At 69.6% G+C, this 56,584-nt stretch carries 50 protein-coding genes and 1 pseudogene (1 of these 51 cut by a window edge); 24 read left to right on the forward strand and 27 right to left on the reverse strand.

The window, feature by feature from the left end:
* Positions 1-410, reverse strand: a 410-nt coding sequence (locus AC1DVI_RS14665; RefSeq protein ID WP_476958569.1) for a Rossmann-fold NAD(P)-binding domain-containing protein, incomplete at its 3' end; no start/stop codon positions are given.
* A 403-nt stretch (positions 411-813) separates the two neighbouring features.
* Here AC1DVI_RS14665 and AC1DVI_RS14670 point away from each other — a divergent pair.
* Positions 814-1,062 carry a DUF2312 domain-containing protein gene (locus tag AC1DVI_RS14670; RefSeq protein WP_012973951.1) on the forward strand — a complete coding sequence of 83 codons (249 nt, stop codon included), beginning with the start codon at positions 814-816 and terminating at the stop codon, positions 1,060-1,062.
* A gap of 21 nt (positions 1,063-1,083) precedes the next feature.
* On the opposite strand, the gene AC1DVI_RS14675 is transcribed toward AC1DVI_RS14670, so the two are convergent.
* The 3 genes from AC1DVI_RS14675 to AC1DVI_RS14685 form a co-directional block, all read right to left on the reverse strand.
* Positions 1,084-3,285, reverse strand: a complete 2,202-nt coding sequence (locus AC1DVI_RS14675; protein ID WP_476958570.1) for an anthranilate synthase — start codon at positions 3,283-3,285, stop codon at positions 1,084-1,086.
* A 237-nt stretch (positions 3,286-3,522) separates the two neighbouring features.
* A complete protein-coding gene (locus AC1DVI_RS14680) occupies positions 3,523-4,104 on the reverse strand; it encodes a cation efflux transmembrane domain-containing protein (protein ID WP_476958571.1) in 582 nt (193 codons plus the stop codon).
* A gap of 156 nt (positions 4,105-4,260) precedes the next feature.
* Positions 4,261-5,187 carry a cation diffusion facilitator family transporter gene (locus AC1DVI_RS14685; protein WP_476958572.1) on the reverse strand — a complete coding sequence of 309 codons (927 nt, stop codon included), beginning with the start codon at positions 5,185-5,187 and terminating at the stop codon, positions 4,261-4,263.
* A gap of 187 nt (positions 5,188-5,374) precedes the next feature.
* Between AC1DVI_RS14685 and AC1DVI_RS14690 the strand changes: the two genes are divergently transcribed.
* The 3 genes and pseudogenes from AC1DVI_RS14690 to AC1DVI_RS14700 form a co-directional block, all read left to right on the forward strand.
* On the forward strand, positions 5,375-5,812 hold the full coding sequence (locus AC1DVI_RS14690) for a CBS domain-containing protein (protein ID WP_476958573.1): 438 nt from the start codon (positions 5,375-5,377) through the stop codon (positions 5,810-5,812).
* A gap of 181 nt (positions 5,813-5,993) precedes the next feature.
* Entirely contained in the window at positions 5,994-7,013 is a 1,020-nt protein-coding gene (locus AC1DVI_RS14695) for a response regulator (protein WP_476958574.1), read from the forward strand.
* Positions 7,014-7,437: 424 nt separating this feature from the next.
* Positions 7,438-10,959 (forward strand): annotated as a pseudogene (locus tag AC1DVI_RS14700) (indolepyruvate ferredoxin oxidoreductase family protein); the annotation flags it as partial.
* Between the two features lie 69 nt (positions 10,960-11,028).
* Here AC1DVI_RS14700 and AC1DVI_RS14705 read toward each other — a convergent pair.
* The 5 genes from AC1DVI_RS14705 to AC1DVI_RS14725 form a co-directional block, all read right to left on the reverse strand.
* Complete coding sequence (locus AC1DVI_RS14705) at positions 11,029-11,955, reverse strand: hypothetical protein (RefSeq protein WP_476958575.1); 927 nt, start codon at positions 11,953-11,955, stop codon at positions 11,029-11,031.
* Complete coding sequence (locus AC1DVI_RS14710; protein ID WP_476958576.1) at positions 11,952-13,622, reverse strand: tetratricopeptide repeat protein; 1,671 nt, start codon at positions 13,620-13,622, stop codon at positions 11,952-11,954. The genes AC1DVI_RS14705 and AC1DVI_RS14710 overlap by 4 nt, the downstream gene beginning before the upstream one ends.
* Before the next feature lie 31 nt (positions 13,623-13,653).
* Positions 13,654-14,316 (reverse strand): hypothetical protein, encoded by a 663-nt coding sequence (locus AC1DVI_RS14715; protein ID WP_476958577.1) that lies wholly within the window; start codon positions 14,314-14,316, stop codon positions 13,654-13,656.
* Between the two features lie 177 nt (positions 14,317-14,493).
* Positions 14,494-15,441 (reverse strand): anti-sigma factor family protein, encoded by a 948-nt coding sequence (locus tag AC1DVI_RS14720; RefSeq protein WP_476958578.1) that lies wholly within the window; start codon positions 15,439-15,441, stop codon positions 14,494-14,496.
* A complete protein-coding gene (locus tag AC1DVI_RS14725) occupies positions 15,441-15,950 on the reverse strand; it encodes a sigma-70 family RNA polymerase sigma factor (protein ID WP_476958579.1) in 510 nt (169 codons plus the stop codon). Before AC1DVI_RS14725 ends, AC1DVI_RS14720 begins: the two co-directional genes overlap by 1 nt.
* A gap of 323 nt (positions 15,951-16,273) precedes the next feature.
* On the opposite strand from AC1DVI_RS14725, the gene AC1DVI_RS14730 reads away from it, so the two are divergent.
* Entirely contained in the window at positions 16,274-16,570 is a 297-nt protein-coding gene (locus AC1DVI_RS14730; RefSeq protein ID WP_476958580.1) for a hypothetical protein, read from the forward strand.
* A gap of 75 nt (positions 16,571-16,645) precedes the next feature.
* On the opposite strand, the gene AC1DVI_RS14735 is transcribed toward AC1DVI_RS14730, so the two are convergent.
* Positions 16,646-18,568: a propionyl-CoA synthetase gene (locus tag AC1DVI_RS14735; protein ID WP_476958581.1), complete on the reverse strand. Its 1,923-nt coding sequence runs from the start codon at positions 18,566-18,568 to the stop codon at positions 16,646-16,648.
* A gap of 182 nt (positions 18,569-18,750) precedes the next feature.
* The gene (locus AC1DVI_RS14740; RefSeq protein WP_476958582.1) at positions 18,751-19,821 is read right to left on the reverse strand and encodes an extracellular catalytic domain type 1 short-chain-length polyhydroxyalkanoate depolymerase; all 1,071 of its coding nucleotides are present in this window, start codon (positions 19,819-19,821) and stop codon (positions 18,751-18,753) included.
* Between the two features lie 297 nt (positions 19,822-20,118).
* Between AC1DVI_RS14740 and AC1DVI_RS14745 the strand changes: the two genes are divergently transcribed.
* The 9 genes from AC1DVI_RS14745 (at position 20,119) to queG (ending at position 29,821) form a co-directional block, all read left to right on the forward strand.
* Positions 20,119-20,475: a hypothetical protein gene (locus AC1DVI_RS14745; RefSeq protein WP_476958583.1), complete on the forward strand. Its 357-nt coding sequence runs from the start codon at positions 20,119-20,121 to the stop codon at positions 20,473-20,475.
* 169 nt (positions 20,476-20,644) lie between these two features.
* On the forward strand, positions 20,645-22,450 hold the full coding sequence (locus AC1DVI_RS14750; protein ID WP_476958634.1) for a M3 family oligoendopeptidase: 1,806 nt from the start codon (positions 20,645-20,647) through the stop codon (positions 22,448-22,450).
* Positions 22,451-22,530: 80 nt separating this feature from the next.
* Positions 22,531-22,932, forward strand: coding sequence for a bacteriohemerythrin (locus tag AC1DVI_RS14755; RefSeq protein WP_172428710.1), 402 nt, complete (start codon positions 22,531-22,533; stop codon positions 22,930-22,932).
* 179 nt (positions 22,933-23,111) lie between these two features.
* Complete coding sequence (locus AC1DVI_RS14760; RefSeq protein ID WP_476958584.1) at positions 23,112-24,536, forward strand: FAD-binding oxidoreductase; 1,425 nt, start codon at positions 23,112-23,114, stop codon at positions 24,534-24,536.
* A gap of 72 nt (positions 24,537-24,608) precedes the next feature.
* Positions 24,609-25,955, forward strand: coding sequence for an ABC1 kinase family protein (locus tag AC1DVI_RS14765; protein WP_476958585.1), 1,347 nt, complete (start codon positions 24,609-24,611; stop codon positions 25,953-25,955).
* A gap of 57 nt (positions 25,956-26,012) precedes the next feature.
* Positions 26,013-27,032, forward strand: coding sequence for a tRNA preQ1(34) S-adenosylmethionine ribosyltransferase-isomerase QueA (gene queA / locus AC1DVI_RS14770; RefSeq protein ID WP_476958586.1), 1,020 nt, complete (start codon positions 26,013-26,015; stop codon positions 27,030-27,032).
* Positions 27,032-28,234 carry a tRNA guanosine(34) transglycosylase Tgt gene (gene tgt / locus AC1DVI_RS14775; RefSeq protein ID WP_476958587.1) on the forward strand — a complete coding sequence of 401 codons (1,203 nt, stop codon included), beginning with the start codon at positions 27,032-27,034 and terminating at the stop codon, positions 28,232-28,234. Before queA ends, tgt begins: the two co-directional genes overlap by 1 nt.
* On the forward strand, positions 28,227-28,691 hold the full coding sequence (gene queF / locus AC1DVI_RS14780; protein WP_476958588.1) for a preQ(1) synthase: 465 nt from the start codon (positions 28,227-28,229) through the stop codon (positions 28,689-28,691). Before tgt ends, queF begins: the two co-directional genes overlap by 8 nt.
* Before the next feature lie 56 nt (positions 28,692-28,747).
* Positions 28,748-29,821 (forward strand): tRNA epoxyqueuosine(34) reductase QueG, encoded by a 1,074-nt coding sequence (queG, locus tag AC1DVI_RS14785; RefSeq protein WP_476958589.1) that lies wholly within the window; start codon positions 28,748-28,750, stop codon positions 29,819-29,821.
* Here queG and AC1DVI_RS14790 read toward each other — a convergent pair.
* From AC1DVI_RS14790 to AC1DVI_RS14840, 11 genes are all read right to left on the reverse strand, one after another.
* Positions 29,793-30,779 (reverse strand): lysylphosphatidylglycerol synthase transmembrane domain-containing protein, encoded by a 987-nt coding sequence (locus AC1DVI_RS14790; RefSeq protein ID WP_476958590.1) that lies wholly within the window; start codon positions 30,777-30,779, stop codon positions 29,793-29,795. The two genes, queG and AC1DVI_RS14790, sit on opposite strands and share 29 nt — an antisense overlap.
* Before the next feature lie 37 nt (positions 30,780-30,816).
* Positions 30,817-31,761: a glycosyltransferase family 9 protein gene (locus tag AC1DVI_RS14795; protein WP_476958591.1), complete on the reverse strand. Its 945-nt coding sequence runs from the start codon at positions 31,759-31,761 to the stop codon at positions 30,817-30,819.
* The gene (locus tag AC1DVI_RS14800) at positions 31,758-32,993 is read right to left on the reverse strand and encodes an O-antigen ligase family protein (protein WP_476958592.1); all 1,236 of its coding nucleotides are present in this window, start codon (positions 32,991-32,993) and stop codon (positions 31,758-31,760) included. Before AC1DVI_RS14800 ends, AC1DVI_RS14795 begins: the two co-directional genes overlap by 4 nt.
* A gap of 109 nt (positions 32,994-33,102) precedes the next feature.
* Complete coding sequence (locus AC1DVI_RS14805) at positions 33,103-35,505, reverse strand: methyl-accepting chemotaxis protein (protein ID WP_476958593.1); 2,403 nt, start codon at positions 35,503-35,505, stop codon at positions 33,103-33,105.
* 121 nt (positions 35,506-35,626) lie between these two features.
* On the reverse strand, positions 35,627-36,847 hold the full coding sequence (locus AC1DVI_RS14810) for a GNAT family N-acetyltransferase (protein WP_476958594.1): 1,221 nt from the start codon (positions 36,845-36,847) through the stop codon (positions 35,627-35,629).
* Positions 36,844-38,499, reverse strand: a complete 1,656-nt coding sequence (locus AC1DVI_RS14815; protein ID WP_476958595.1) for an acyl-CoA synthetase — start codon at positions 38,497-38,499, stop codon at positions 36,844-36,846. The genes AC1DVI_RS14810 and AC1DVI_RS14815 overlap by 4 nt, the downstream gene beginning before the upstream one ends.
* 151 nt (positions 38,500-38,650) lie before the next feature.
* On the reverse strand, positions 38,651-39,133 hold the full coding sequence (locus AC1DVI_RS14820) for a YbaK/EbsC family protein (protein WP_476958596.1): 483 nt from the start codon (positions 39,131-39,133) through the stop codon (positions 38,651-38,653).
* Positions 39,134-39,139: 6 nt separating this feature from the next.
* Positions 39,140-39,955 carry a pyrroline-5-carboxylate reductase gene (proC, locus tag AC1DVI_RS14825; protein WP_476958597.1) on the reverse strand — a complete coding sequence of 272 codons (816 nt, stop codon included), beginning with the start codon at positions 39,953-39,955 and terminating at the stop codon, positions 39,140-39,142.
* A 5-nt stretch (positions 39,956-39,960) separates the two neighbouring features.
* Entirely contained in the window at positions 39,961-40,464 is a 504-nt protein-coding gene (locus AC1DVI_RS14830) for a type III secretion system chaperone family protein (protein ID WP_109068036.1), read from the reverse strand.
* Between the two features lie 202 nt (positions 40,465-40,666).
* Positions 40,667-41,002, reverse strand: coding sequence for an accessory factor UbiK family protein (locus AC1DVI_RS14835; RefSeq protein WP_476958598.1), 336 nt, complete (start codon positions 41,000-41,002; stop codon positions 40,667-40,669).
* Positions 41,003-41,097: 95 nt separating this feature from the next.
* Complete coding sequence (locus tag AC1DVI_RS14840; RefSeq protein ID WP_476958599.1) at positions 41,098-44,538, reverse strand: AsmA family protein; 3,441 nt, start codon at positions 44,536-44,538, stop codon at positions 41,098-41,100.
* A gap of 219 nt (positions 44,539-44,757) precedes the next feature.
* On the opposite strand from AC1DVI_RS14840, the gene AC1DVI_RS14845 reads away from it, so the two are divergent.
* Together AC1DVI_RS14845 and AC1DVI_RS14850 are read left to right on the forward strand one after the other, a co-directional pair.
* The gene (locus AC1DVI_RS14845; RefSeq protein WP_476958600.1) at positions 44,758-44,979 is read left to right on the forward strand and encodes a DUF4169 family protein; all 222 of its coding nucleotides are present in this window, start codon (positions 44,758-44,760) and stop codon (positions 44,977-44,979) included.
* Positions 44,980-45,124: 145 nt separating this feature from the next.
* A complete protein-coding gene (locus AC1DVI_RS14850; RefSeq protein ID WP_149167419.1) occupies positions 45,125-45,964 on the forward strand; it encodes a DUF2189 domain-containing protein in 840 nt (279 codons plus the stop codon).
* Between the two features lie 54 nt (positions 45,965-46,018).
* Here AC1DVI_RS14850 and AC1DVI_RS14855 read toward each other — a convergent pair whose 3' ends face one another.
* Entirely contained in the window at positions 46,019-46,207 is a 189-nt protein-coding gene (locus tag AC1DVI_RS14855; protein ID WP_476958601.1) for a DUF1192 domain-containing protein, read from the reverse strand.
* Between the two features lie 211 nt (positions 46,208-46,418).
* On the opposite strand from AC1DVI_RS14855, the gene AC1DVI_RS14860 reads away from it, so the two are divergent.
* From AC1DVI_RS14860 to AC1DVI_RS14880, 5 genes are all read left to right on the forward strand, one after another.
* Positions 46,419-47,426, forward strand: a complete 1,008-nt coding sequence (locus tag AC1DVI_RS14860) for an NAD(P)H-quinone oxidoreductase (protein ID WP_476958602.1) — start codon at positions 46,419-46,421, stop codon at positions 47,424-47,426.
* Positions 47,427-47,734: 308 nt separating this feature from the next.
* Positions 47,735-48,352, forward strand: a complete 618-nt coding sequence (locus AC1DVI_RS14865; protein WP_014239918.1) for a DUF1013 domain-containing protein — start codon at positions 47,735-47,737, stop codon at positions 48,350-48,352.
* A gap of 156 nt (positions 48,353-48,508) precedes the next feature.
* Positions 48,509-49,102, forward strand: a complete 594-nt coding sequence (locus tag AC1DVI_RS14870; RefSeq protein ID WP_476958603.1) for a UbiX family flavin prenyltransferase — start codon at positions 48,509-48,511, stop codon at positions 49,100-49,102.
* 57 nt (positions 49,103-49,159) lie between these two features.
* Entirely contained in the window at positions 49,160-49,852 is a 693-nt protein-coding gene (locus tag AC1DVI_RS14875) for a carbonic anhydrase (protein ID WP_149167422.1), read from the forward strand.
* A 199-nt stretch (positions 49,853-50,051) separates the two neighbouring features.
* On the forward strand, positions 50,052-51,422 hold the full coding sequence (locus AC1DVI_RS14880) for a flagellar hook-basal body complex protein (RefSeq protein ID WP_476958604.1): 1,371 nt from the start codon (positions 50,052-50,054) through the stop codon (positions 51,420-51,422).
* On the opposite strand, the gene AC1DVI_RS14885 is transcribed toward AC1DVI_RS14880, so the two are convergent.
* Positions 51,412-53,193: a tetratricopeptide repeat protein gene (locus tag AC1DVI_RS14885; RefSeq protein WP_476958605.1), complete on the reverse strand. Its 1,782-nt coding sequence runs from the start codon at positions 53,191-53,193 to the stop codon at positions 51,412-51,414. The genes AC1DVI_RS14880 and AC1DVI_RS14885 overlap by 11 nt on opposite strands.
* 216 nt (positions 53,194-53,409) lie before the next feature.
* On the opposite strand from AC1DVI_RS14885, the gene AC1DVI_RS14890 reads away from it, so the two are divergent.
* Positions 53,410-53,802, forward strand: coding sequence for a hypothetical protein (locus AC1DVI_RS14890; protein WP_476958606.1), 393 nt, complete (start codon positions 53,410-53,412; stop codon positions 53,800-53,802).
* Here the strand turns inward: AC1DVI_RS14890 and AC1DVI_RS14895 are convergent.
* From AC1DVI_RS14895 to AC1DVI_RS14905, 3 genes are read right to left on the reverse strand one after another with little or no spacing between them, the layout of a single operon-like run.
* Positions 53,786-54,373: a GNAT family N-acetyltransferase gene (locus AC1DVI_RS14895; RefSeq protein ID WP_476958607.1), complete on the reverse strand. Its 588-nt coding sequence runs from the start codon at positions 54,371-54,373 to the stop codon at positions 53,786-53,788. The two genes, AC1DVI_RS14890 and AC1DVI_RS14895, sit on opposite strands and share 17 nt — an antisense overlap.
* Before the next feature lie 13 nt (positions 54,374-54,386).
* Positions 54,387-54,845, reverse strand: coding sequence for a TIGR02444 family protein (locus AC1DVI_RS14900; RefSeq protein WP_476958608.1), 459 nt, complete (start codon positions 54,843-54,845; stop codon positions 54,387-54,389).
* Positions 54,846-54,878: 33 nt separating this feature from the next.
* Positions 54,879-55,964 carry an ATP-dependent 6-phosphofructokinase gene (locus tag AC1DVI_RS14905; protein ID WP_145679549.1) on the reverse strand — a complete coding sequence of 362 codons (1,086 nt, stop codon included), beginning with the start codon at positions 55,962-55,964 and terminating at the stop codon, positions 54,879-54,881.
* 216 nt (positions 55,965-56,180) lie between these two features.
* Between AC1DVI_RS14905 and AC1DVI_RS14910 the strand changes: the two genes are divergently transcribed.
* Both AC1DVI_RS14910 and purE read left to right on the forward strand, forming a co-directional pair.
* Complete coding sequence (locus AC1DVI_RS14910) at positions 56,181-56,366, forward strand: YdcH family protein (protein WP_014239909.1); 186 nt, start codon at positions 56,181-56,183, stop codon at positions 56,364-56,366.
* 162 nt (positions 56,367-56,528) lie between these two features.
* Positions 56,529-56,584, forward strand: the 5' portion of a protein-coding gene (purE, locus tag AC1DVI_RS14915) for a 5-(carboxyamino)imidazole ribonucleotide mutase (RefSeq protein WP_476958635.1). It continues 412 nt past the right edge of the window; only the first 56 of its 468 coding nucleotides appear in the window; it begins with the start codon at positions 56,529-56,531; its stop codon lies off the right edge, out of view.

A 56,584-nucleotide genomic window follows, 5' to 3' on the forward strand; every position in this document is an offset into this window, starting at 1 on the left:
ACGTCCATGACCTGGGCGCGGGTGATGCGCGGCATGAACTCCATGGCGAAGGCGTTCACCCCGGCCGCGGCGTAGGCCGCCACGTGGTCGCGGCTGTTGTAGGGGTTGAGGATGGCGAACAGCAGCGCGCCGCGCTTGATCAGCGCCAGCTCGTCGAGGTCCCCCTCCCCGGCCAGCAGCGGGCGCTGCACCTTCAGCACGATGTCGGCGTCGGCCAGCGCCGAGGCGGCGTCCGGCGCGATCTCCGCGCCGGCGTCCTGATAGACCCGGTCCGGCAGGTTCGAGCCCAGACCGGCCCCGGTCTCCACGACCACTTCCAGGCTGAGGGCTTTGAGTTTCTTGACCGTCTCCGGAGAAGCCGCGACGCGATTCTCCCCCGCGCGCCGTTCCCTGGGTATGGCGATTTTCATGGTTCTTTATCTCCCCTGCCGCAAGTGGCCGATTTGCGTGCAATCAGCCTAGACCGTCGGCATCAATGCCGGATTTATGTGACTTTGTGAAGCTCTTGAGCGTCGATGGTATTACCAGCGGTGATGGGTGCGGCGCAACAGCCCGGAGAGGGTTGGCACGCCCACGTGCAACGGAAAGTGCAAGGTCGCCGCTTTCGCAAGGTCCCGCCATCGGTCTTTCGCATCAGGCGTCGGTCCGAGGCGGCGCTCGTCGCGGTGGGCGTATCCCATTATCCGGGCACACCCGGCCGCGGCCTGTGGCATCCGCACCGACGACGCCGGGAGTCGCTTGCCATCGACGGCGCCCGCCGATATCGTCCGCGCCGGATTCCCCGGAAGCACCCAATTTGAGGTTACCCTTATCATGTCCGACGTCGGCGGCATTGCGGCGGATCGCCTGAAATCCTTCGTGGAGCGCATCGAGCGCCTGGAAGAGGAAAAGCGCGGCCTGCAGGAGGACATCAAGGAAGTCTATGCCGAGGCCAAGGGCACCGGCTTCGACACCAAGATCATCCGCCAGATCATCCGGCTGCGCAAAATGGACAAGGCCGACCGCCAGGAGCAGGAAGCCATCCTGGAACTCTACAAGGAAGCGCTGGGGATGGTGGAGTAACCACCCCCGGCCCCTTCCCCGTTACGCCGCCGCGTCCGTCAGTGCGCCGGCGGCCAGCCGGTCCATCACGTTCCCCAGCAAGGCGAGACCGGCCCCACCGTCGAGCGACAGGATCGACTCGGGGTGGAACTGCACGGCGGCAAGCGGAAGCCGCCGGTGCTCCACGGCCATCACCAGACCGTCGGCGGTCTCCGCGGTCACCGTGAGGTCCGCCGGCAGCCGGTCGCGCCGCGCCACCAGCGAGTGGTAGCGCCCGACCGTCAGCCGCTCCGGCAGGCCTGCGAACAGCGCGCCGCCCAGCACCCGGACCTTCGTCGCCTTGCCGTGGACCGGCTCCGGCAGCACGTCCAGCGCGCCGCCGAACCGCTCCACCATCCCCTGCAAGCCCAGGCAGACGCCGAACACCGGCAGGCCAAGCGCCAGCGCCGCGTCGATGGTCCCCGCCACGTCGAAATCCGCCGGGCGGCCCGGACCGGGGGACAGCACGACCAGATCCGGCCTCTGCTCGGCCAGCGCCGCCCGCGCGTGGCCGTGGCGCAGCGTCGTCACCGAAGCGCCGGTCTGGCGCAGATAGTCGGCCAGCGTGTGGACGAAGCTGTCGTCGTGATCCACCAGCAGCACCCGCCGGCCCCGCCCGCTGCGGGGAGCCGCCGGAACAGCGGGCGCTGCACCCGCCGTCGTCCCGCGGATGGCGTCGCGGAAGGCGGCGGCCTTCAGGCGGCACTCCGCGTCCTCCGCGTCCGGGTCGCTGTCGGACAGCAGGGTCGCCCCGGCCCGCACGTAAGCAACGCCCTCGGCCATGCGGATGGTGCGCAGGGTCAGGCCGGTGTCCATCCCGCCATCGAAGCCCAGCCGCCCGAAGGCCCCGCCGTACCAGCGGCGCGGCGACCGTTCGGTGTCCTCCAGGAACTGCATGGCCCAGCGCTTGGGCGCCCCGGTCACCGTCACCGCCCAGGTGTGGGTGAGGAAGGCGTCCAGCGCGTCCAGGCCGGGCCGCAGCCGCCCCTCCACATGGTCCACCGTGTGGATCAGCCGCGAATACAGCTCGATCATCCGCCGCCCGATCACCCGGACGGAGCCCGGCTCGCACACCCGCGCCTTGTCGTTGCGGTCCACGTCGGTGCACATGGTCAGTTCCGCCGCGTCCTTGGCCGAGGTCAGCAGGCGCAGGATCTGCGAGGCGTCGCCTAGCGCGTCGGTCCCGCGCGCCACGGTGCCGGAGATCGGGCAGGTCTCCACCCGCCCACCGGACACCCGCACATACATTTCCGGGCTGGCGGCGACGAGGAACTCGCCCCGCCCAAGATTGGCAAGGGCCTCGTAGGGTGCCGGGTTGGCGGCGCGCAGTCGCCGGAACACCGCCGAGGGCGCGTCGGCGCAGGGCTCGGCGAAGGTCTGGCCGGGCACCACCTCGAACAGGTCGCCGCGGCGGAAGGCGGCCTTGGCGGTCTCGACGACGCCTTGATACTCACCGGGCGCGTGGTCGCACCCGGCCTCGGCGTTAGTGTCGGGGCGGTAGGGGTGGTCGCGCCCGCCGCGCTCCAGCCCCTCGGTGCTGCCCGCCGCCGTGGCGAACTCGTACTCGACGAGCCGGGCGAGGCCCGTCACCGGGTCCAGAGCGACGAGCCGGTCCGGCAGGTAGAGCACCAGATCGCGCTGGTCGTCGGGCCGCTCCAACCGCTGGCGGATCGGCTCGAACTGGAAGGCGAGGTCGTAGGCGAAAGCCCCGTAGAGCCCGAGCAACGGGTCGTCGGGGGCGGCGAACAGGTCCAGCACCGCGCGCAGGACCGAGAAGACGGAGGGCTGGCGGCTCCGCTCCTCCTCCGGGAAGGGGTGGCGAGGCTTGCGGACCAGGGCGGTGACGCGCGACGGCACCTCCTCCAGCCCGGCCAGCGCCTCCAGGCCGCGCAGAGCCTCGGCGATGGCTGGCAGCAGCACCCGGCCCCGCGCGTTCAGCGCATCGAGGCGCAGCGTCCGCCCGCGCGCCGTGACGGCCAGCGGCGGATCGGTGAAGCCCAGCGCGTGGCGGCGGTAGCGGCCCGGCGCCTCCACCCCGCTGCACAGCAGCAGGCCGCGGCGGCGGTCCAGCGCGTCGATCACAGGATCGAGGGCGTTGCGCGGGTCGAGCGCCGTGGAGCGCCGGGTCACGGTCATGCCCCCGCGCGTCCGGAAACGCAGCGGTTCGAGGAGGTCGGGCGAAGCGAGGAGGTCGGCGGGATACATGGCGGGGTCTCCGGTGGTCGATCCGTTGGCGGACGGACACCCGGAGTTCCCTTGCTCGACACCTGGATTCCCTGGTCAGGGAAAAGGCCGCCCGGAAGCTCCGGGCGGCCTTTCGATGGTGTGTGCGCTCACGCGCGTCGGCTGGCCGGCCCGGTTAGACGGGCCACCACCAACGACGCGACAGGGAGGGCGCAGCGAAAATCATGACACCGAGTTCGCCACAGGGATGCGGGCCTGTCAAGTCCCCTTGCCGAGCCCGGTCGGTCCGGCGGGCGCGTGCCACGCGCGGAGTTCCGTCACCGCCTGCCGCAGCGCCGTCACCGCGGCGAAGAGCACCGTGGCGGCGATGACCACGGCGACCAGATGGTCCGGCCAGCCCTGCCCCATCGTCCAGGCGCCCGCCGCCGCCAGCATCACCGCGGCGTTGGTCAGAACGCCGTTGCGGGCGCACAGCCAGACCGCGCGCAGCGTTAATCCGCCGCGCCGTCCGGCGAACAGCAGGACCGCCACCGACAGGCTCGCCCCCATCCCGAGAAGTGCGACGAGGCTCATCACCGGCGCGTCGGGAACGGTGCCGACGTAGGCGCTCCAGGCGGTGGCGGCCACCAGCCCCAGCCCGAGGACGGTCAGCGCCAGCCCTCTCGCCAGCGTCGCCCAGCCCCGGGCCTCCAGACCCCGCCCCATCATCCACAGGCCGACGCCGTGGGTCATCGCGGTCGCCAGGAAATCCAGCGCGCTCGCCCGCAAGGCCATGGACTGCGTTTCCAGCCCCGCGGCCAGGGCGACGGCGGCCATCAGCCCATTGACGAGCAGGGCCATGCGTAAGGTGCGGCGGTAGTCGGCCGGTCGTCCGCCGCCCCCGCCACTCCCGCAAGAACCGCCACAGCAATTGCCGGCCATCCCGTCACCCTCCACGCGCTCCGTTTCTCATGGAAAGCTAATGTACGCGCTCTGGCCCGTCCATAGGGCAGGCCGTCATTCCGCCCATTCAGGGTCGCTGGTGAAAACGATGGTGAGCCAGCGGTCCGGACCTTCGCCGCCGATGGCCGCACCGACCTCGTCGCGGATCCTGTCCCATTCCTCCAGCGCGCGCGGCGGCCAGCCGCTCGGGACGATGAAGAACAGCTCGATCTGCCGCCCCCGCCCCACCCGCGCGACGTAGGCGCGGTAGGAGGCAAAGCCGTGGCGCCGCACAATGTCCGACGCGACGGCATCGACGTGCCGCTTGAGGTCGGCGGGCGTGACCAGCAGGACGTCGGCCAGCGCCTGCCGCATCGTGCCGACCGGGATCGGGATGACCACCAGACAGACCAGGGCCAGCACCGCCGGGTCGATGTAGGGCGACATCCACTGAAGCCGGGTGCCCTGGATCAGGTACCCGAAGACGAAGGCGACGAGCAGGGCCGCGGTGAGCGCTGCCGCCATGATCCAGGCCTTCGCGTCGAGCGCCAGGAAGTCGGAGCGAACCGTCCGGTTCGCCCGCGTCGCGAAGACCGCCATGCCGGCCGCCACGACAACGGTCACCGCCGTGTAGACGATCGCGTGGTCGAAGGCGAGGTCGCGGCCCCCCGTCATCAAACTGCCCACGGCGTTGATGAGCGCGTAGATCGCCGCCCCCATCAGCAGGGTGGCGTTCAGCCCGAGGACCATCGGTTCGAGATGCCAGAAGCCCATGGTGAAGCGTTCGGCCAGTTTGCCGCGGCGCGGGCCGGCGCTGGTCGAGGCGGCGATCAGGTTGGACACCAGCAGCGTCACCATCGTCATGCTGGCGTCCACCAGCGAATAGATGCCGTCGAAGACGATGGCGAAGGAGCCCGACAGCAGGCCGAACAGGATGCCGGCGCCCGCCAGCAGCACCGTGACGGCGATGGACAGGCGAAGAACCTTCTGCTCGGTGGTCATGCGCGCGCTCCCTTCCCCGTCCACACGTCACTCAGCGTCAGCCATTCATGCATAGCGGCCCCGACGAGGCGGCAAAACCGATTTTGCGATCCCGGCCGTCACGCCCTTGCCGGAACCGCCGGCCGCTCCACGCTCATTCCGAATCGGCCCCCGCCGATTCGCCAACCCCAAAATTGGGAGGGTGGACATGACCGTCGTTGCCGAGGTTCTGAACCGCAAAGGCCATAACGTCGCATCGATTCTGCCGTCCGAATCCATCCGGACCGCCGCCCGCACGCTGACCGACCGGCGCATCGGCGCCCTGGTGGTGTGCGACCGCCGTGGCCGGCTGGCCGGCATCCTGTCGGAGCGCGACATCGTCCGCGCCGTGGCGATGCATGGCGCCGACGCGCTGGACATGCCGGTGGAGGATCTGATGACCCGTCAGGTCAAGACCTGCCGGCCGGAGGACACGATCAAGGACCTGATGCAGATGATGACCCTGCGCCGGCACCGCCATGTGCCGGTGTGCAACGAGGCGGGCGACCTCGCCGGTGTGATTTCCATCGGCGACGCCGTGAAGGCCCGCCTGGACGAGCAGGCCCACGAGGTGGCTGTCCTGAAGGATCTCGCATTGGTCCGCTAGAGGCACCCCGGACCTTGATCAAGTTCCCGGACGGGGGAGCCGAAGACCAAGCGCACTCCATGAGGCGAAATGGCTCCCCCGGTCGTGCGCTGATTGGCGCTAACACGTCTCCGCGCCCTGAAATCCCAGGGCGGCGTTCGGATATTCGGTAACGCTTCGTTCCCGAACCTTCGGACCCGACATGCCACGCCGCTACCCGACCCACCTGAAGATCCTGGTCGTCGAGAACAACCCGCTGCTGCTGCGGGCCCTGCGGGATATGCTGGAACATTGGGGGGTCGGGCAAGTCGCCTCCGCCGCCAACGGGCAGGAGGCCATGGAACTGCTCCGCCGCGAGCCCTACGACCTGATGGTCACCGACTGGGTAATGGAACCGGTGGGCGGCGGGCAACTCGTCCGCTGGGTGCGCGGTTCGGCCAGTTGCCTCAGCCCCGACCTGCCGATCATCGTGCTGACCGCCAACGCCGACGTCGCCACCGTGCGCGCCGCCTGGGACGCCGGGGCGGACACCGTCCTCGCCAAGCCGGCCTCCGCCAGCACCATCGCCCGGCGGATCGAAACCGTGCTGAACAACCCGCGCCGGGGCGGCCGCTCCCAGAGCGAGGCGGCCACGGCGAAGGCGACGAACAACAACGCGCCGCCACATTCCCGCCCGGCGCCGGCCCGCCCGGCGATTTCTGCCGGTCCCGCCCCCCTCCGTCTGCCGCCCCCGCCGCCGCGCCTGCCCGGCCCGTCCACAACGGGAACGGGGCCGCTGCGCTCGACCGACCCGAAGATGGTCCGTCTGGTGCTGGCGCTCGACCGGCTGGAGAAGGCGCTGGCCTGCCCCGACGCGCTGGGCACGCGGCTGCGGCACGCGGTGTCCGACCTGCAACTGGCCGCCACCGGCAACGCCGCGGCCACCGCCATCGTCGCCTCGCTGTCCACCTGCATTACCTGGGTGGAGCATGACGGGGAGAGCTTCCAGGAAGCGGTGCAGGCCCACATGGACGCCCTTCGCTGGACCATCAGCATCGGCGGCGGGGCGGACTCCTCCGCCGCTCTGCGGGTGATGATCGGCGCCCTGCGCGCGATGGTGCGCAGCCTCAGCCTGCGCGACGGCAACGGCCCCAACCTGTGGCCGGATGGCGCCTTCGGCGCGCCCGATCACGGGGGCGAGGCCGGTCGATCTCCCGGTCATTCTCCCCTGCCGCCCGCCTGAAGACTTCCCATATCGGGTAAAGAGCCCCCACCCTAACCCTCCCCCGCTAACGCAGGGGAGGGGACTGCCGCCGCTTCGCAGAAGGCACCCTCCCCTGCGAAAGCTCTCGCGCAAACCAACGGTTTGCGCTGACGCGGCAAGCGGACCATAGGTCCGCTGAGAGCGGGGGAGGGCCGGGGTGGGGGGCAGGGTTCCGGCACCCATGGACGCGAGCGGGAATGTCCCGCCGGAGGGCGATTCCCGCCCGTCCGTTTCACAGCGCTGCGAATGCCGGACCGTTCCTTGCTTTTTGCAGAAGGAGGCCCGGCGCCGGTTGCCGAATAAGACAGCCTTCGTTACCTTTTTGCCTAGCGAACAAACACAAGAAGCGGCGCGGCGAACGCGCCCCGAACAGCGCTTTTCAGGGCGCCATGAAGGGGATGGAACAATGGCTCTCGCAACCGTGACTCTGGACGACAAGTACGCGCTTGAGCAAGGCCGCGTGTACCTGACGGGAACCCAGGCGCTGGTGCGCCTTCCGATGATGCAGCGCCAGCGCGATCTTGCCGCCGGGCTGAACACCGCCTGCTTCATTTCGGGCTACCGCGGATCGCCATTGGGCGGCTTCGACCAGAATTTGTGGAACGCGCGCAAGTTCCTGGAGAAGAACCACATCCAGTTCCAGCCCGGCGTGAACGAGGAACTGGGCGCCACCGCGGTCTGGGGCAGTCAGCAGGTCGGCATGTTCCCCGGCGCCAAGTACGACGGCGTCTATTCCATGTGGTACGGCAAGGGGCCGGGCGTGGACCGCTCGGGCGACGTGTTCAAGCACGCCAACGCCGCCGGCACGTCGCGCAACGGCGGCGTGCTGGTGCTGACCGGCGACGACCACAACGCCAAGTCCTCCACCTTCCCGCACCAGTCCGAACACGCCTTCATGCACGCGATGATCCCGGTGCTGAACCCGTCGGGCGTGCAGGAGATCCTGGATTACGGGCTGATCGGCTGGGCGATGAGCCGCTGGTCCGGATGCTGGATCGCCATGAAGACGATCGCCGAGACGGTTGACACCTCGGCGTCGGTTTACATCGATCCCCACCGCGTCAGCCCGATCGTCCCCGCCGATTTCCCGATGCCGCCGGGCGGCCTGAACATCCGCTGGCCCGACCCGCCGCTGGAGCAGGAATACCGGCTGATGAAGCACAAGCTGTACGCCGCCCTGGCGTTCGCACGTGCCAACCGGCTGGACAAGGTGATGGTTTCCTCCCCCCGCCCGCGCTTCGGCATCGTCACCACCGGCAAGAGCTATCTGGACGTCCGGCAGGCCTTCGACGAGCTGGGCATCACCGAGGAGATGGCCGCCGACTGGGGGCTGACCGTCTACAAGGTCGGCATGCCCTGGCCGCTGGAGCGCGACGGCGTGCGCCACTTCGCCGAGGGGCTCGACGAGATCGTCGTGGTCGAGGAGAAGCGCGCGGTCATCGAAAACCAGCTCAAGGAGCAGCTCTACAACTGGCACCCCGACGTTCGCCCGAAGGTGGTCGGCAAGTTCGACGAGCACGGCGAGTGGATTCTCCCCTCCGCCGGCGAACTCTCCCCGGCCCAAATCGCCGTGGTCATCGGGCGCCGGCTGGAGCGCTTCGTCGACAACGAGAACCTTAAGCGCCGCGTCGCCTTCCTGGATGCGCAGGAGAAGCAGAAGGCCCATCAGGCCCGCGTCATCCGCAAGCCGACCTTCTGCTCCGGCTGCCCGCACAACACCTCCACCCATGTGCCGGAGGGCAGCCGGGCGCTGGGCGGCATCGGCTGCCACTACATGGCGACGTGGCTGGACCGCAAGACCGACACCTTCACCCAGATGGGGGGCGAGGGCGTGCCCTGGGTCGGCCAGGCGCCCTTCACCGAGGAGAAGCACATCTTCGCCAACCTCGGCGACGGCACCTACTACCACTCCGGCATCCTGGCGATCCGGCAGGCCATCGCGGCGAAGGCCAACATCACCTACAAGATCCTGTTCAACGACGCCGTGGCGATGACCGGCGGCCAGCCGGTGGACGGCACGCTGACCGTGCAGTCGCTCGCCAGCCAGCTCCGCGCCGAGGGCGTGGGCCGCATCGTCGTCGTCTCCGACGAGCCGGAGAAGTACGGCATCGGCGACGGCCTGCCCCAGTACACCAGCGTCGAGCACCGCGACGACCTGGAGCGCGTGCAGAAGGAGATGCGCGAGGTTTCCGGCGTCACCGCCCTGATCTACGACCAGACCTGCGCCACCGAGAAGCGCCGCCGCCGCAAGCGCGGCAAGATGGTCGACCCGGCCAAGCGCGTGATCATCAACGAACTGGTCTGCGAGGGCTGCGGCGACTGTTCCGTGAAATCCTCCTGCGTGTCGGTGGTGCCGCTGGAGACGGAGTTCGGGCGCAAGCGCCAGATCGACCAGTCGAGCTGCAACAAGGATTATTCCTGCACCAAGGGCTTCTGCCCCAGCTTCGTGACAGTGGAGGGTGGCCAACTCCGCAAGCCCAAGCCGGTCGAAGCGAAGACGGGCGCCGCCAAGGCCGGCGCCGACCCGTCAGACCTGCGCACCCCCACCCTGCCCGCGCTCGACCGGCCCTGGGGCATCTACGTCACCGGCGTCGGCGGCACCGGCGTGGTGACCATCGGCGCCCTGCTCGGCATGGCCGCCCACATCGAGGGCAAGGGCGTCGGCGTGCTGGACATGACCGGCCTCGCCCAGAAGGGTGGTGCTGTGACCAGCCACATCCGCATCGCCGCCACGCCGGAGGACATCCATTCCGTCCGCATTGCGGCGGGCGGGGCTGACGCGGTCGTGGGCTGCGACCTGATCGTCGCCGGGGCGGGCGATGCCCTGTCGAAGATGGCGCACGGCCACACCCGCGCGGTCATCAACACCCACGACACCATCACCGTGGACTTCCTGAAGAAGCCGGATTTCACGGTGCCGGTCCGCGATCTGGTGGCCGACATCCGCAAAGCCTGCGGCGAGGGGGCGGTGAACGCCTTCGACGCGACCAAGCTGGCGACCGCGCTGATGGGCGACAGCATCGCCACCAACCCCTTCCTGATGGGCTACGCGTGGCAGAAGGGGCTGATCCCGATCACCGCCGACGCCATCCTGAAGGCCATCGAGCTGAACGGCGTGGCGGTGAAGATGAACACCGACGCCTTCAACTGGGGCCGCCGCGCCGCCGTCGATCTGGCCGCGGTGGAGGCCGCCGCCAACCCGCCGCAGGAGCAGGCCGCAGCCCACGACCTGTTCATCCTCGACCAGCGCCGCCCCTCGTCCAGCTTGGACGAGGCCATCGCCCGCCGCACCGCCTTCCTGACCGACTATCAGGATGCGGCCTACGCCAGCCGCTACCACGCGCTGGTCGACTGGACGCGGCGCGTCGAGGGGCAGAAGATCCCCGGCTCCACCGCCCTGACCGAGGCCGTGGCCAAGGGCTACTTCAAGCTGCTCGCCTACAAGGACGAGTATGAGGTGGCCCGGCTCTACACCGACACCGGCTTCGTCGAGCAGGTCGGGCGGATGTTCGAGGGCGACTACAAGCTGGTCTTCCACATGGCCCCGCCGGTGATGGGCGAGACCAGCGAGGACGGCGGCGAGCCGAAGAAGAAGCGCTTCGGCCCGTGGATGCTGAAGGCCCTGCGCCTCCTCGCCAGGGGGAAGCGCCTGCGCGGCAGCCCGCTGGACCCGTTCGGCTGGCTGGCCGAGCGCCGCATGGAACGCCGCCTGATCGCGGACTACGAGGCCATCATGGGCGAAATCCTGCACGGCCTGACCCGCGACAACCACGCCACCGCGGTGGAGATCGCCCGCCTGCCGCAGGAGATGCGCGGCTACGGCCCGGTGAAGGCCCGCAACGTCGAGGCGGCCAAGGCAAAGGAGGCCGCCCTGCTCGACGGCTTCCGCCAACCCGCGGCCCCGCAGCCGATGGCGGCGGAGTGACCGCAAGGTTTGGGACCGCAAGGTTTGGGGCCAAAGCGACCGGGTGCGGGGGGCTTGCCTCCCGCACCCTCAGCGCGGCTGCAGGACGCCGATCTCCGCCAGGGCGGCACGGTTGCGGGTGACGGCGGCGGCGAGATTACGCAGATGCTGCTGCTGAAGGGCCGGATTGGCGAAGGTGCGCAGATAGCCCTTCAGCACATGCTCCCCGAAGTTCAGCGCGAGGTCGGCGTCCAGGTGATGCCCCTTCCGCGATGTGGCGTGGACGACCATCACCGGATGCCCGTCGAGGAAGAAGCCATGGCGGTTCCGCGGGTCCGGCATTGTCACGTCGGCCAGAGGCGCGTCATAGACCTGCCACAGGCGCGCGTCGAGCACCTCCACGCAGGCGGGATCGGGATGGACCAGCGCGTTCAGCACATTCTGTTCCCACAGCGCGTGCTGCGCGACGCTGCGGCAGGTTACCGCCCATTGCGCCAGCAACCCGCGCGACACCCACAGCATCAGCGCCGACATCAGATAAGGCGAGACCGGATCGATTCCGCGGTCCCGCAGCAGGCGTTCCGCCGGCGTGACGTAATGGCCGCCGCTGTGCAGTTCGTCCATCATCCCGCCGAAGGTCATGCGGTCCACCGTGTCGGTGGTGGCGAGCGCCTTGCCGGAGCGCCGGAGGTCATCCGCCAGCCGCTCGGCCATGGCGAGGTCGAGGGCTCCCACCATCATGTCGGCGTCCAGCCACAGCAGGCTGCCCCACGCCTCGCCCGCGCAATATTCCGACAGGTGCCCCTTGCACAGATAGGGATGCGCGTCCGCCGGCAGGATCTTCGGGCGGTCGAGCAGCAGGCCGGCGGCACGCAGGTACGCGCGCTGCCCGTCGGTCAGACCGAAATCGCAGACGCGCACCTGCTCCAGCGGAAAACGCCCCGTCAGCCCTTCCAGAAAGGCCAGCGTGGTGATGAAATAGCGCGCGTTGGCGCCGGTCACGCACAGTGTGTTCATGGTCGATCCTGCAAGGGGTCCTTCAGCGCCGCCAGATCACGGCGCAGCCGCTCCACCGGTTCCGCCCAGTCGCCGAACAGGGATTGGCGATAGAGGCGCGCGGTCGGGTACCAAGGGGAATCCGTCCTTCCGCACATCCAACGCCACTCCGCCCCCTGGTCGAGCAGCACCGCCACCGGTTTCCCCAGCGCCCCGGCAAGGTGGGCCACGGCCGTGCAGGGGCTGATCACGATGTCCAGCGCCTGGATCGCCGCGGCGGTGTCCGCGAAATCGCGAAGCTCCGTCCCAAGGTCGAGGAACGGGCCGAGCGGGGTGTGGCGCTCAAGGTCCGCGCGCCCGTTGGCGACCTGGAGCAGGACCGCCGTCACGCCGGGAACGCCGGTCAGCGGCAGGACCGCCTCCAGTCCCGGCGAGCGCTGGCGATGGTAGGGAAAGGCGACCGAACCGTGCCAGACCAGACCGGCCTTCACCCCCCGCAGGTCGGCCAGACGATCCGCCCAACGCCGCGCCGCCGCGTCGGGCGCCCGCAGATAGGGAACGGCGGCGGGCACATTGTCCAGATCGGTGCCCATGCAATGGATCAGGCTCATGATGGGGATTTGGACATCGTGGGCCGGTGGCGGTCCGTCGAGGCCGGACAGGTCGTCCGCCAGATCCGACGCGCGGAACAGGTCGAGCAGCCCCTCCGGCCCGTGGAAGACCACGCGCATCCCCTGGGCTCGCAGCAGCGGGGCGTAGCGGATGAACTGGATGGCGTCGCCATAACCGCGGTCGGCGTGGATCAGCAGCGTTTTGCCCGGCCGAACCCGACCGTCCCAGACCGGCCGGGTGTAGGATCGCGACGGCAGGAAAGCGGGCAGGCTCAGCCGCGCCTCATAGTCCGCCGCTCCGTCGCGCAGGTGACCGGCGAGCATTCGCAGCGTCCCGCGCCCCGCCCGCGCCGCATCCATCCCCGGCGACAGGCGCAAGGCGCGGTCGAAGGCGGCCTCGGCAAGGACGACCGCATGCCGTCCCAGCCCGGCGAAGCCCAGGTTGGCCCAGTGCTCGGCCGTGGACGGGTCGAGCGCGACGGCCCGGCGCAGCTCCTCGCGCGCCTCGTCCTGCCGCCACGCCGCCAGCAGCGCCGCCCCCGCCGCACCCCAGGCGGCGGCGGTGCCGCGCAGCACCGCCAGCCGGGCCAAGGCGTCGGCCGCCGCGTCCAGCCGCTCCGCCTTGCCCAGCGCCTCCGCCAGATTGTTCAGGCTGCGGGCGTGGCCGGGGGCCAGCGCCAGCGCCAGCCGGTAGAGCGCCGCCGCCGCGGCGACATCCCCCATGCCCAGCCGCAGGTCACCGAGGTCGCAGGCGAGATCGGCCGACAGCACGCCGCGACGCACGGCACAGGCCAGCAAGGCCGCCGCCCGGTCCGTCCGCCCCTGGCGCTTCAGGCATTCCGCCTGGCTGCGCGAATAGTTGGGGTTCTCCGGCGCACACGCGGAGGCCCGGCGGAAGCGCGCCTCGCCTCCCGCAGGATCGCCAGCGGAGACGGCCAGCACGCCCAGGATGTTCCAGGCTTCGCCGTGGCCGGGGACCAGCGCCAGCGCGCGGACGATCCTGCGCTTCGCCCCCACCCGGTCGCCCCGCTGAAGGGCGGCGGCGCCCGCGCGGAGGAAGTCCATCGCGTTGGTCACGCGACCTCCTGGGATGACGATCGGATCCGGATCATGGCAGGTCCAGCGCGTTCAGGGCCTCCGCCCAGACCTCGGCGGCGCGGATGGGATGCAGGTGGTGATCGCCGGGATTCGGGCTGCGGAACGCCTCGGCGACCAGCCCGCTCTCCGGGTCGGCGATGCGCGGCGTGATGTCGACGAAGGGCAGCCCGCGCGCCTCCGCCTCGTCCCGCAGGCGGGCGTTGTAGCGGTGGGTCAGATCGGTGCGCTGACGCAGCGTGGCGGTGACCTCGTGCCGGGCGCGCGCGACCTTGCCCCGGGTCTCGCCGTCGCGAATGGTCGGCAACACCGCCCCGGTCAGCACCAGCGTGGGATAGCCGCCCTCCAGCAGATCGTCCACGAAGGCGGCGCAGGCGGACACCGAGTCCTCCAACTGCCGCTCGACGCAGTCGCCATGCCTCTGCGCCCGCCACCAGATGACGAAGCCGCAATCGACCTCGCCGAGCTGGATCACTGGAATGGCGTTTGGATCGGCGGGCAGCAGCGCGTCCTTGAAGAGAGTGACCGCGTGCGTCTGGCTTTCCGGGTTGCGCAGGCCGATCGAGGTCGCCCCGGGAACCGGCAGACAGCGCGCCGGACGATTGAGCAGACGCATCGTCGCGGCGATCTCGAAGGATTGCACGTGGCTGTCGCCGATGAAGAACCAGTCCCGCATGCCCTATGACCCACGCCACCACCGGCGCATTGTGGAGCGGCGGCGGGGTGGGAGTAAACCGGGAAACGAAAAGTGGGAAGCCTATTTCAACTCATTGACTTCAGAAGCCACACCGTCTTTTGGCGGGAAGCGCGAAGGGCGGCCGCCGCCCCTCGCAAAAGATTCCGCTTCCCCGCCTCAGCTGTCCTTCGGCTTGTGCGTGTCGCTGATCGGCTGGACGCCGGCGGGCGGCTGGTCCTGCTGTTGCTGCTGGGGCTGCTGCTCCTGCTGCGGCTGGGGCGACTGGTCCTGCTGTTGCGGCTCGGGGCGGCGCGGGCCGGCCTTGACGTCGTTGTAGACGGCCTCGGCGACGCGCAGCAGGTCCTCCTTGGACATCCGCCCGGCCAGCGCGTAGGCCAGCGGGCCTTCCACCCAGTAGATGGTCGCCACGTCGCCGTTCTGCGAGAAGCCGAACTTCGCCGGGTTGCCGGAGCGCGGGGCGCCGACGAACAGGGTGACGCGCTTGTTCGCCTCGTTCACGTACATGTACTGGGCGCCCGCCCCCAGTTCGGTGGGCAGCGACCGGCCGCCGATCAGGCGCAGGCCGACCTTGCCGAGGTCCGGGCCGAAGACGTCGCGCCCGACGCGCTTGGACAGCCAGCTGTTCAGCTCATCCTGGTTGTCGGCGCCAAGCTCGACCTGGAAGCGCTCGTCGGAGGTGTAGAAGCGGTGGGCCTGGGTGGCCTCCTCGGCGAAGGTCTGGAGGGTCTGGCGCTGCTGGACGACCGGCGACTGGTCCACCGCGCCGCGGCCCAGCCAGCCGCCGCCGGCACCGCCGACGATCAGCATCACCGCCGCGGCCATGCGCACCCAGGAGCGGGCGTGCCAGGGGCCGGCGTTGTCGTTGCCGGGCATGCGCCCGCGCAGCTTGCCCGTCAGTTCCTCGACCGGGCCGCTGGCCGGCTCGCGCAGCACGGGGTCGAAGAGTTCGTGCAGCAGCGCGGCCTGGGCGCGGTAATCCTCCGCCCGGCGGGCGGCATCCGGGTCGTCGGCCAGCCATCGCTCCACGAAGAGCCGGCGTTCCGGAGCCAGTTGCCCATCCACGTAGGCATGCAGTTCGTCGTCCGTTACGCAATGCGCGTTCATCACTTCACCCGCCTGAGAGCCACCGAGCCCTCGTTCGCCAGCTTCGCCCTGACCGCCTCGCGCGCCCGCGAGAGGCGCGACATGACGGTCCCGATCGGCACGCCGAGCGTCTCGGCGACCTCCTCGTATTTCAGGCCCTCCAGCGCGACGAGGAGCAGCACCTTGCGCTGTTCCTCCGGCAGGTCGTCGAGCGCGCGCATCATCTCGCGCAACTCCACACGTTCCTCCTGCCGGGCCGGCGTCACCAGCTTCGACTCGACGCTGTCCACATTGACCTCGTCGGGCCGCGACGCTTTGGAGCGGACCTGATTGACATGGACGTTGTGCAGGATGGTGAAAAGCCACGCCCGCAGGTTCGTCCCCGCCTTGAAGGTGTCGGCGCGCGCCACCGCGCGCGTCAACGCCTCCTGCACCAGATCCTCGGCATCCGAACGGTTGCGCAGCAACGCGCGCGCGTAGCGGCGCAGCGACGCAATGTGGACTTCCAGCTCGACCCCGAACGTGCTCAACCGCGCACCCGATTGTTGCCTCGAAGGCTCCATGGACCGCCGGGTGGCGGATCATGGCACTCCTTCAGGTAGGAACGGGCGGCGCGGCCTCCCAGGGCCGAGCCCCATTCAGGACCCGGTACGCCAGGATGAACGCCCCCCGCTCATCGTTTATTCCAGACTTTGATGCCCGTGCAGCAAAAATTCGGCGGAAAGGTGGCGGGGCCGAAAACTGCCCCCTCGGGGCGCCGCCTTGTGGCAAATCGCCGCTGCGCGCGGATAAGCCCCCGGTTCGGGCACGCGGCTTGGCACAATCCACCGCACTGCGTCATAAGGGCGGGGCCATGGCACGCCATCACGACACCATCGAGATCCTGGTCACCGCCCGCCATCTGGAGGCCCAGGGCATCCGCCCGACCGCGCGCATGGTGCGGCTGGCGCTGGGGGGCGGCAGCAACGCGGCCATCGCCCAGGCGCTGGCCATGGAGGAGCTGACCCCTTTGGAAGACCTGATCCGGCGGCGGCGCGACCAGCTCGATCTCGACATCGCCAACGCCCGCCGCGCCCTGGCCGAGCTGGAAGCCGAACAGGCTCGGCTGGACGAGCTGGACGACTCCCTGGCCGCGCTGGACAAGGCTTAGCCGCAAAAAGAAAACCCCTCCCCCGGGCAGTGCCGGGGAAGGGGCTTCGAACGCAGAGCCGTGCCGGCGGGGCCGTCAACCAGCCTGATGCGACTTGGCGTAGCCCAGCGACTGCAGCGCCTCGGCGATCTCCGGCAGGATGCCCGGATCGTCGATGGTCGCCGGCGTCTTGTAGTCCTGGTTGTCGGCGATCTTCTGCATGGTGCCGCGCAGGATCTTGCCGGAGCGGGTCTTCGGCAGGCGCTCCACCACGACGGCGCGCTTGAAGTCGGCGACCGGGCCGATCTGCTCGCGCACCAGTTGGACCACCTCCTTCACGATCTCCTCGTGCGGGCGGGTCACGCCAGCCTTCAGGCAGAGGAAGCCCAGCGGCACCTGCCCCTTCAGGTCGTCGGCCACGCCGATCACCGCGCATTCCGCCACGTCCTTGTGGCTCGCCAGGACCTCCTCCATGCCGCCGGTGGACAGGCGGTGGCCGGCGACGTTGATGATGTCGTCGGTGCGAGCCATGATGTAGACGTAGCCATCGTCGTCGATGAAGCCCGCGTCACCGGTCTGGTAGTAGCCGGGATAATCGGACAGGTACGACTTCCTGTAGCGGTCGTCGGCGTTCCACAGCGTCGGCAGCGTGCCCGGAGGAAGCGGCAGCTTCACGCAGATGGCGCCGATGTCGCCGCGCGGCACTTCCTTGTTCTCGGCGTTCAGGATCTGCACGTCCCAGCCCGGCATCGGGCGGGTGGCGGAGCCGTACTTGATCGGGAACAGCTGCACGCCCAGCGGGTTGCCGGAAATCGCCCAGCCGGTCTCGGTCTGCCACCAATGGTCGATGACCGGAACGTTCAGATTGTCCTCGGCCCAATGCAGCGTGTCGGGGTCCGACCGCTCGCCGGCCAGGAACAGGGCGCGGAAGTGCGACAGGTCGTACTTCTTCAGCAGTTCGGCGTTGGGGTCCTCGCGCTTGATGGCGCGGAAGGCGGTCGGGGCGGTGAACAGCGTGCCGATCTTGTGCTGCTCGATCACCCGCCAGAAGGTGCCGGCGTCCGGCGTGCCCACCGGCTTGCCCTCGAACACCACCGTGGTGCAGCCGTGCAGCAGCGGCCCGTAGACGATGTAGGAGTGGCCGACCACCCAGCCCACGTCCGACGCCGCCCAGTACACCTCGCCCGGCTCGACGTTGTAGATGTTCTTCATCGTCCATTTCAGCGCCACGGCGTGGCCGCCGTTGTCGCGGATGACGCCCTTCGGCTGGCCCGTGGTGCCGGACGTGTAGAGGATGTAGAGCGGGTCGGTCGCGGCCACCGGCACGCACTCCGCCGGCTCGGCCTTGGCGACGGCCTCCGCCCAATCGACGTCGCGGCCCTCGACCAGGGTCGCGGTCTCCTGCGGGCGCTGGAAGACGATGACGCTGGATGGCTTGTGCTCCGCCTGCTCGATGGCGGCGTCGAGCATCGGCTTGTACTTGACGATGCGGTTCGGCTCGATGCCGCAGGAGGCCGAGACGATGGCCTTCGGCCGGGAGTCGTTGATGCGGGTCGCCAGCTCGTGCGGGGCGAAGCCGCCGAACACCACCGAATGCACGGCGCCGAGACGCGCGCAGGCCAGCATGGCGACCAGCGACTGCGGGATCATCGGCATGTAGAGGATGACGCGGTCGCCCTTCTCCACGCCCTGGGCGCGCAGCGCGCCGGCGAAGCGGGCGACCTGATCCTGGAGTTCGGCGTAGGTGATGGTCTGGACGGTCTTGGTGACCGGGCTGTCGTAGATGATCGCCGCCTGGGCGCCGCGTCCGGCCTCCACATGGCGGTCGACGGCGTTGTAGCAAGTGTTCAGGACGCCGCCGGTGAACCAGCGGTAGAAGGGCGCGTTGCTGTCGTCCAGCACCTTGTCCCAGCGCTTGATCCAGGTGATGTCTTCCGCCGCCTCGCCCCAGAATCCGTCGGGATCGGACAGGGAACGGGCGTGGATCTGGTTGTAGCGATCGGCCGAGCTTTGGCTCATGGGGGCGTCCCTTATATTTCGTTTGGTTCGCGTTTCTCCGCAGCCGCGCAATGAACGTTCACGCAGCGGCCCCAATCTGCGTCAGATCTGCATCGTTTGGCAAACAGCATTCCGGAAGGTGCGGCGGGCTGTCGCACCACTTTGGTGAGTGCCGAACCCGCCCGCCGCCCCTTCGGCGGGTATTACTGCTCCAGTTGCAGGAAGCCGGCGGCCAGCGCCGCGCCGCAGAACCCGACATCCTCGATGTAGGTCTTCGTCTCCGACACCCTCACCCGCCCGCAGGGGCGCTGCGGGTTGCCGGTGTCGATGGGCATGACGTGGCCGACGCCCTTCAGCAGCACCGTCTCGACCCACAGGGCGTTGGCGCCCGCCGGGGCGTAGCCCTGCCGCACGGCGCGCTCCGGCCAGGAGGGCACCTGACCGATGACCACGGGGGCATCCGCCTTCAGGCTGTGGAAGGCCGTCCACTGGTTGGTCAGGTGGAGGGCGTTCTGCGGGTCCACGGTGCAGTCGGCCGTCCCCTGGACGATCAGCACGCGCGGACGCCCGGCGGGGTGCTGGGCGCGCTGGACCGCCTTCGTCCATTCGCGGCTGTCATAGCCGCCGGAGCGCGCCTTCACCTCGGCGCAGGCGCGCATAACCGAGATGCCGCAGAGCGAGGCGGCCGACTGCATGCTCTGCGCGCACATCACCGGCACGCCTGCAAACAGCGCCCCGCCCGCGAAGAGCTGCGAATAGTCGGCCAGCAGAACCGCCGCCATGCCGGCCCCCGCCGACAGGCCGGTGACGGACACCTGTTCCGCGTCCACCGCCGGGCCGTTGGCGCCCAGCCCCTTGCCGGAGACGACCGCCCCGACCATCGAGGCGATGGCCGCCGCCTCACTCGGCACGAAGCCTTTCAACGGGCTGTTCAGCCGATCGGCGAAGTTGAAGCAGCCGAGCGGGTTGCCGTAACGCCCGAGCCCTCCCGTCCCCACCATGGAGAACAGGTTGTGCTTCTGCGCCGGCAGCAGGGCGACGAAGCCATGGGCGTCGGCCATGTCCTTCCAGCCCGAATCCTCGAAGAAGGTGCGGGCATCCTGCTCGCAGCCGTGCAGCAGGACCAGCAGGGGCACCTTGCCGCGCGCCCGCGCGCTGTCCGGCACATAGACCAGAGCCGACAGGGCGGTGCCCTGCGCGTCGTAGGCGCTGGCGGGCAGTTCGACGGGAACCGATTGAGATGGCGCCGCGGCGACGGGAAGAAGCCACGACAAGAGGAAAAACGCCGCCAATACCGGCTTTCGTAAGCGCACCAACAATGTCATCGCCGCCCTCTCCTTCCCACGTCGGGAGAATTGATTCGCAGGGCATCAAATTGCCTCACCATTTCCCATAGAAGACGCGCAACAATCACTTGTGAACCTCTAATTTTTAAACGACCATCCCGATCGCATACTTGCGTATGGCTGCGTTCATTTTACACAGGCCGCGGCGTCCCATCCGTCATCGGGTTCCCTCCGTGGCGGCCTTGTCTCTGGCCTATTGGAGACCGGAACGCTATGCATGTCGCCATGAGCAGCGACCCGCCCGTCTTCGGCATCCGCCCGATCCTGACCGTCGTCCACCCGAACGGCGAACGGCTGATCGTGGCCCGGCTGACCAGTCTCGGCGGGTCCAGCCAGTCCAACCGCTTCGTCCTGCGCCGCGCCGATTTCCGCGCCCCGTGGGAGCAGCCGGACAAGGGCTATTTCGGTTATGCGGAGGTCGCCCGCGCGCTCGACGCCAACGGCTGGCGCGGCTGCGCCATCGAGGCGATGCCCACCACCGACCTGGAGGAGCGGCGGACCCGCCAGCTCGCCCGCAAGAAGCTGCACCTGCAATGCGTGGAGGCGGCGATCCGCCGCGCGCAGGACAGCCAGGCTCCCTGAGCGGGCGTCGCAGCGCAGCCTTCCCCCGAACCCGCGCGGCGCTTATATCCCGTTCCAGGCACAGAACGGCCAAAGCCCAGAATGGCCAAAGCCCAGAACGGAGGGACAGATGACCCGCAGCGCCACCCGGTACCCGATTGGCGATTTCCTTGGCGCTCCCCAAACCACCATGCCCGACACCGCCCTGGCCGCCGCGGGGGACGGGCCGGACCTCGGCGCCCTGCCCTCCTGGGACCTGACGGACCTCTATCCGGGCATGGAGTCGGCGGAACTGAAGGCCGACCTGGAGCGGATGGAACGCGCGTCCAAGGACTTCTACGAAAAGTACGCGACCAAGCTGGCCGGGCTGGATGGCAACGCCTTCGCCGCCGCCATCCGCGAGTACGAGCGCATCGACGAGGTGCTGTCGCGGGTGATGTCCTACGCCGGGCTGGTCTACAACGGCAACATGACCGACCCGACCATCGCCAAGTTCTACCAGTCGGCGCAGGAGCGGGTGAACGGCATCTCCACCCACCTGGTCTTCTTCACGCTGGAGATCAACCGGCTGGAGGACAAGGCGCTGGACGCCAAGCTGACGGCGTCGAAGGACCTTGCCCGCTACGCCCCCTGGCTGCGCGACGTCCGCCTGTTCCGCGAGCACCAACTCTCCGACGAGGTCGAACGGCTGCTCCACGAGAAGCATGTGGTCGGGCGCGCCGCCTGGAACCGCCTGTTCGACGAGACCATCGCCAGCTTGCGCTTTCCCATCGGCGGGAAGGAGCTGACCTGCGCCGAGGCGCTGAACCGCCTGTCCGACCGCCGTCCGGAGGTCCGCAAGGAGGCCGGGGCGGTGATCGGCCGGGTGATGGGCGACAACATCCGCCTGTTCGCCCTGGTCACCAACACGCTGGCCAAGGACAAGGAGATCGACGACAAGTGGCGCAACTACAAGGCGCCAACGTCGGCCCGCAACCTGTCCAACCGCGTCGAGGACGAGGTGGTGGACGCGCTGGCCGCGGCGGTGAAGGACGCCTACCCGGCCCTGTCCCACCGCTACTACGCGATGAAGGCCAAGTGGTTCGGCCAGGACCATCTGGATTACTGGGAACGCAACGCGCCGCTGCCCGACGACACCGACCGCAGCATCCGCTGGGACGAGGCGCGCGATCTGGTTCTGGGTGCCTATGGCCGCTTCTCGCCGGATCTGGCCTCACTGGGCAAGCGCTTCTTCGACAACGCCTGGATCGACGCGCCGGTGCGCCCCGGCAAGGCGCCGGGCGCCTTCGCCCACCCCACGGTCCCCTGCGTCCACCCCTATCTGCTGGTCAACTACCAGGGCAAGACGCGCGACGTGATGACGCTCGCGCATGAGCTGGGCCACGGCGTGCACCAGATCCTGGCCGGCGGCCAGGGGCACCTGCTGTCCGACACGCCGCTGACCCTGGCGGAAACCGCGTCGGTGTTCGGCGAGATGCTGACCTTCCGCGCCCTGCTCGACCGCGAGACCGACCCGAAGCGCCGCAAGATCATGCTGGCCTCCAAGGTCGAGGACATGCTGAACACGGTGGTCCGCCAGATCGCCTTCTTCGACTTCGAGCGCCGTGTCCACACCGAGCGCCGCGAGGGCGAGCTGACCGCCGAGCGGCTGGGCGAAATCTGGATGGCGGTGCAGACCGAAAGCCTCGGTCCGGCGCTGCGCTTCGACGAGGGCTACCGGCACTACTGGTCCTACATCCCGCACTTCATCCACTCGCCCTTCTACGTCTACGCCTACGCGTTCGGCGACTGCCTCGTGAACTCGCTCTACGCGGTCTACCAGGAGTCGGAGAAGGGCTTCGCCGAGAAGTATCTGGCGATGCTGTCGGCGGGCGGCACGCTGCGCCACCAAGAGCTTCTGGCCCCCTTCGGGCTGGACGCCAGCGACCCAGCCTTCTGGCAGAAGGGGCTGAACGTCATCCGCGGCTTTGTTGACGAGCTGGAAAATCAGTCCTGACCGAGTTTTCTTGACGGACGTCAAGAATCCATAATCGCGGGATGGGTATGGTGCTTTCAACGATCCCTTCGGAGAGCACCATGCCCACCCTCTCGATCCCCGCCTGGAGCCCGTCCCTGGAAGTCGGCAACGCCATCATCGACGCCGACCACAAGGAAACCATCGAGCTTCTGGCCGAGGCCGCCAAGGCGTCGGACGCCGACCTGCCCGCCCATTTCACCGCCTTCGCCCAGCACCTCCGCGACCATCTGGCCCGCGAGGAGGAGCTGATGCACCAGTACGGCTTCCCGCCGACGCCCATCCATGTGCACGAGCACAACCGCGTCCGCCTGGAGCTGGAAGGCATCGCCAAGCGCATGGCCGCCGGCAATCTGGCCTTGGTCCGCGGCTATCTGACCGAGGTCGTGCCGGAGTGGTTCATCAACCACAAGAACACCATGGACAGCGCCACCGCCGCCTGGATCCGCAGCCAGGGCGGCTGATCCACCGCCTCCCACCGTCAAAGCCGCGCGAACACCGAATTGAGGGGTGGCTCCGTCCGGAAGAACACCGGAGGGAGCCCTTTCCCGGATGGCCTGAACACGGGCGAAACTTTACCCTTGTTGCGCCAATCCGCTACGGATATTCGCGAAAATTGCTGCTTTGACGTGGGAGGTGCTTGATGGGCGATTTTACGCTTCGCACCGCCGACCGGCGGGACGCGACCCTTTCCCAGGAAGCCGTCGACGATCTTGCCGCCCGTCTGCGCGGCCCGCTGCTGACCCCGCAGTCGCCGGGCTATGACGAGGCCCGGATGATCTGGAACGCCATGATCGACCGCCGGCCCGGCCTGATCGCCCGCTGCGCCGGGGCCGCCGACGTCATGCAGGCGGTGCGCTTCGCGCGGGAGAACGGGCTGCTGGTCTCCGTGCGCGGCGGCGGCCACAACATCGCCGGCAATTCCCTGTGCGACGGCGGCCTGCTGATCGACCTCGGCGCCCTGCGCTTCGTCCATGTCGACCCCATCAGCCGAACGGCGCGGGTGGCACCCGGCGCCACGCTGGGCGATCTCGACCGCGAGACGCAGGCCTTCGGGCTGGCCGTGCCGGTCGGCATCAACTCGACCACCGGCATCGCCGGGCTGACGCTGGGCGGCGGGTTCGGCTGGCTGACCCGCAAGTACGGCCTGACCGTGGACAATCTGCTGGCCGCCGACGTGGTCACCGCCGACGGAAAGTTCCTGCGGGCCACCGCCGAGGAGAATGCCGACCTTTTCTGGGCCATCCGCGGCGGCGGCGGCAATTTCGGCATCGTCACCTCCTTCACCTTCCGCCTGCATCCCGTGGGACCAATGGTGTTTGCCGGTCTGGTCGTCCATCCCTTTGCCGGGGCCGGCGACTTGATGCGCCGCTACCGCGACGCCACGGCGGCCCTGCCGGACGAGGCCACCGCCTGGATGGTGCTGCGCAAGGCGCCGCCCCTGCCCTTCCTCCCCCCGGACGTGCATGGCAAGGAGGTGGTCGTCATGCCCGTCATCTGCGCCGGCGACGACGAGGCGGCGGCCCGCAAGGCGCTGGAACCGGTGCTGTCGCTGGGCACGCCGGTCGGCGAGCATGTCGGCCTCATGCCCTACGCGGCGTGGCAGGCAGCCTTCGACCCGCTCCTGGTGCCCGGCGCGCGGAACTACTGGAAATCACAGAACTTCACGGGGCTGGAGGACGGGCTGATCGACCTGCTGGTCGAGGAGGCCGGAAGGCTGCCCTCCGACCAGTGCGAGATCTTCGTCGGCCTGCTCGGCGCGGCGGCCAACCGCGTGCCGGCGGACGCCACTGCCTATCCTCACCGTGACGCCCTGTTCGTCATGAACGTGCACGCGCGCTGGAACACCCCGCCGGAGGACAGCGCCTGCATCCAATGGGCACGCGGCGTTTCCGACCGGACCGCCCGCTACGCCACGGGCGGGGTCTACGTGAACTTCGTCACCGACGACGAGCAGCGCGTCCAGGCCGCCTACGGGCCGAACTACGAACGCCTGCGGGCGCTGAAGGCGAAATATGATCCGACCAACCTGTTCTGCGTGAACCAGAACATCGCGCCGGGCGGGTGACGGCGCCGGTGCGTTCCGGTTTCGTCCAGCCTGGGACTCGCCTTTCGGCCTCGCCGCACCCACCTATTCGGCATGCCGAACACGGATGAGAACAGGCTTGGCGGCCGGATCGCGCGGTATGCGCGGGTCGGGACCGCCGTGGGGGGCCTTGCGGCCCGTTTCGCCGGAGAACGGGTGCTGGGCATCCCCCTGGAGCGGGATCGCCACGCCGCCGAACTGCGCGCCGCGCTGGGCGGGCTGAAGGGACCGCTGATGAAGGTGGCGCAACTGCTGTCCACCATCCCCGACGCCCTGCCCCGCGAGTATGTGCAGGAGCTGTCGCAGCTCCAGGCCGACGCGCCGTCGATGGGCTGGCCCTTCGTCAAGCGCCGCATGGCGAGCGAGTTGGGCCCCGCCTGGCACAAGCGCTTCCGCCATTTCGAACAGAGCGCCGCCGCGGCCGCCTCGCTGGGGCAGGTGCACCGGGCCGTTGGCCTGGACGGGCAAAGCCTCGCCTGCAAGCTCCAGTACCCGGACATGGCCTCCGCCGTGGAGGCGGACCTGCGCCAGCTCGGCCTGATCTTCGCCATCTTCGAGCGGACGGACAGCGCCATCTCCACCAAGCAGATCCAGGCCGAGATCGGCGCCCGGCTGCGCGAGGAGCTGGATTACGAGCGCGAGGCCAAGCACGCCCGCCTCTACCGCGCCATGCTGGCCGACACCTCCGGTGTTCATGTGCCGGCGGTGGTGCCCGACCTCTCCACCCGGCGCCTGCTGAGCCTGGAATGGGTGGAGGGCCGCAAGATCCTGGAGTTCGTGAAGGACCATCCGGAGGCCCGCGACGAGTTGGCGATGAACATGTTCCGGGCCTGGTACGTGCCCTTCTACGGCTACGGCATCATCCACGGCGACCCGCATCTGGGGAACTACACGGTGCGGCCCGACCGCTCCATCAACCTGCTGGATTTCGGCTGCGTCCGCGTCTTCCCGGCCCGTTTCGTGAAGGGGGTGATCGACCTCTACGACGCGCTGCAGACCGGCAACCAGGACAAGGCGGTGGAGGCCTACCGCACCTGGGGCTTCGGCAACCCGACCAAGGAGCTGGTGGACGTGCTGAACATCTGGGCGCGCTTCGTCTACGCCCCGATTATGGACGACCGCAGCCGCCGCATCGAGGAGACCAACTCCGGCCATTACGGCCGCGAGACCGCCGCCAAGGTCCATGCCGAGCTGCGCCGCGTCGGCGGGGTGGAGGTGCCGCGGGAGTTCGTCTTCATGGACCGCGCGGCCATCGGGCTGGGCTCCGTCTTCCTGCATCTCCAGGCCGAGGTGAACTGGTACCGGCTGTTCCAGGAGATGATCCAGGGCTTCGACGTGGATGTCCTGCACGCCCGCCAGACCGCCGCCCTGACCGCGCAGTCACTCCCTTTGCCCGAGTAAGTGCCGACTCGTAATGCTTCCCCCGTCCCACCGCTTTGGTCTATACGAGCGGCTCCCATGAAGACCGCCGATTTCGACTTCGACCTTCCGCCGGACCGCATCGCCGAGCATCCGGCCAAGCCGCGTGACGCCGCCCGTCTGCTCGACGTGGCTGAGCGTCTGCACGACCGCACCGTGCGCGACCTGCCCGCCCTGTTGGAGCCGGGCGACCTGATGGTCGTCAACGACACCCGCGTCATCCCCGCCCGGCTGGACGGGCGGCGCGGCGAGGTGCGGGTGGAGATCACGCTCCACAAGCGTGAGGGCGAGCGGGAGTGGGCGACCTTCGCCCGCCCCGGCAAGCGGCTGAAGCCCGGCGACGTCATCGTCATCGCCGACGACTTTGCGGCCGAGGTCGTCGCCAAAGACGGGATGGAGGTGCGCCTGCGCTTCTCCAAGGGTGGGCCGGCGCTGATGGAGGCGCTGCACCGCCACGGCCGGATGCCGCTTCCCCCCTACATCCGGCGCGAGGCGGACGAGCAGGACGCGGCCGACTACCAGACCGTCTTCGCCGCACGGGAGGGCGCCGTCGCCGCCCCCACCGCCGGGCTGCACTTCACGCCGGAGCTTCTGGCGGCGCTCGACGCGCGCGGCGTCCGCCGCGTGCCGGTGACGCTGCATGTCGGGGCCGGCACCTTCCTGCCGGTCAAGGTGGACGACATCGCCGAGCACCGCATGCACAGCGAGTGGGGCGAGATCTCTGCGGAGACGGCCGAGACCATCAACGCCACCCGCGCCGCGGGCGGGCGGATCGTGTCGGTCGGCACCACGGCGCTGCGCATCCTGGAGACGGCGGGGCTGGACGACCGCAGCATCCTGGCCTTCAGCGGCGACACCGACATCTTCATCACCCCCGGCTACCGCTTCAAGATCGTGGACCTTCTGGTGACCAACTTCCATCTGCCCCGCTCCACCCTGTTCATGCTGGTCTGCGCCTTCGCGGGCATGGACACGATGAAGGCGGCCTACGCGCACGCCATCGGCCAGAACTATCGTTTCTTCAGCTACGGCGACGCGTCGCTGCTCCGGAGGGTGTGATGACCGGGATCGGGTTCGAGCTTCTGAAGACCGACGGGCGCGCCCGGCGCGGGCTGGTTTCCACCGCGCACGGCGTCATCAACACGCCGGCCTTCATGCCCGTGGGCACCGCCGCCACCGTCAAGGCGATGACCAGCGACGCGGTGAAATCCACCGGCGCGGAAATCCTGCTGGGCAACACCTACCACCTGATGCTGCGTCCCACGGCGGAGCGCGTCGGGCAGTTGGGCGGCCTGCACCGCTTCATGAACTGGGACAAGCCGATCCTGACGGACAGCGGCGGTTTCCAGGTCATGTCCCTGTCGGACCTGCGCACCATGACCGAGGAGGGGGTGACCTTCAAATCCCACCTCGACGGCAGCAAGCATCATCTGACGCCGGAGCGCTCGATCCAGATCCAGCATCTGCTGGACAGCAACATCACCATGTGCCTGGACGAGTGCACCCCCTTCCCGGCGACGGAGGCGCAGGCGGCTTCGTCCATGCGGCTGTCGATGCGCTGGGCCAGGCGCAGCAAGGACGCCTTCGTGGAGCGGCCCGGCTACGGCCTGTTCGGCATCGTACAGGGCGGCGTCTACGCCGACCTGCGGGCGGAGAGCGTGGCGGCGCTGTCCGACATCGGTTTCGACGGCTACGCCATCGGCGGCCTCGCCGTGGGCGAGGGCCAGGAGACGATGTTCACCGTGCTCGACTTCACCGAGCCGCTGATGGTCAAGGAGCGTCCCCGCTACCTGATGGGCGTCGGCCGTCCCAGCGACCTGATCGGGGCGGTGCGGCGCGGCGTCGACATGTTCGACTGCGTGATGCCCACCCGTTCGGGCCGCACCGGTCAGGCCTTCGTGCGGCGCGGCACCATCAACATCCGCAACGCCCGCCACGCCCATGACGAGCGCCCGCTCGACGAGGAGTGCGGCTGCCCGGCGTGCCGGAACCACAGCCGGGCCTATCTGCATCACCTGTTCAAGGCGGGCGAGATGCTGGGGCCGATGCTGCTGACCTGGCACAACCTGCATTATTACCAGGACCTGATGGCCGAGCTTCGGCAGGCCATCGAGGACGGCCGGTTCGAAGAGGTCGCGAGCGCGCTGGAGGCCCGCCTGAACGAGGGCGACGTTCCGGCCACCGAGGACCCGCTGGCCGCCCTGAAGGTAAAGCCGGCCAAGCCGGCGAAGCCCGTGAAGAAGGAATCCGCCGATGTCTGAGAGTATCTACGCCGGCCTGACCCAGCTCGGCGGCGCCACCGTCCAGCCGAAGACGCCGGAAGAGGCGGTGCTGGAGCGCGTGCCGAACCCGAATCCCGGTGACCACTATGTCGTGCGCTTCACCGCGCCGGAATTCACCTCACTCTGCCCGATCACCGGCCAGCCGGACTTCGCCCATCTGGTCATCGACTATGTGCCGGGCGAGTGGCTGGTGGAATCCAAGTCGCTCAAGCTGTTTCTGACCAGCTTCCGCAACCACGGCGCCTTCCACGAGGCCTGCACCGTCGGCATCGGCAAGCGTCTGGTGGACGAGCTGAAGCCGGTGTGGCTGCGCATCGGCGGCTACTGGTACCCACGCGGCGGCATCCCCATCGACGTGTTCTACGCCACCGGCGAACCGCCGAAGGGCGTGTGGATTCCGTCGCAGGACGTCCAGACCTACCGCGGCCGCGGCTGATCCGGGAAGTCCCCTCTCCCCTCCGGGGAGAAGGTTAAGCAGCTCATAACATCGCCATGCCCGACCCAGACACCTCCACCCGTGAAGCCATCCGCGACCGCGCCCTGTCGCTGGGCTTCGACGCGGTCGGCTTCGCACGGGCGGAGCTGGGCGAGGAGGCCAAGGCGCGGCTGGCCGAATTCCTGCGCCAGGGACGGCACGGCGACATGGGCTGGATGGAGGACAAGGCCGACCGCCGCGTCCATCCCCAGGCCCTGTGGCCGGAGGCGCGCACCGTCATCGCGCTCGGCACCAGCTACGCCCCGGCGGAGGACCCGCGCGCCCTGCTGGCCCATCCCGACCGCGGCATCGTGTCGGTCTATGCGAGGAACCGCGACTACCACGACCTCATCAAGGGCCGGCTGAAGACGCTGGGCCAATGGATCGCCCACCGCTTCAAGGCGGAGCTGAAGGTCTTCGTGGACACCGCCCCGGTGATGGAGAAGCCGCTGGCCGAGAAGGCCGGGCTGGGCTGGCAGGGCAAGCACACGAACCTCGTGTCGCGGTCCCACGGCTCCTGGCTGTTCCTGGGCGAGGTCTACACGACGCTGGAGCTGCCGCCGGACCCGCCGGGGACGGACCGCTGCGGCCAGTGCCGGCGCTGCCTGGACGCCTGCCCCACCGCCGCCTTCCCCGCCCCCAACCAGTTGGACGCGCGGCGCTGCATCTCCTACCTGACCATCGAGCACAAGGGACCGATCCCGGAGGAGTTGCGCCCACTGATGGGCAACCGCATCTACGGCTGCGACGATTGCCTGGCCGCCTGCCCGTGGAACAAGTTCGCCCGGCGCTCGCGCGAGGCGGCCTTCCTGCCGCGGGCGGAGCTGACGGCGCCGCGGCTGGCCGATCTGGCGCAGTTGGACGACGCCGGCTTCCGGCAGGTCTTCAGCGGCTCCCCGATCAAGCGGATCGGGCGCGACCGCTTCGTGCGCAACGTGCTGACGGCGCTGGGCAACAGCGGCGACGCCCGCCACGCCCCAGCAGCCGAACGGGCGGCCGAACGCCTGTTGGAAGACCCGAGCGAGGTGGTGCGCGACGCCGCCGGCTGGGCGCTGGCCCGGCTCAGGGCCGCCCAGAGCCCTTCAGGCTGAGCCAGAGCAGGCCGCCCGGCAGCGACGACAGGGTGACCGACAACCCGATCATCAGCGACAGGGCCAGCGCGTCGGTGGCGCCGAGGCCGTAGAGCGCGAAGCCGGCGACGAAGGCCCCTTCCCGCACACCCCAGCCGTTCAGCGAGATGGGCAGGGCCGCCGCGAAGATGGTCATCGGCACGACGGCCAGCGCGTCGAGCACCCGCATGGGGATGCCCAGCGCGTGGGCGTAGGCGATCACCGCGAAAATGGTGCACAGATGCACCGCCGCGCTGTGCAGCAGCCCGACCAGCGCCGGCCGGCCGAACAAGGCACCGCGCAGCCGCGCCACCTGCGCCTGCGCCGCCCGGACCGGCGGGCGCAGCAGGATGCCCGGCAGGGGAATACGGTCCACCTGGAGCCCCGCCATGAGCCCGACGGCGAGCAGAACGACCGCCGCCGGACCGGCCCAGGCGACTGAGGGCGGCGCCGTGGCGACCAGATGCGGCAGGCCGAGGAACAGAAGCAGGATGCAGCCGACCAGGGCCAGCAGCCGGTCCAGCACCAGCGCCAGCACCACGGCGGTGGACGATGCCCCGCCCCGGTAGGTCAGCCAGCCGCGCACCACGTCGCCACCCAGTGCGCCCGGCAGCACCTGCCCGAAGAACAGGCCGGTGAACATCAGCCGCATCGCCAAGCCGTGCGACACCCGCTCACCCGCGGCCCACAGGGAGTCGCGCCAGCGCTCCGCGGCGCAGACCACCGACAGAAACTTGGCCAGGAAACCGGCGGCCAACCAGACCGGGTTTGCGCCGGCGACGCGCGCCAGCAGCGCCGGCCAGTCGGCCTTGACCCCCAAAACGCCCAGAACCCCCAGGGTCACCGCCAGCTTGGCCAGCAGCATCAGGCGCCCGCCCGGTTTCCCTTCGGGCAGGGTGACCGTTTCGGCGGGCATGGCGCTGGCGTCCTGGCTGCTCAAATCCTTCATGACTCCTGGAAAATGTCCGGCCGGCACTCTACCGGTTCGGTGGAAGAGCGTCCACCGCCGCCAACACGCCCGCCGCGTCCATGTCGGCGAAGGACGGCCGGTGGTGGACGGCCATGCGCGGTCCGTTGGCCTGGATGGGGACCGACGCGTCGCAGTACAGCCCCAGCGTCGGGCAGCCGACGGATGCCACCAGATGGGTGGGGCCGGTGTCGTTGCCGATCGCCGCCCAGGCCCGGCGGGCCAACCCGGCGATCTCCGGCACGCTGGTGCGGCTGGTCAGGTCCACGGCCTGTGGACAGGCGGCGGCGATGGCCCGCGCGAGGTCCGCTTCGATGGCCGTGCCCAGGACGACCGGCGTGATGCCGCGCGCCGCCAGAGCGCGCGCCAGTTCGCCATAGCGCTCGACCGGCCAGCGCTTGTCGGGCCGCCCGGGGGAGGAGCCGGGAATCAGCAGCGCGTAGGGCGCGGCGATGCCGAACCCGCCGATGTCGGCGTCGAGCCAGGACAGGTCCGGCACCGCGTCCGGCACGATGCCGAAGGGCGCCAACTGCCGGGTGTAGCGCTCGATCACCGGCACCTTGCGGCGCCCCGGATACTGATCGCGGTGCGAGGCGCCCCAGGCCGTGCCCGACCATTCCGGCCAGGGACCGGGGGCCAGCAGCCAGAAGTAGCGGTCAGTGCGCCGCTGCGCCTGGAGGTCGTAGACCCGGTCGAAACGCCCGGCGCGCAGCAGGCGGCGGACGCGCCGATAGGCCCCGAGCGACCGCTCCCGCGGGTCCTCCAGAACCTCGTCGAACAGGCCGCTGAGACAGGCGAGCGGAGCCAGGGACGGCAGGGTCAGCAGCGCCAGATGGTCGGCGGCGTGGTGCCGCCGGATGGCCGAGAAGGCGGTCTGGGCCAGGAAGAAGTCGCCGAAGGCCCCCAGCTTGATGACCAGGACGCGGCGGGGTTCGTTGCCGCTCTCCACCGTCATTCTCCCCCCGCCGGCGTGCGCGCGGCCAGGCGGAGCATCAGGCCGGCGGCCAGCATGCCGCCCATCCACCACGCCTGCCAGATGCCGTAGGCCGTGCTCGCCATCGCCAGCGCGGACGCGAAGAGGGCCAGCGCGAAGGGTTGCAGCCGCCGTTCCAGCCGCCCCGTGCCGAGCAGCAGAAGCAGCGCCGCCGCCAGGGCCAGCACGGCGCCGAAAGCGCCAAGCTCCAGCCAGACCTGCAGGAAGGCGTTGTGGGGGTGCAGCGGCAGCAGGCTGTCGGTCAGCGTGCCGAAGCGGGACACCGCCCCCTCCGGCTCCAGCGCGCGGGAAGCGTCGATGCCCTGTCCGAAGATGGGCGTCTCCAGCGCCCGGCTGGCGGCCATGCCCCAAATCTCCACCCGGTGCTGGGCGGACCGGAACAGCCAGTCGGCACCGTCCAGGTTCAGCACGCGGTCGAACAGCAGCACCAGCGGCAGCACAAAGGCAAAGGCCACCCCCAGCACCGCCGCCAGCACCCCGCGGACAAGCCGCGGCGACCAGACAGCCAACGCGAAGGCCACCCCGCCGACGGCAATGCCCAGCATGGCCGACCGGCTGGTCAGCAGCAGGCAGGCCGCCGCGAAGACCGCGGGAAGTGCGACGGCCAACCCCCGCCTCCCGGCCCGGTCGAGCGCCATCGCCGCCGGCCAGACCAGCAGGCAGAGCAGAACCGCCGTGCGCTTGGGCACGTTGGTCTCGGCGATCTCCACGCCCGCCGGCACATGGTTCCACCAGCGGTGCAGCGGGAAATCCAGCGCCGCCTCCACGGCGAACAGCAGGACGCCGGCGAACACGCCCACCAGGAACAGGCCGGTCAGCCGCCGCGCCTCCACCCCCGGCAGGGAGGACATCCACGCCCCGCCGGCCAGCGCGCCGAAGCCGATGTAGCCGATCTCCACCACCGTCAGGCCGGCGCGCGGCGATGGGCTCCACAGGATGGAAAGAGAGGCCAGGACCAGGAAGGCGAGAACCACCGCCGTGCCGGGCATCGCCCGTTGCAGCCGCCCCAGGGCGCCGCGGCGGGCCAGGCCAGCCAGCCCGATCAGCGCGATCAGGATGGCCCAGACCGGCAAACCGCGCGGCGCCATGGCGGCCAACGGGCCGAGCGCCGCGACCGCCACACCGGCCAGACCCGCCAGGATCGCGTCGGGTATTCCCCGTGCGGAGTCGCGCTGTGACAAGGGGAAGGCCATGAGATCTCGCGTCCGTGAGGCACGGCGCGGCTTAACAGATGCCCCGTGCGAAAGCAACGGGAACGGGCCGGGGGATTTTTCGGCCCCCCGGCTCCCCGTTGTACCGCGATCAGGCGGTCCGCACCTTGTTCAGGAAGCCCTGCACCTCGGAGCGCAGATGGTCGGCCTGCCGGGCCAGCGTGCGGCTGGCGCTCAGGACCGCGTCGGCGGCGCCCCCGGTCTTGGTGGCGGCGTTGGTCACTTCGGCGATGTGGTGCATCACCTCCTGCGTGCCCTCGGCGGCCTGGTTGACGTTCTGGGCGATCTCGCGGGTGGCGAGACCCTGCTGCTCCATGGCGCGGGCGATCTCGGTGACCGTGCTGCTGATGGTCCCGACCGCGTCGGAGATGGTGCGGATGGCGCCCACCGCCCCGCCCGTCGCCGCCTGCATCTGCGCCACTTGGTTGGAGATCTCCTCGGTCGCCTTGGCGGTCTGGCCGGCGAGGTTCTTGACCTCGGTCGCCACCACGGCGAAACCCTTTCCGGCTTCTCCGGCCCGCGCCGCCTCGATGGTCGCGTTGAGGGCCAGCAGATTGGTCTGTTCGGCGATCTCGCCGATCAGGTCCACCACCTGCCCGATGCGTTGCGCCGCCTCGGCCAGACCTTCGACGATGCCGTTGGTCTCGGTCGCCTTGGCCGCCGCCCCAACCGCCACCTGCGAGCTGCTGTTGAGCTGGCGGGAGATCTCGGCGATGGACGAGGACAGCTCCTCCGCCGCCGCGGCGACGGTCTGCACGTTGCTGGACGCCTGCTCCGACGCCGCGGCGACGGCGCTCGACTTGGCGGTGGTCAGGGCGGCGTCGGACGACATCTCCTGCGCGTCGCGGCCCAGGTTGCCGGCGGACTCGGTCAGCGACAGCACGACGCCCGACACCGCCTGTTCGAAACCGTTGGCGAACTCGTTCATGGTGCGGCGGCGGTCGGCGTCGATCTGCCGGCGCATCTCCTCCCGCTCGCCCTCCATGCGCTGCATCTCCAGGGCGTTCTCCTTGAAGACGCTGAGCGCGTCGGCGATGGCGCGCAACTCGTCCTTGCGGTCGCCGCCGGGGATGTCCACCGTCAGGTCGCCCTCGGCCAGCCGTCCCATCGCCTTGGTCATGGCGTGCATCGGGTGGGTGATGGCGCGGTCGATGATCCACGCCATCACCATGCCCAGCGCCAGCGCCACGGCGGCGCCGATGATGATGATCAGCTCCGCCCCGCTGCGCCCGTTCTCGCGGTCGTCGCGCTGGATGGAGACGAGACGGGCCACCTGCTCGCTGACGTCGCCCGCAGCCTTGGCCATGGTCCTGGAGGCCGTGCGCTGGCTCTCGCTGGTGGTGACGAGGGCGGCGAACTCCCTGTCGAAGGCCTGGGCCGCCTCGGTGATGGCGGCGATCAGCGCGCGGCCTTCCGAATCGACCAGCACGGCCCCGGCCTGGGTGGCGAGCGCCAGCGTCTCCTTCACCGCGCCATGCACCCGCGCACCGGCATCGTCCCCGTTCATCAGGATGAAGTCGCGCTGCCCCAGCATCGCGGATTGAGCACCCTGGATCAGACGCATGGCGATGCCGCGCAGTTGGACAGCCTCGTTCACCTCGCTCTGGGCGAAGTTCGCGGCCTCCTGCAACGCGCTGGAGACCATCGCCTGATTCTCCTGCATCTCGTGGGCGAGATTCTGGATCTCATGGGCATGGCGATCCAGCGCCTGGATGCGGCCGCTGGCCGAATCGCCGGCGCCTTCGGCGCCGGTTTGCTCGAACACCATCCGGTAGGCGCCGGCGATGGTGACGATCCGCTGGGCCAACTCCTCGTCGTTGGTGCCGACGAGATCCTTCTCGATGGTCTCGGCGTTGGCCAGCAGGGCGGCGATGGCCTCCCCGGCGGCGGCCATGGTGGCGGGGTTGCGGGTGTGCGCGAAGTCGGACTGGAGTCGCCGCGCCTCCAGCACCATCTCGATCAGCCGGTCGGCGCGGTCGGAGGTGTCGCGGCTCTGCCGCACGGCGTGCTCCGCGTCCTTCAGACTGACCATGTTCTGCTCGTAGCGGTCAGACTGCTGGTTACCGATCTTTTCCGCGATCTCCCGTAGGGCCTGGGCGCGCGTCTCCATGCTCTGGGTGCGGGCGCGGGCCTCCTTGTCCTGGGCAACGAAGTTGGCGAAGGCGCTGCGGTAGCCGGCGATGCCGGCCAGGATCTCGTCGACCAGCCGGATGCTGCCGGCGTCCTCAAGCGCGGACCGCGTGCCCTGCGCCTCGTCGCGCAGCCGGTCCAGCATGCCGGGCACATTGTCGGCGGCCTTGGAGTCGCGCTCGGTGACGAAGCGGGCTTCCTCGATCCGCACGGTTTTCAGCCGGGCATCCAGTTCGGCGGTGTGGGCCGCCAGATCGACGCGGCCGGCGTAGGTGCGCAGGCTGTTCCAGCCAACGAACGCCACCGCGACCGTCATCAGAAGGACCGCCGCAAAACCGAGCGCAATCCGCGTTCCAATCGTCATGAAATCGGGCTCCCCCGGATCGGACGGCCTCATACGCCGGCCGTCGTCATGCCTTTGTCGCTAAGGGATACATCAGAAAGGGTTAATTTCTGGTTTGATAAACGCAACTGGTATCACCGCTTCAGAACCGGTCCGGCATCCAAGGCGCTGGACCCGAGAAAAACAGCGCCGCCAGCGCCAACGCCTCCTCCCCTCCGCGCAGAAGACCAACCTGACGGAGAATGTGCGGCCCCTTGTGCCCGCCGTAGAGGGCGGCGAGGGCCGAGATGGACAGGGAAAGCACCGCTCCAGCCGCCTTTCCACCGCCGCCCGTCTTTTCCGGAACCCGGTCCAGGGCGGCCTTTCCATCGGACAGGCGCAACCGGAAAGTGCCGGAATTCTCAGGAATCATCGCATCCGTGACGTCAAGAATCAGCTCACCGGCAACCACAGGTGGATAGCCGCGGGCCTCCAAGGCGCGTCGAAGGTCGAGGATGCGCAACAGCCATTCGTCCCGAGCGTCGGCACGCGGACCGCTGTCCGACGCCATCAGGACCAATGGGTCGTCGGGCCCGCCGCGCCAGGAGACGCGGTCGACCTGCGCCCGGTAGCCGGCCAGGAACCTCTGCGCCAGCCGCACCGCTCGCGGGCTGAGCAGGCATAGATCCGCAACCACCAGCTTCCGGTCCGACGGAGGCGCCACCGCGACGTATCCTTCCACCCCCCTTGGACCACCCAAAGTGTAAACATCGGACGGAGCGCCGTCCGGACAGAGGGCGAAGCTCCACAGCCCCTCATTGCGCTCCACCAGACCGTTGGCGGTGGTGAGCAGGCTGCGGCGTAGCGCCGCAAGCTGGCTGGCGTCGCTCGCGTCGGTTCGACGAATCCACCCGTCCTCCGGCGGCGGCCCGGCGGCCAGGGCGGCCGGCGGCGCGCTCCAGTCGAAGGACACCCCGCCCCGCCCGAATCCCAGGCGGGTGTAGACCGGCAGGGTCGCCGGATAAAGCACCGACAGCGCGGCGCCCCCGGCCCGCGCCTCCTCCAGCAGACTGCGCATCAGCGCGGTGCCGTAGCCGCGCCCGCGCTCCGCCGGATCGACCGCCACCGCCGCCACGCCGCAGGACGGCACCGCGCGCCCGCCGAACCACTGATCCATCGGCCAGACGGCGGCGCAGGCGACGAGTTGACCGGTGCTTCCGGCCTCCGGCCCGGCGCGCAGTCCGCGCATCACGTCCGGCCCGAACAACTCCACCGACCGGTCGAAATACTCGCGGGGGATGCCGAAGCCCTGGCGAACCAGGGCCGCGGCGTCCGCCCGCTCCTCGGGCAGAAGGGGGCCGAAGCCCCCGGTCACAGCGGTCACACCTTCGCTCCGTTCAGCGCGCGGGCCTGATCGCGCAGCACGTATTTCTGGATCTTGCCGGTCGAGGTCTTCGGCAGGGCGGTGAAGACGACCGTGCGCGGGCATTTGAAGTGGGCCAGATGCTCGCGGCAATAGGCGATCACCTCGGCTTCCGTCAGCTGCTTGCCCTCCTTCACGGTGACGAAGGCGCAGGGAGTCTCGCCCCACTTCTCGTCCGGGCGGGCGACCACGGCGGCCTCGACGATGTCCGGATGCTTGTAGAGCACCGATTCGACCTCGATGGTCGAGATGTTCTCGCCGCCGGAAATGATGATGTCCTTCGACCGGTCCTTCAGCTCGATGTAGCCGTCGGGATGCCAGACGCCGAGGTCGCCGGTGTGGAACCAGCCGCCGGAGAAGGCCTCCTGCGTGGCCCTGGGGTTCTTCAGATAGCCCTTCATGACGGTGTTGCCGCGCATGAAGATCTCGCCCATCGTCACGCCGTCCTTGCGGGTCGGCTGGAGCGTGTTGGGGTCGGCGACCATCAGCCCTTCCAGCGTGGCGTAGTTCACGCCCTGCCGAGCCTTTAGCGCGGCGCGCTCCTCCAGCGGCAGGTCGTTCCAATGCTCGTGCCAAGCGCAGATGGTGACCGGACCGTAGACCTCGGTCAGGCCGTAGACGTGGGTGACGTCGAAGCCCAGCCGCTCGATCTTTTCGATCACCGCGGCGGGCGGGGCGGCGCCGGCGGTCATCATCTTCACGCCGGTCGGGATCTCCCTCTTCTGGTCCTCCGGCGCGTTGACGATCAGGCCCATGATGATGGGGGCGCCGCACATGTGGGTGACGCCGAGGTCGGCCAGGGCGTCGTAGATGCCCTTGGCGGTGATGGTGCGGACGCAAACGTTGGTGCCGGCCATGGCGGTGACCGTCCAGGGGAAGCACCAGCCGTTGCAGTGGAACATCGGCAGCGTCCACAGATAGACGGGATGGTGCGGCATCGCCCAGGTCAGCACGTTGCCCATGGCGTTCAGGTAGGCGCCGCGGTGGTGGTAGACGACGCCCTTGGGGTTGCCGGTGGTGCCGCTGGTGTAGTTGAGGGCGATGGCCTGCCATTCGTCGGCCGGCATCGGCCACTCGTAGGCCGGGTCGCCGGTCTCCAGGAATTGCTCGTAGGTCTGCTCGCCGATCAGTTCGCCGCCCTTGGCCTGCGGATCGTCGATGTCGATGACGATCGGGCGGCGCTTCGGCTCCAGCATGTGGACGGCCTTGGAGATGACGCTGGAGAACTCCCGGTCGGTCAGCAGGACCTTGGCCTCGCCATGCTCAAGGATGAAGGCCAGCGCCTCCGCGTCCAGGCGGATGTTCAGGGCGTTCAGCACCGCGCCGGTCATCGGCACGCCGAAATGCGCCTCGAAGGATTCCGGTGTGTTGGGGGCCATGACCGCGACCGTGTCGCCCAGCCCGATGCCCCGCTTGGCCAGGGCCGAGGCGAGGCGCACGCAGCGTTCGTAGGTCTCCGCCCAGGTTCGGCGGACCGGTCCGTGGATCACGGCGATGCGCTGCGGATAGACGGCGGCGGTGCGGCGCAGGAACGAGAGCGGCGACAGCGGTACCGCGTTGGCGGCGTTCTGGTCGAGGTCGGTCTCGTACGGGTTATGCCGGGCGTCAGTCACGGGGGGCCTCCCTGATGCGTCTCTGTTCAAGAACTCGTTGGGATGAGTCTTGCCAGAGAATCCAGAGGCTTGGAAGAGGGGTGGCCCGGCGATGCGCGGTCATGCCGCGCTGCGGCATCCTGCCCGGTTGACCGGATCGCTCCGCGCGCGGTCAGCCCTTGCGGACGGCTTCGACCCGACCGCCGGTGATGGCGACGAGTTGCGCCGGGGTCAGACGGAAGACCGCGTTGGGCGTACCGGCGGCAGCCCAGATCGCGTCGAGGCCCATCAGGTCGGCGTCGATCAGGACCAGCGGTGGCACGGCGTGGCCGATGGGCGGCACTCCGCCGATGGCGAAGCCGGTGCTCTCGCGGACGAAGTCCGGATCGGCCCGTTCGATCCTCTCGCCGATCAGCCGGCCCACCGCCTTCTCGTCCACACGGTTGGCCCCGCTGGCCACCACCAGCACCGGACGGCCGCTGTCTTTCGCGCGGAAGATCAGGGACTTGGCGATCTGCGCCACGGCGCAGCCCACAGCGTTCGCGGCGTCCTCCGAGGTGCGGGTGCTGCCCTCATGCTCGACCACGCTGTGGCCATGGCCGAACCCGTCCAGCAAGGCCTGGACCCGTTGGGCGGTGGGGCTGAGGGCGGCCATGGCGCCTTACTTCGCCAGTTCGCGGGAACGGTTCGCGGCGGCGGCGACGGCGCGGTCGAGCAGCGGCTGCATCCCATCCCCGGCCATCAGGACGTCGAGCGCCGCCTGGGTGGTGCCGTTGGGGCTGGTCACCGCTTTGCGCAGGTCGGCGGCGGCGGTCGGGGACTGGTGGAGCAGTTCGCCCGCCCCCGCAACGGTGGCCCGCGCCAGACGCATGGCAAGCGCGGCGGGCAGCCCGGCGGCCTCGCCGGCCTTCGCCATGGCCTCGACCATCAGGAAGACGTAGGCCGGGCCGCTGCCCGAGACGGCGGTCACCGGATCGAGAAGCGACTCGTCCTCCACCCAGGCCACGTCGCCGACCGCGCGCAGCAGCGAATCGCACAGCGCCTTCTGCGCTTCGGTCACCACCGGGTTGCCGACGGCGACGGTCATGCCGCGGCCGATGGCGGCGGGCGTGTTGGGCATGGAGCGGACGATGGCCGCCCCCTCCCCCAGCGCCGATTCGAAGGAGGCGATGGTCTTGCCGGCGGCGACGGAGAGGAACACCGTGCCGGGACGGACGAGCGCCCGGTAGGCCGGCAGGACCGCGTCCATCACCTGCGGCTTGACGGCCAGAACGACGACATCCGGTGCGAAGCCGGCTGGCACGGCGTCCGGGCCGCTCGCCAGGACGACGGCGGGGTTGCCGCGCAGGGCCTCCGGCAGTCCGGACGGCTCCACCACGGCGACGCTGGACACGATGCCGGCCTTCAGCCAGCCGTCGAGCATCGCGCCGCCCATCTTGCCGCAGCCGGCCAGAAGCAACGTGCACCCCTGCGTCATAACGCTCACGCCTCCCCGGCGGTGTCGAGGATGGCGGCGGACACCGCCTCCGACGCGGACTTGCCGCCCCAGATCACGAACTGGAAGGCGGGGTAGAAGCGCTCGCACTCCGACAGGGCGATCTCGACGAGGTCCTCGAGCTGCTCCACCGTCGCGCCGCGCGAACCGCGCAGCAGCATGGTCTGGCGGAACATCGGGGTGTGCTCCTCGGAGCAGACGTCGAAATGGCCCAGCCACATGCGTGCGTTCACCTCCGCCAGCAGATCGTTGACCGAGGACCGGCGCGCCGCCGGGACCTTCATGTCGAACTGGCAGGAGAACTGCATCGCGCTGACGTCGGACTGCCAGACGAAATAGAGCCGGTAATCGCACCAGCGCCCGCCGATCTCGACGATCAGCTCGTCCTCGCCGGCCCGCTCGAAGGGCCATTCGTTGGCGGTGACGATCTCCTCGACGATGTCCAGGGGATTGTGCGCGGATGAGGGGGTGTCGACGGCAACAGCCGACATGTCGGCGTCCTCCTGTAAAGGCGCGGTGGACGGAACCGCCCCGGGGCCGGTCCGCCTTTCCGCAAGAAGGGGAAGCCCCGAGATGTTGTGGCTGGCAGACGGATGGGTACCACCCGATGCACCGTGCCAAAAGGGTCTGGCCGGCGCAACTGGTTTTCGGCGGTGCATCCGTGAAGGATCGGAGACGGGACGGAGGGCCGGATCAGACCGGCCCGGTGCCCCCTCCGGCGATGGGACCGACAGGGGGAGCGGCGGCGCCCGCCGCCGGCTTCGGTTCGCGTCCGGCCTGCAGGCCGGCCACCGCAGCCTCCAGCGCGGCGAGCCGCTCGGCCATCGCCTCCTGCTCCTCGCGGGCCTTGGCGGCCATGGCGCGGACGGCCTCGTACTCCTCGCGGCTCACCACGTCCATCCGCGACAGAACGCGCTCGAACTGCTGGCGCATCTGCGCCTCAGCTTCCTCGCGCAGGGACGACAGCGCGCCGAGCGCGCCACCCGCAACGCGGGCCAGATCGTCCAAAATCTTATTGTCCACCTGCATCGACTCAAAATCCGCTTCTTGTCTGTCGCATTATGGGACCCGCCCCATAGAACTTCAACGGGCTTGGACGCGATGCGTCACGCGCGTCCACACTCTCAACGCCGCAGACCATCGATCAGCCCCTTCAACAGCGCGTCCGGCTTCGGAGCGTTGCCGCCGCCGGGAATCGGCAGATCCTTCGGCACCACCTTGTTCAGCAGCCCCTCGGCGGCGCGGCGGGCGAAATACTCCTGCACCTCCTGCATTTCGAAGGAGCGGGTGGGCTTGTCGAGCGCGCCGGTCATGCGGACGGTCAGCGGCGGTAAAGACTGGTCGGACTGCACGGTCAGGCGGACGCGCATGTCGATGGTCTGCGCCGGGAGGTTGACCTGCCCCGCCGCCACCGCCTCGCCCAGATCGGAGGTCAGGCGCGTGTCCTCCGTGCGCGCCACGCCCTTGTCGATGGCGAAGCTGCCGTCCAGCCGGGCGAAGCGGGTCTCGCCGCCCTGAAGCCCGCCCATCACCGCGCCCAGCAGCTCCTGCGGACGCTCCAGCTTGGTCAGCCGGTCGCGCAGGGCGCCCAGGTCGAAGCCGCGCAGCAAGCCGTCGCGGGCGCTGATCCGGCCCTGACCGGCCAGCGCCTTGAGCATGGCGTCGCCGCCGGCCCCGCTGGTCGTCAGGTTGGCCTCGGCGTCCAGCACGCCCCCGGCGATCTCCAGCGCTCCGCCGCCCAGCCCGCCGCCCGCCGCCTCGGCCAGCTTGGCCTTGGACAGAGTGATGGTGGCCTCGGCGGTCGGCGTCTGGTTGCCCGGCGCGGCGAGCCGCCCCGTCGCGCCGAGCTGGCCGCCCATCAGGGTGCCGTCGAACCGCTCCACCGTGAGCACGCCGTTGGTCACCGTGGCTCGCAGGGCCGGATTCTCGATCCGCGTGCCGCCCTTGACGAGGGCGGAGGATGTCAGCGCGAAGCGCCCGTCGAAGCGGCGCAGCCCGCTGAAATCCCCCGTCGCTGCGGCGGGCGCACCCGGCGACGCGTCGGCCGCCGGTGAGGCGCCGCCTGCGGGACGGGACGCCGCCGCGGGGAGCGCCGCCAGCCGGTCCAGCTCCAGATCGCCGGTTTGCAGGTCGGCCTCCACCCGCGGCTTGCTGCCGTTCAGATCGGCGCTGGCCTTGCCCTTGACCGTGATACCGGCCAGAACGCCCTGGATGTTGCCCAACGTGAAGGCCTTCCGCGTCCCCGCCAGCTCCGTGTAGAGGTCCATCGGGCCATAGGACCCGGACACCCCGTCGTCGGCGAACAGGCCGGCCAGCCGGGCCAACTCCGGATGCTTGGCGCGCAGCTTCAGGTCAACGGAGGGATTCTTTTCGACGTTCAGCAGCGTGCCGCCCGCCTCCAGCGAAGCGTCGGCCACCTCCGCGCCCAACTCGACCGCCAGACGCTCGGCGTCGCCCGACAGGCGCGCCTGAGCCTTCACCGCGCCCAGCCGCTCCGGCGCGGGGACGCCCTTCGGCCAGGGAACGGCGCGCGCCACCCCTTCCAGGCTGGCGGCCTCGGCGTTCAGCGTCAGATGCGCGCCGCGCAGCGGCTCCAGCCCGGCGATCTGCCCGTCCAGGCGGAGCTTCACCCCGGCGGCGTCCTGCACCGTCGCTTCCTTGATCGACAGGGCGCCGCCCGCGGCGGTGGCGTCGAGCCGCAGCCCCTGGACCGGCGTGTTGCGGACGGTCAACTGCCCGACCGACAATTCCAGGTTCGCGTCGACGCCGGCCAGCAGCCGGGCCGGCGTCATCGAGGAACGCCCGTTGCGCGCGGGTGCCTGGGCCGCGCCGTTGGTGGAAGCGGGGGCTGCGGCGTTGCCAGCGGCGGCTCCAGTCCCGCTGTTGGCGGCAGGAACGGCCTGCGGCCCGCCTTCGCCACCCGGCTGAGGCAGATAGGCGTCGAGATTGAGCCGGTCGAGGTCGAGCCGCGCGCCGAAGGCGGGCCGCCCGCGGTCCACGTAGGCGACGGCGCCGGTCAGGCGGCTGGCGTCCACCCGCAGGTCCAACCCGTTCACGTCCAGCCGCCCGGGCCGCCCCTGCAACTGCGCGGCGACCGACGCCCGGCGCAGCCGGTCCGCCGGAACGGCGCGGACGTCCACCCGCAGCCATTCCAGCACGGCGCGCAGGTTGTCGGCGTTCGCCTCCATCCGCAGATTGAGGTTCGGCTGACCGTTGGCCGCCGCCAGCTCTCCCGCCGCCACGATGTCGGAGCCGCCGGGCAGCAGCGCGCTGAAGCGGTCGATGTTCAGCGTGCCGCCGGTCAGGCTGGCCTCCACCCGCCCTTGGCGGATGACGCCGCCGTTGTAGGTGATGCCGTCCACCGCGAGGTCGAGCTTGGCGTCCAAAGCCTCCGGCAGGGCGAATCCTCCGGGCTGGGCCGCATCGCCGGACGGGGCATTGGACGGCGCGTTCCGGCCCGCGGCTCCGTTGCGGACGGCCGGCTGGCTGCCGGTGTCCGACGCGGCGTTGCCCGAACCGGCGCGGTCCATCCAGGCGTCGAGGTCGAGCCGGTTCAGGGCCAGCGTCAGTTCCGCCCTTGCCGGCGTTCCGCTGCGCAGGGTCGCCGTGCCGGTGGCGCGCGTGTCGCCGAGCTGCGCCTCCAGATTGGTGAAGCTCGCCCCGGTCGGGGACGCCTCGACCGCCGTCCGGATGCCGAAGGACTGGGCGAGCAGCGCGTTGGCCTTCTTGCCCTCGCCGGCCGCCGAGCCGTTGCGAACCAGAGCCAGCGCGCGGGACAGGTCGCTGCCCTCGGCGCGCAGATCGCCCTGGGCGCGCGATCCGCCGTTGCCCGGCGGGTTGGTCACGATTCCGGCGAAGCGCAGCGTGGCGTCGGTGTCGGCCATGGACAACGCCGCCCGGACCTGGACGGCGGCGCCGTCGATCAGACGGCTGACGAACATCTCCCCGCGCAGCGGCACGCCGCGCGTCCGGAAACTGCCCTGCCCCTGGAACGGCCCGGTGAAGCTGCCGGCGACGATCCGCGCGTCGATCTGGTCGATCACCTCCGACTGAGCGGTGCGGGCGTCGCGGTATCGGATGGTGCCGTTCTGCACCGTCACCTGATCGAAGCTGACCGCCGAGGCCAGCCCATCGCCCGATCCGCCCGGTCCGGTGCCCGCCGTGCGGCCGGCGCCGGCGCCCGACAGATCCCAGTTGAAGCGCCCGTCGGGCAGCGTCTCGAACAGGAAGGTCGGGTCGATCAGCTTGATGCTCTGCACCTGGATGTGGCCGCTGAGCAGCGGGCCGAGGGCCACGCGGACGTCCAGCTCCTTCAGGCGGGCCATATCCTGCTCGGACCCGCCGGGCGCGTTGGCCAGCCGGGCGTCGCGCACCGTCAGCGCCGGGGCCGGCAGCAGGGACAGCCCGATGTCGCCCTTCAGCTCCACCTTGCGGCCCGTGGCGGCGGACACCTTGTCCGCGATCTGGGCCTTGTAGGCGTTCCAGTCGACCACGCTCGGCACAATCAGCACCGCGGCCACCAGCAGGCCCAACAGAATCAGCGCCGCGATCAGGAGTTTCTTCACCGGTTGCCCCGCCTTCCCCACCGTTCGGCTGTTAAGTCGCCGTATTCCTGCCACAAGATGTCCGCCTCAAGCCGCGGGAATCCCCAGCGCACGCTCCGGTCTTCCGGGTGGCACGGGGTTCCGCTAAACTATCGTCCCGAAAGAAAACAAGCAATTTGGGCATTCCAACGGCCGAGTTGCCCAAAAGACGATATGCCCCGCCCTCAGGAGACGCGCCCCATGGCCGATGTCGTAAACCTGAACCGCTTCCGGAAGATGCGCCAGAAGGAAGAGCGCGAAAAATCCGCCGAGGAGAACCGCGTCCGCTTCGGGCGCACCAAGGCCGAGAAGCTGCGCGACCGTCAGGACGCCGAGCGCCGAAAGGCGGATCTCGACGGCAAGAAGGTTGACGGCGAGACGGCTGACGGCGAGACGGTCGACGGCAAAAAGGCCGGCGAGTGACGGCCAAGCCCGTGCTTTGGTATCGCTTTTGTGACAATTAGGTATTCAAACAATTCGTCCGTAAGACAATCTGGAACGCTGCGGACCGCTTTGCTACACTCCTCCCTCACGAGAGGCGCAATGGGCAAAGGGGAGGACCATCATTATGGTCGACATGTCGTCTCACCGCGGTGCGTCCCAATTTCATCGGCCGGTCCGGCGCAAGGAACCCTCCGAATTCCACAAGCCGGCACCCTATCTTCCGCGAATCCGCAGCGTCGACGTCGACCGCCCCTGGGTGTGGCTGAGCGCCGGCTGGCGCGACATGTGCGCCAGCCCGATGATCAGCGCCGCCTACGGCCTGCTGGCGGTCCTGTCCAGCCTCGCGCTGGTGGCGGTGCTGTCGATGCAGGACATGCAGTATCTGGTGCTGCCGATGGCGGCGGGCTTCATGCTGCTGGGACCGGTCTTCGCCGTCGGTCTCTACGAGACCAGCCGCCTGCTGGAGCGGGGGGAGACGCCGACCCTGATGAAGGTCGCCGGGGCCTACCGCCGCAACGGCGTGCAGATCGCCGGGATCGGGCTGGCGCTGATGCTGGCCATGCTGGCCTGGATCCGCATCGCCTTCCTGCTGTTCGCGCTGTTCTTCGCGACGGAGCCGCCGGCCTTCGACCAGCTCGTCGACCGCATCTTCTTCTCGGCCCAGACGATCCCGTTCCTGCTGACCGGCACCATCGTCGGCGGCGTCATCGCGACGGCGGTCTTCGCCATCAGCGTGGTGTCGATCCCGATGCTGCTGGACCGCGAGACCGACAGCTTCACCGCGATGGCGACCAGCGTCGCGGTGCTGCGCAAGAATCTTCGCACCATGGCCGGCTGGGCCTTCCTGATCGTGCTGTTCACCGCGGCCGGAATGGTCACCGGCTTCCTCGGCCTGGCGCTGGCCCTGCCGCTGATCGGCCACGCCTCCTGGCACTGCTACCGCGATCTGGTCGGCGCGGACTGATGTTCTACGGCCCGATGCCCCTCTCCCATCCCGGGCGAGGGGCTTTTCCCATCTTCAAGACGGTTTCTTGAAGAAGGCCTCCGCAGCGTTCTTCTGCGCCTCCTTGGCGGCGATGACGGCGCGGGCGCGGGCGATCTCGGCCTCCAGCCCGGCGATGTAGTCCTTCAACTCCGCCACGCCCAACGCGGTCAGGTCCTTCAAGACCGGCTTGGCCTTGCGCGGCTCCAGCTCGTCGATGTCCATAGGGCTTCTCCTCCCGTATCCACGCATCCCTGCCCCGCGCCGTCCGCTTCCCGCCCGTCGGAAAGGCCGGCGGGGCGTGCTTGTCAGCGCCGGTGCGGAATTCTAACTTTGGACGCTTGCGGACACAAACGGCCCGGCCGCCTGGATTGCAGATGACCGGATCGGCGCCGGATCGGTGGACGCCGCGTCAACGAGGAATGGGGAAGACACCATGGGCATCGCCCTGCCGGACAGCATGACCTGCGTGGAGATTTCGCAACCCGGCGGCCCGGAGGTCCTGCGCACCGTGCAGCGCCCCGCCCCGGTGCCAGGCCCCGGCGAGGTGCTGGTCGCGGTGGAGGCGGCGGGCGTCAACCGTCCGGACATGCTGCAGCGCCAGGGCCGCTACGACCCGCCGCCGGGCGCCTCCGACCTGCCCGGCCTGGAGATCGCCGGGCGCGTCGTCGCCCTGGGTGAAGGGGTGATGGATTGGGCGGCCGACGACGCGGTCTGCGCCCTGATCGCCGGCGGCGGCTATGCCCAGTATTGCGTGGTCCCGGCGCCGCAGCTCCTGCCCGTGCCGAAGGGCTATGGCATGGTCGAGGCCGCCGCCGTCCCGGAGACCTTCTTCACCGTCTGGACCAACGTGTTCGAGCGCGGCGCTCTGAAGCCCGGCGAGACGCTGCTGGTCCATGGCGGCTCCAGCGGCATCGGCACCACGGCGATCCAGCTTGCCAAGGCCTTCGGGGCCAAGGTCTTCACCACCGCCGGCAGCGCCGAGAAGTGCCGCGCCTGCGAGGAACTCGGCGCCGACCGCGCCATCGACTACAAGACCGAGGACTTCGCCGCGGTCATCCAGAAGGAGACCGGCGGGCGCGGCGTCGACGTGGTGCTGGACATGGTCGGCGGCGACTACATCGCCCGCGACATCGGCATCATGGCTCCGGACGGGCGGCACGTCTCCATCGCCTTCCTCCAGGGGCCGAAGGTCTCCATCAACATGTTCCCGGTGATGACCAAGCGCCTGACCCTCACCGGCTCCACCCTGCGCGCCCGCTCGGTCGAGGAGAAGGGACGCATCGCCGCCGCCCTGCGCGAGAAGGTCTGGCCGCTGCTGGAAGGCGGCACGGTCAAGCCGGTGATCCACAAGGTCTTCCCGCTGGAGCAGGCGGCCGAGGCGCACGCTCTGATGGAATCCAGCGCGCACATCGGCAAGATCGTCATGACGGTTGGCGGCTGACCGTCGCCGCACCCGCGAAACATTGGATTGCGAAGGGAGTTCCCCGGTTTCACAGCCGGGAATTCCCTTTCAAGCAATTTTTTCGCTTCATTCTTGTTCCCGGACAGCCGGGTGGGCTTGCTAAAGCGCGCCAAGACGGTTAGCAGAGGGATCGGTGTCCGGGTTTTCCCGGCCGCCTGCCCGAGCACGCTTACATCGACCGGTTCCGGCCCTATATGGAGGGCGAAGCTCGGGACCATCCGGTAAAGTATGGCCGATCGCGCCACCCGCCAGCGGGTGCGGTCGGGTTGGAGTTGTCAGGAGGGACGATGGCACTGCCCTTGATGCCGAAAGCGACGGCCGTCTGGCTGGTCGAGAACACATCCTTGACCTTCGAGCAGATCGCCGCCTTCTGCGGCCTGCATTCCCTGGAGGTCCAGGCCATCGCCGATGGCGAGGTGGCGGTCGGCATGGTCGGGCTGGACCCGGTGGCCAACGGTCAGTTGACCAAGGGCGAGATCGAACGCTGCGAGCGCAACCAGGATCTGCGCCTGAAGCTGCTGGTCCCCGACCTGCCGCTGCCGGCGGCGCGGTCCAAGGGGCCGCGCTACACCCCGATCACCAAGCGCGGCGACAAGCCGGACGCCATCGCCTGGCTGCTGAAGCACCATCCGGAGCTGTCGGACGCCCAGCTTTGCCGCCTGATCGGCACGACCAAGCCGACCATCGCGGCGGTCCGCGACCGCACGCACTGGAACGCCCCGAACATCAAGCCGCGCAACCCGGTGCTGCTCGGCCTGTGCACCCAGCGCGAGCTGGAGGAGGCCCTGGCCCTGGCCGTCCGCCGCGGCGGCGTCCCGCTGTCGCAAGAGGAGCGCGAGGCCCAGGACGGCGAGGACGGCTACGGCGACGAGTCGCCCTATTCGGAGCAGGAAGAGGCGCGCTGACGCCGCCTTCCCGGCCCCTCTCCCCCGGCGGGAGGGGGGCTTTTTGCTTTTATGCGCCGGGAGCGGCCCGTCCCTCCGCCCCCGGCGCCGGACCCGTGAAGAGGTCCATAGGACCGCGCTCTGGACGACGCCCGGCCCGCGCGCTACTTCTTCGGCATGACTGCACCCTCCCGTCTTGTCGTCGGCATCAGCGGAGCCTCGGGCGTGATCCTGGGCATCCGGCTGCTGTCCGTGCTGCGCCGGATCGGCGTCGAATCGCACCTCGTCGTCAGCCGCTCCGCCGAAGTCACCCTGGCCCATGAGACGGACATGAAGGTGGCGGAGCTGCGCGCTCTCGCCGACGTGTCCTACGCCGCCGCCGACATCGGCGCGGCCATCGCCAGCGGCAGCTTCCGCGCCATGGGCATGATCGTCGCCCCCTGCTCCGTCCGCACGATGAGCGAGATCGCCACGGGCGTGACCTCCACCCTGCTGACCCGCGCCGCCGACGTCACGCTGAAGGAGCGGCGTCCGCTGGTGCTGATGGTGCGCGAGACGCCGCTGCATCTGGGGCACCTGCGCACCATGACCCAGCTGGCCGAGATGGGCGCGGTGATCGCCCCGCCGGTCCCCGCCTTCTACAACCGCCCGCAGACCATCGACGATCTGGTGGACCACGCCGTTGGGCGGGCGCTCGATCTGTTCGGGCTGGACGCGGGCATCGTCCGCCGCTGGGGCGAGCCGGCGCCTGCGGAGGTTCTGGAAACATGACCCGGCCTGGGCTATACCGCATCCGCTAAATCCCGACCGAAGAGGGGTATCAGAACGATGCCACACACCCGCGACCAGGACGTTCCGATTCGTCAGCTTCTCGCCGGGATGAAAGGTTTCCGCGCCCGCTACTACGAGCGCCGGCCCGACAGCATGCGCCAGCTCGTCGAGGAGGGGCAGAAGCCGAAGATCCTGATGATCGGCTGCTCCGACAGCCGCGTCGATCCGGCGCTGCTCACCCAGGCGGAGCCGGGCGAGATGTTCGTCGTCCGCAACGTCGCCAACCTCGTCCCGCCCTACCAGCCGGACGGCAGCTACCACGGCACCTCGGCAGCCATCGAATACGCGGTGCGGGTGCTTCAGGTCAGCCACGTCATCGTCCTGGGCCACGCCCTGTGCGGCGGCATCCAGGGGCTGATCCGCCTGCGCAAGGGGGAGCCGGACCAGAACGACTTCGTGTCGCCCTGGGTGTCCATCGCCAGCGCGGCGCTCGATCCCTACATCCCGCCCGCCCAGGGGGAGACCGACGAGGAGCGGCGCAAGGCCGAGTTCGAGCGCCTTCAGCAGAAGCCCGACGTGATCGAGCGCGCCGCCGTTCGCACCTCGGTCGACAACCTGATGACCTTCCCCTTCGTCCGCGAGCGGGTGGAGGCCGGGACGCTGGAGCTGCACGGCTGGTGGTTCGACTTGGACAGCGGCGATTTGTGGGCCATCAACTCCCAGACCAAGATGTTCGAGCCGGTCGATTGAGGCCGGTCGATTGAAGGTGCCGGGTGGGCGAAAGCTGCCCAGCGGACGGTGAGGAGCCAAGTCCGCCGGGAAATTTCTGCCCATCCCATCGCCCTGAGGGCCGCACAAAGCCCCCTTTCGCCTTTTGGCACGACGGTTGCAGTTCTTTGCGCGGTGCGTTCCAACGGACGCGCGTCGACGGGAATGAGGCGGCCGGACCATGGGCATCACCACGATCTTCAACAATGGCGTTCTCGGGCTGACGGCGCAGAACCGCGCCCTGGGCACCATTTCGAACAACATCGCGAACGCCTCAACGTCCGGCTTCAAGGCGTCGGAAACCCAGTTCGCCGACTTCGTGCTGGGCGACCGCACCGGCAACAAGGACCCCGGCAACGGTGTGCGTGCCTTCGAGCGTCTGGACCACAGCGGCGGTACCGTCACCCAGACCGGCGTCACCACCAACGCGGCCATCGTCGGCAACGGCTTCTTCCTCGTCCAGGATCTGGATGCCCAGGCCGGCACGACCGCGACCGCCACCCAGACGAGCGACGATTCGGTCTTCCTGACGCGGTCCGGCGACTTCTCTCCCGACAAGGAAGGCCGTCTGGTGAACGGCGCCGGCAAGGCGCTGATGGGGTTCAAGCTCGACCCTGCCAGCGGCACCGGCTCCTTCGGCAGCCTGAGCAGCATGACTCCGGTCTCGCTGAGCGGGTTGCAGGACTACCGCGAAGCCTCGACCCAGGCGTCGCTGAATCTCAACCTGCCCTACGACCAGGAGCCGGTGACCGGTCCGATCACCACGGCGAACACCACTGGCGTCGTTCTGAACATGGTGGACAAGAACGGCGCCGACGGGGCGATGGCCCTGCGGTTCGTGAAGACCGGGCAGGCGGAGGACGGCACCTCGACGTGGCAGGTCTTCAACGCCGGCGTCATTGGCGCCGACGGCAAACCGGTGGGCAACGGCAACGTGAACGACCCCACCACGTGGCAATCGCTCGGCACGCTGAACTTCGCCCGCAATGGCACGCTGACCGGCGGCCCCACCGGCAGTCCGGCGACCCTGACGCTGAATCCCGGCGGCGATTTCGCCCAGACGACGCTGGATCTCGGTTCCTACGGGAAGATGACCAACTCCATCACCACCATCGCCGGCATGGATCTGGGAATCGTCCAGGGCAACAACGGCATCCGCGCCGGCACCTATCAGGGGGCGGAGCTGACCGAGGACGGCTTCGTCGCCGCCAACTTCCAGGGCGGTAAGCAGCGCTACATCTACCGCATCCCCGACGCGACGGTGATCAACCCGACCGATCTGGAAAGCGTGTCCGGCACCATGTTCCGGACCAGCGCCAATTCGGGCGCCATCCGCCTGAACTCCTTCGGCAACCTGACCAACGAGACCGGCACCAGCGCGCCGAAGACCGTCGGGGCGTCGCTGAGCACGGCCAGCGTCGAGGGCTCCAACGTCAAGATCGAGGAGCAGTTCACCACGCTGATCCAGGCGCAGCGCACCTACTCCGCCGCCTCCAAGCTGGTGTCCACCGCCGACGAGATGACCACGACGACGATCACGCTCAAGTCGTAAGAGCCGCGGCACGCAGCGCGTTGGCGACGCGCCCGGCCACCTCCGTCCAGTCGCCGACGCGCGTCTGGCGGAACAGGCGGGCGGTGGGGTACCAGGGGCTGTTGTCCCGGCCCAGCAGCCAGCGCCAATCCGGCGACAGCGGCAGCACCACCCAGACCGGCACCCCCAGCGCCCCGGCCAGATGGGCCGGCCCGGTGCAGGAGGAGATCACGAGGTCCAGGTTGGCCATGATCGCCGCGGTGTCGGCGAAATCGGCGATCTCCGGCCCGAGGTCGGTGAAGAAAGGCGGCATGTCCACCCCTTCCAGATCCTCCCGCCCCGGTCCCTTCTGAAGCCCGTAGAAGCGCACGCCCGGCACATCCAGAACGGACCGCAGCCCGGCCAGCCGGGGCGAACGCAGCGCGTCGCCGGGAAAGCGCGGGTTTCCCGCCCAGACCAGCCCGACCCGCAGCCCCGGTCCACCCGTCAGTTGGCCGTCCTCCAGCCGCTCGCTCCAGGCGGCGGCGCGTTGCGGGTCGGGGCGCAGATAGGGCACGGTGGCGGGCACATCGCCGAGGTTGGTCCCGAAGGCGCGCGGCAGGCTCATCAGCGGGCATTCCAGATCGAAGTCCGGCAACGGGTCGCCGCGGGCGATCAGCCGCTCCACCCCCGGCAGGCCCGACAGCACACTCATCAAGGGCGGCTGCACCTCCAGGATCACCCGCGCCCCGCGCTCCGCCACCAGCGGGACGTAGCGGACGAACTGCAGGGTGTCGCCCAACCCCTGCTCGGCGTAGAGCAGGATGGTGCGCCCGGCGATGTCGCCACCGGTCCAGGTGGGCTGGGCGAAGCGGCGCCAGGGCGGCTCCGCCCGTGTGTCGTGGCGGCGCCAGTCGAACTCCGGCCAGCCACCCTCGCAATCCCCGGCCAGCAGCCGGGCGAAGCCGCGGTTCCAGCGCATCCCGGCGTCACCGGGGCGCGCCTCCAGCACCCGGTCGAAGTCGGCCAGAGCCTCCACCGGCCGGGCCATGGCAAGCAGCGCACCACCGCGCGCCGCCCACAGGGACGGGCCGGAAAAGCCGTGCCTCTCGGCCGTGGCAAAGGCCTCCAGCGCCTCGTCGAAGCGGCCCTGCCCGGCGAGCAGCGACCCCAGATTTCCCCACGCCGCGCCATAGCCGCGGGCGAGGTTCAGCGCCCCCCGGTAGGCGGCCTCCGCCTCGTCCCAGCGCTTCTGCGCCGTACAGGCGGAGCCGAGCATCATCAGGGCCGCCGGCGACCCTGGCGCCAGCGCGGCGGCGCGACGGGCCGCGCGCTCCGCCTCCTCCGCCCGCTGTCCGGCCAGGGCCGTTTCGGCGAGGTTCACCAAGGCTTCCGCCGAGGCGGGGAGCAGCGCCAGCGCCCGCCGCGCCGAGCGGGCGGCCTCCGGCACCCGGTTCAGATCGCGCAGAGGGCCAGCCCGGCTGGCGTGGGCGTCGGCCAGCAACGGGTCCAGCCGCAGGGCGCGGGCATAGCCGGCCTCCGCCCCCGCCGCGTCACCCATGGTCTGAAGCGCGCCGGCCAAATTCGATTGCGCGCCCGCCGAGTCGGGGCGCAGCGCCAGCGACCGGCGGAGCAGGCGTTCCCCCTCCGCTGGACGGCCCGTCTGCGCGAGGAGCACGCCTAGGAACTGCGCGGCGTCGGGTTGTTCGGGGTCGGCCTCCAGAATTCGCCCATAGAGCGTCGCCGCCTCGGCCAGACGGCCTGACTGGTGATGGTCGATGGCGGCCAGAAGGGCCTCGATGATCGTCGCCATGGGAGGTGCCCGAGGGTGTGAGGGGTACCGGAGGCCGGTGAAACAGGCGGGGTCGCTGACGGATTGGTCACAAGTCCTGCCGTTCCCGCAACCCACCCACGAGAAGCCCTGCGTTGCATTTCACTTTTGCTAAAATTATGCTGCATCCATCGCCCCGAAGCATACCGGGGTATTCAGCGCGAGGACCAAGTCCCGCCCATGAAAAGCACCTTGCCGATGAAAAGCACCTTGAACATCTGCGCGCTCGCCTTGACCTGTGCCCTCGTCCCGGCGGTCCTGACCGTGGAACCGGCCGCGGCCAGCGACAAGCCCGCCGGCGGCGGCTGCCCGTGGGCGCAGGATGTCAAGCTGGACCTCAACGGCAAGACCCTCACGCTGAACCAGGAGGCCTTCGCCACGAAGGGGGAGCCGCTGGACCTTGAGGGCTATCAGATCTTCCCGCTGCTCGACCAGTTGAAACTGCGCATCCTCGGCCCACGCGGCCAGGAGTGGGAAGCCGGACTGACCCGCCTGTCCGGCGGCAAGCGCTGCCAGGCCTTCTACGTCGGCAAGCCCTTCCAGGTGTCCGACGAGACGGGCGACCGCAACAGCCTCATCCTGGTCCGCTGACACCCGCGCTGATTCCATCCCGCCAGCGGTCGCGCCCGATCCGGTAGAGGACATGCCGCTTCAGGCGGTGACCGTCGGGAACGCGGGGATGGTCGAAGTCGGCCGCCGCGTCGCGCTCCATCCCCAGCCGCTCCATGACCCGCTGCGACCGCCGGTTCTCCGGCACGGTGAAGGCCACGATCTCGTCGAGCCCAACCGCGCCGAACCCGTGGGCCAGCGCCAGCCCGGCGGCCTCGGTCGCCAGCCCCTGTCCCCAATGGTCGGGGTCGAGCCGCCACCCCACCTCCACGGCGGGGGCGAAGGGCGCCTCCCATGTCACGCGGGCCAGCCCGACGAAGCCGATGAAGGGGCTGCGGCCGGGTCGCTCCACCGCCCAGAAGCCGAAGCCATGCCGGTCGAAATGCTCGCCGATGCGCCGAATCACCGCATCGCTGGCCGCGCGGTCGGGAAGCGGCAGCAGATGCTCCATCACCGCGGGATTTTGCGACAGCGCGTGAAAGGCGTCGGCGTCCCCGCCGCGCCAAGGACGCAGGATCAGACGGGGAGAGGTGAGGGTGACAAGCGGCGCCATCGCACCGGTTCCGTCAGGGCTCGGGCGGCGTGCCGAGCGCCGCCAGCAGCGTCATCAGCGCCGGGTCGCCCTCCGGCACCAGCCGGTAGAGGTTGGCCGCGGCCAGCACGACGCCGCCCCCCGGCCTGGGCGTGAGCCCGGACAAGGCGAAGAGACGGTCCTGCTGGACGCGTTCCGCCTCCAACTCCGTGGCCTTCAGGCGCCGGTAGAGGGCGTCGTCCTCCCCCTTCGCCCGGCGGCGGACGGCGCGCAGCGGGCGGACCACCTCGGCCCGCCAGGGGGCGACCGCGGAGTCGATCCGCGTCAGCTCCTCCACCGGCAGGTCGGCGTTGCAGGCCATGCCCGCCCAGGCGGCGAAGAGCAGAAGGTTCACGTCCTGGCCGAGCCGGTCCTGAAGGTCGAGGCAGGCGGCAGGCACGCCGGGCCGTCCGTAGACGGCGAGCGAGAAGTCCCAGAGCGGGTTTTCCGACATCGCCGCGCCTGCCTCCTCCCCACGAGCCTCCGCTCAGTCGCCCAGGCTGATGCCCAGGCCGCGGGCGGTCTTGACCATGGCGCCGTCCAGCTCCACGCAGGCGTATTTGGCGATGGCGTCGGTGATCGGCACGTCGATGACGCCGCGGTCCGACCAGGCGACCATGCGGTCGAACTTGCCCTCGGCGATCAGGTCCACGGCGTGCACGCCGAAGGCCGAGGCGACCAGACGGTCGCGCGGGCTGGGCATGCTGCCGCGCTGGACGTGACCCAGGACGGTAACGCGGGTTTCCGCCCCCGTCGCGTCGGCGATCTTCTCGCCGATGTAGTCGCCGATGCCGCCGTAACGCTTCTGGCCGCCCTGGAACAGCTTCTGCACGCCGGTGCCGTCCACGGTCTTCACCGCCTCCGACACCACGACCAGGGCGAAGTTGCGGCCCGTCGAGCGCACCTGCTTGATCTTCTGGGCGATCTTCTCGATGGAATAGGCGATCTCGGGGATCAGCACCACGTCGGCGCCGCCGGCGATGCCCGCGGCCAGCGCGATATGGCCGGCGTCGCGGCCCATCACCTCCAGCACCATGACGCGGGCGTGGCTGGCCGCGGTCGGCTGGAGCCGGTCGAGCGCCTCGACCGCGACGCCGACGGCGGTGTCGTAGCCGACCGACACCTCGGTCAGGCCGAGATCGTTGTCGATGGTCTTGGGGATGCCGACCATCTGGAAGCCGCCCTTGTCGGCCAGCTTCTTCAGGATGGCGAAGCTGCCGTCGCCGCCGATGCCGATCAGCGCGTCCAGCCCCAACTCGCGGTAGCCGCCGATGATCTCGTCCGACCGGTCCTTCTGGGTGCCGTCGGCCATCGGGTAGGCGAAGGGGTCGCCGCGGTTGGTCGTGCCGAGGATCGTGCCGCCCATGCGCATCATGTTGCCGTCGACCTGCGGAAGGTCGAGCACCTGATACTGCACCGGACGCTGCAGCAACCCCTGGGTGCCTTCCTTGATGCCCAGGACCTGCCAGCCGTAGGTCAGGACGGCCCGGTGGACCACCGCGCGGATGACCGCGTTCAGCCCGGCGCAGTCGCCGCCGCTGGTGAGAATGCCGATGCGCTTGCCTGCTGTCATGGAGACTGTCCCGTGTCGTCTGGAACCGCTGCGAAAGGTAGTCATACCAGAACGTTGCTCCACCGCAATGGTTCTGGTCCTCCGAGTATATTACATTCCGGCGACCGGATTATAACCCTGCGAAGAATGCGTGGTTTCGCACTGCCGCTGCGCCGGAAATCTGGTATAGTCCCCGCCGCTCAGCCAGCGGGCCCCGCGCGTATGAACGAACAAGAGATGCTGAAGGAAAAACTGGCCACGCTTCGCAGCGAGCATCGCGACCTTGATGACGTGATCGCCCGACTGCACGAACGTGCGCCGTTCGACCAGCTTCAGATGCAACGTCTGAAGAAGCGCAAACTCGCGCTCAAGGACCAGATCATGGTTCTGGAAAGCCGCATGCTGCCCGACATCATCGCCTGACACCGCCTTTCGGCGGAGAACGCGGTGCGGCGCATCGCGTCGCGCTGGACTCCGCGCGCGCGCTTTCTATAATGCGCCGCTTTCCGGACCTAGAGGAAAGCGCGCGCCGTGTCCGCATCCATCGCCGCCACCACCGACCGCAAGCCGCTGGTCGGCATCATCATGGGCAGCCAGTCGGACTGGACCACCATGAAGCACGCCGCCGAGACGCTGACCGC

This window comes from Azospirillum sp. P4_B5, assembly GCF_056402275.1.

What these genes read in the sequence shown, in the direction of transcription:
- AC1DVI_RS14820 (WP_476958596.1), bottom strand. Translation starts at nt 39,133, where the DNA reads ATGGCCGCCCTCAGCCCCACCGCCCAACGGGTCCAGGCCTTGCTGGAC.
- AC1DVI_RS14750 (WP_476958634.1), top strand. Translation starts at nt 20,645, where the DNA reads ATGCCCGACACCGCCCTGGCCGCCGCGGGGGACGGGCCGGACCTCGGC.
- AC1DVI_RS14730 (WP_476958580.1), top strand. Translation starts at nt 16,274, where the DNA reads ATGGCACGCCATCACGACACCATCGAGATCCTGGTCACCGCCCGCCAT.
- AC1DVI_RS14870 (WP_476958603.1), top strand. Translation starts at nt 48,509, where the DNA reads ATGACTGCACCCTCCCGTCTTGTCGTCGGCATCAGCGGAGCCTCGGGC.
- AC1DVI_RS14690 (WP_476958573.1), top strand. Translation starts at nt 5,375, where the DNA reads ATGACCGTCGTTGCCGAGGTTCTGAACCGCAAAGGCCATAACGTCGCA.
- tgt (WP_476958587.1), top strand. Translation starts at nt 27,032, where the DNA reads ATGACCGGGATCGGGTTCGAGCTTCTGAAGACCGACGGGCGCGCCCGG.
- AC1DVI_RS14695 (WP_476958574.1), top strand. Translation starts at nt 5,994, where the DNA reads ATGCCACGCCGCTACCCGACCCACCTGAAGATCCTGGTCGTCGAGAAC.
- AC1DVI_RS14735 (WP_476958581.1), bottom strand. Translation starts at nt 18,568, where the DNA reads ATGAGCCAAAGCTCGGCCGATCGCTACAACCAGATCCACGCCCGTTCC.
- AC1DVI_RS14720 (WP_476958578.1), bottom strand. Translation starts at nt 15,441, where the DNA reads ATGAACGCGCATTGCGTAACGGACGACGAACTGCATGCCTACGTGGAT.
- queF (WP_476958588.1), top strand. Translation starts at nt 28,227, where the DNA reads ATGTCTGAGAGTATCTACGCCGGCCTGACCCAGCTCGGCGGCGCCACC.
- AC1DVI_RS14760 (WP_476958584.1), top strand. Translation starts at nt 23,112, where the DNA reads ATGGGCGATTTTACGCTTCGCACCGCCGACCGGCGGGACGCGACCCTT.
- AC1DVI_RS14765 (WP_476958585.1), top strand. Translation starts at nt 24,609, where the DNA reads ATGCCGAACACGGATGAGAACAGGCTTGGCGGCCGGATCGCGCGGTAT.
- proC (WP_476958597.1), bottom strand. Translation starts at nt 39,955, where the DNA reads ATGACGCAGGGGTGCACGTTGCTTCTGGCCGGCTGCGGCAAGATGGGC.
- AC1DVI_RS14875 (WP_149167422.1), top strand. Translation starts at nt 49,160, where the DNA reads ATGCCACACACCCGCGACCAGGACGTTCCGATTCGTCAGCTTCTCGCC.
- AC1DVI_RS14910 (WP_014239909.1), top strand. Translation starts at nt 56,181, where the DNA reads ATGCTGAAGGAAAAACTGGCCACGCTTCGCAGCGAGCATCGCGACCTT.
- AC1DVI_RS14860 (WP_476958602.1), top strand. Translation starts at nt 46,419, where the DNA reads ATGGGCATCGCCCTGCCGGACAGCATGACCTGCGTGGAGATTTCGCAA.
- AC1DVI_RS14885 (WP_476958605.1), bottom strand. Translation starts at nt 53,193, where the DNA reads ATGGCGACGATCATCGAGGCCCTTCTGGCCGCCATCGACCATCACCAG.
- AC1DVI_RS14880 (WP_476958604.1), top strand. Translation starts at nt 50,052, where the DNA reads ATGGGCATCACCACGATCTTCAACAATGGCGTTCTCGGGCTGACGGCG.
- AC1DVI_RS14795 (WP_476958591.1), bottom strand. Translation starts at nt 31,761, where the DNA reads ATGACGGTGGAGAGCGGCAACGAACCCCGCCGCGTCCTGGTCATCAAG.
- AC1DVI_RS14675 (WP_476958570.1), bottom strand. Translation starts at nt 3,285, where the DNA reads ATGTATCCCGCCGACCTCCTCGCTTCGCCCGACCTCCTCGAACCGCTG.
- AC1DVI_RS14705 (WP_476958575.1), bottom strand. Translation starts at nt 11,955, where the DNA reads ATGAACACACTGTGCGTGACCGGCGCCAACGCGCGCTATTTCATCACC.
- AC1DVI_RS14680 (WP_476958571.1), bottom strand. Translation starts at nt 4,104, where the DNA reads ATGGCCCTGCTCGTCAATGGGCTGATGGCCGCCGTCGCCCTGGCCGCG.
- AC1DVI_RS14835 (WP_476958598.1), bottom strand. Translation starts at nt 41,002, where the DNA reads ATGCAGGTGGACAATAAGATTTTGGACGATCTGGCCCGCGTTGCGGGT.
- AC1DVI_RS14845 (WP_476958600.1), top strand. Translation starts at nt 44,758, where the DNA reads ATGGCCGATGTCGTAAACCTGAACCGCTTCCGGAAGATGCGCCAGAAG.
- queA (WP_476958586.1), top strand. Translation starts at nt 26,013, where the DNA reads ATGAAGACCGCCGATTTCGACTTCGACCTTCCGCCGGACCGCATCGCC.
- AC1DVI_RS14715 (WP_476958577.1), bottom strand. Translation starts at nt 14,316, where the DNA reads ATGCGGGACTGGTTCTTCATCGGCGACAGCCACGTGCAATCCTTCGAG.
- queG (WP_476958589.1), top strand. Translation starts at nt 28,748, where the DNA reads ATGCCCGACCCAGACACCTCCACCCGTGAAGCCATCCGCGACCGCGCC.
- AC1DVI_RS14890 (WP_476958606.1), top strand. Translation starts at nt 53,410, where the DNA reads ATGAAAAGCACCTTGAACATCTGCGCGCTCGCCTTGACCTGTGCCCTC.
- AC1DVI_RS14855 (WP_476958601.1), bottom strand. Translation starts at nt 46,207, where the DNA reads ATGGACATCGACGAGCTGGAGCCGCGCAAGGCCAAGCCGGTCTTGAAG.
- AC1DVI_RS14850 (WP_149167419.1), top strand. Translation starts at nt 45,125, where the DNA reads ATGGTCGACATGTCGTCTCACCGCGGTGCGTCCCAATTTCATCGGCCG.
- AC1DVI_RS14900 (WP_476958608.1), bottom strand. Translation starts at nt 54,845, where the DNA reads ATGTCGGAAAACCCGCTCTGGGACTTCTCGCTCGCCGTCTACGGACGG.
- AC1DVI_RS14865 (WP_014239918.1), top strand. Translation starts at nt 47,735, where the DNA reads ATGGCACTGCCCTTGATGCCGAAAGCGACGGCCGTCTGGCTGGTCGAG.
- AC1DVI_RS14805 (WP_476958593.1), bottom strand. Translation starts at nt 35,505, where the DNA reads ATGACGATTGGAACGCGGATTGCGCTCGGTTTTGCGGCGGTCCTTCTG.
- AC1DVI_RS14755 (WP_172428710.1), top strand. Translation starts at nt 22,531, where the DNA reads ATGCCCACCCTCTCGATCCCCGCCTGGAGCCCGTCCCTGGAAGTCGGC.
- AC1DVI_RS14670 (WP_012973951.1), top strand. Translation starts at nt 814, where the DNA reads ATGTCCGACGTCGGCGGCATTGCGGCGGATCGCCTGAAATCCTTCGTG.
- AC1DVI_RS14685 (WP_476958572.1), bottom strand. Translation starts at nt 5,187, where the DNA reads ATGACCACCGAGCAGAAGGTTCTTCGCCTGTCCATCGCCGTCACGGTG.
- AC1DVI_RS14830 (WP_109068036.1), bottom strand. Translation starts at nt 40,464, where the DNA reads ATGTCGGCTGTTGCCGTCGACACCCCCTCATCCGCGCACAATCCCCTG.
- AC1DVI_RS14895 (WP_476958607.1), bottom strand. Translation starts at nt 54,373, where the DNA reads ATGGCGCCGCTTGTCACCCTCACCTCTCCCCGTCTGATCCTGCGTCCT.
- AC1DVI_RS14905 (WP_145679549.1), bottom strand. Translation starts at nt 55,964, where the DNA reads ATGACAGCAGGCAAGCGCATCGGCATTCTCACCAGCGGCGGCGACTGC.
- AC1DVI_RS14745 (WP_476958583.1), top strand. Translation starts at nt 20,119, where the DNA reads ATGAGCAGCGACCCGCCCGTCTTCGGCATCCGCCCGATCCTGACCGTC.
- AC1DVI_RS14800 (WP_476958592.1), bottom strand. Translation starts at nt 32,993, where the DNA reads ATGGCCTTCCCCTTGTCACAGCGCGACTCCGCACGGGGAATACCCGAC.